The sequence below is a fragment of the Microbacterium sp. BLY genome (assembly GCF_017939615.1).
Taxonomy (GTDB): Bacteria; Actinomycetota; Actinomycetes; order Actinomycetales; family Microbacteriaceae; genus Microbacterium.
The window spans coordinates 2,243,734-2,299,097 of record NZ_JAGKSR010000001.1; the positions used below are offsets into that span (position 1 = coordinate 2,243,734).

Annotated in this window: 56 protein-coding genes, 1 tRNA gene and 1 other RNA gene (2 of these 58 only partly in view); 40 read left to right on the plus strand and 18 right to left on the minus strand. The window is 69.7% G+C overall.

Translation table 11 applies throughout. The features are described from left to right. Positions 1-515, plus strand: partial view of an SDR family oxidoreductase gene (locus tag KAF39_RS10965; RefSeq protein WP_210677280.1) — the 3' portion only. Its footprint begins 247 nt before the window's first position; only the last 515 of its 762 coding nucleotides appear in the window; the start codon falls outside the window, past its left edge; it ends in the stop codon at positions 513-515. 7 nt (positions 516-522) lie between these two features. Here the strand turns inward: KAF39_RS10965 and KAF39_RS10970 are convergent, their stop codons facing one another. Beyond that, complete coding sequence (locus KAF39_RS10970) at positions 523-909, minus strand: hypothetical protein (RefSeq protein WP_307805190.1); 387 nt, start codon at positions 907-909, stop codon at positions 523-525. 84 nt (positions 910-993) lie between these two features. Here KAF39_RS10970 and dapA point away from each other — a divergent pair, with 84 nt between their 5' ends. The 13 genes from dapA to dapF all read left to right on the plus strand — a co-directional run bounded on the left by dapA (position 994) and on the right by dapF (position 14,388). After that, the gene (gene dapA, locus KAF39_RS10975) at positions 994-1,971 is read left to right on the plus strand and encodes a 4-hydroxy-tetrahydrodipicolinate synthase (protein WP_085607326.1); all 978 of its coding nucleotides are present in this window, start codon (positions 994-996) and stop codon (positions 1,969-1,971) included. Positions 1,972-2,024: 53 nt separating this feature from the next. Next, the gene (locus KAF39_RS10980) at positions 2,025-3,701 is read left to right on the plus strand and encodes a ribonuclease J (RefSeq protein WP_210677281.1); all 1,677 of its coding nucleotides are present in this window, start codon (positions 2,025-2,027) and stop codon (positions 3,699-3,701) included. Positions 3,702-3,792: 91 nt separating this feature from the next. Continuing rightward, positions 3,793-6,513: a DNA translocase FtsK gene (locus KAF39_RS10985; RefSeq protein WP_210677282.1), complete on the plus strand. Its 2,721-nt coding sequence runs from the start codon at positions 3,793-3,795 to the stop codon at positions 6,511-6,513. Next, on the plus strand, positions 6,513-7,088 hold the full coding sequence (gene pgsA, locus KAF39_RS10990; protein ID WP_210677283.1) for a CDP-diacylglycerol--glycerol-3-phosphate 3-phosphatidyltransferase: 576 nt from the start codon (positions 6,513-6,515) through the stop codon (positions 7,086-7,088). Before KAF39_RS10985 ends, pgsA begins: the two co-directional genes overlap by 1 nt. After that, complete coding sequence (locus KAF39_RS10995) at positions 7,085-7,573, plus strand: CinA family protein (RefSeq protein ID WP_210677284.1); 489 nt, start codon at positions 7,085-7,087, stop codon at positions 7,571-7,573. Before pgsA ends, KAF39_RS10995 begins: the two co-directional genes overlap by 4 nt. A gap of 141 nt (positions 7,574-7,714) precedes the next feature. Further along, positions 7,715-8,023 carry a helix-turn-helix domain-containing protein gene (locus KAF39_RS11000; RefSeq protein WP_136036724.1) on the plus strand — a complete coding sequence of 103 codons (309 nt, stop codon included), beginning with the start codon at positions 7,715-7,717 and terminating at the stop codon, positions 8,021-8,023. A gap of 18 nt (positions 8,024-8,041) precedes the next feature. Continuing rightward, a complete protein-coding gene (locus KAF39_RS11005) occupies positions 8,042-8,266 on the plus strand; it encodes a DUF3046 domain-containing protein (RefSeq protein WP_210677285.1) in 225 nt (74 codons plus the stop codon). A 255-nt stretch (positions 8,267-8,521) separates the two neighbouring features. After that, on the plus strand, positions 8,522-9,568 hold the full coding sequence (gene recA / locus KAF39_RS11010; RefSeq protein ID WP_025103229.1) for a recombinase RecA: 1,047 nt from the start codon (positions 8,522-8,524) through the stop codon (positions 9,566-9,568). Between the two features lie 380 nt (positions 9,569-9,948). Then, complete coding sequence (locus tag KAF39_RS16030; protein WP_246878289.1) at positions 9,949-10,422, plus strand: regulatory protein RecX; 474 nt, start codon at positions 9,949-9,951, stop codon at positions 10,420-10,422. A gap of 49 nt (positions 10,423-10,471) precedes the next feature. Continuing rightward, positions 10,472-12,016: a tRNA (N6-isopentenyl adenosine(37)-C2)-methylthiotransferase MiaB gene (miaB, locus tag KAF39_RS11020; RefSeq protein WP_210677287.1), complete on the plus strand. Its 1,545-nt coding sequence runs from the start codon at positions 10,472-10,474 to the stop codon at positions 12,014-12,016. Further along, positions 12,013-12,924: a tRNA (adenosine(37)-N6)-dimethylallyltransferase MiaA gene (gene miaA / locus KAF39_RS11025; RefSeq protein WP_210677288.1), complete on the plus strand. Its 912-nt coding sequence runs from the start codon at positions 12,013-12,015 to the stop codon at positions 12,922-12,924. Before miaB ends, miaA begins: the two co-directional genes overlap by 4 nt. Before the next feature lie 33 nt (positions 12,925-12,957). Then, the gene (locus tag KAF39_RS11030; protein ID WP_210677289.1) at positions 12,958-13,506 is read left to right on the plus strand and encodes a dihydrofolate reductase family protein; all 549 of its coding nucleotides are present in this window, start codon (positions 12,958-12,960) and stop codon (positions 13,504-13,506) included. 9 nt (positions 13,507-13,515) lie between these two features. Next, a complete protein-coding gene (gene dapF / locus KAF39_RS11035) occupies positions 13,516-14,388 on the plus strand; it encodes a diaminopimelate epimerase (RefSeq protein ID WP_210677290.1) in 873 nt (290 codons plus the stop codon). 21 nt (positions 14,389-14,409) lie between these two features. Here dapF and KAF39_RS11040 read toward each other — a convergent pair whose 3' ends face one another. Then, positions 14,410-15,051: a class I SAM-dependent methyltransferase gene (locus KAF39_RS11040; RefSeq protein WP_210677291.1), complete on the minus strand. Its 642-nt coding sequence runs from the start codon at positions 15,049-15,051 to the stop codon at positions 14,410-14,412. A gap of 66 nt (positions 15,052-15,117) precedes the next feature. On the opposite strand from KAF39_RS11040, the gene hflX reads away from it, so the two are divergent. Continuing rightward, the gene (hflX, locus tag KAF39_RS11045) at positions 15,118-16,629 is read left to right on the plus strand and encodes a GTPase HflX (RefSeq protein WP_210677292.1); all 1,512 of its coding nucleotides are present in this window, start codon (positions 15,118-15,120) and stop codon (positions 16,627-16,629) included. An 8-nt stretch (positions 16,630-16,637) separates the two neighbouring features. Here hflX and KAF39_RS11050 read toward each other — a convergent pair whose 3' ends face one another. Continuing rightward, positions 16,638-17,303 carry an SIMPL domain-containing protein gene (locus KAF39_RS11050; RefSeq protein WP_210677293.1) on the minus strand — a complete coding sequence of 222 codons (666 nt, stop codon included), beginning with the start codon at positions 17,301-17,303 and terminating at the stop codon, positions 16,638-16,640. A 142-nt stretch (positions 17,304-17,445) separates the two neighbouring features. Between KAF39_RS11050 and ssrA the strand changes: the two genes are divergently transcribed. After that, positions 17,446-17,815, plus strand: a transfer-messenger RNA (tmRNA) gene (gene ssrA / locus KAF39_RS11055). Positions 17,816-17,942: 127 nt separating this feature from the next. Continuing rightward, positions 17,943-18,284, plus strand: coding sequence for a hypothetical protein (locus KAF39_RS11060; protein ID WP_210677294.1), 342 nt, complete (start codon positions 17,943-17,945; stop codon positions 18,282-18,284). Between the two features lie 23 nt (positions 18,285-18,307). Here the strand turns inward: KAF39_RS11060 and KAF39_RS11065 are convergent, their stop codons facing one another. From KAF39_RS11065 to KAF39_RS11075, 3 genes are all read right to left on the minus strand, one after another. Continuing rightward, positions 18,308-18,484, minus strand: a complete 177-nt coding sequence (locus tag KAF39_RS11065) for a hypothetical protein (protein WP_210677295.1) — start codon at positions 18,482-18,484, stop codon at positions 18,308-18,310. 91 nt (positions 18,485-18,575) lie between these two features. Continuing rightward, positions 18,576-19,121 (minus strand): hypothetical protein, encoded by a 546-nt coding sequence (locus tag KAF39_RS11070; RefSeq protein WP_210677296.1) that lies wholly within the window; start codon positions 19,119-19,121, stop codon positions 18,576-18,578. A gap of 15 nt (positions 19,122-19,136) precedes the next feature. After that, positions 19,137-19,934, minus strand: coding sequence for an inositol monophosphatase family protein (locus KAF39_RS11075; RefSeq protein WP_210677297.1), 798 nt, complete (start codon positions 19,932-19,934; stop codon positions 19,137-19,139). A 156-nt stretch (positions 19,935-20,090) separates the two neighbouring features. Here KAF39_RS11075 and KAF39_RS11080 point away from each other — a divergent pair. From KAF39_RS11080 to KAF39_RS11090, 3 genes are all read left to right on the plus strand, one after another. Next, a tRNA-Lys gene (locus tag KAF39_RS11080) sits at positions 20,091-20,166 on the plus strand. Positions 20,167-20,289: 123 nt separating this feature from the next. Beyond that, on the plus strand, positions 20,290-20,979 hold the full coding sequence (locus KAF39_RS11085) for a response regulator transcription factor (RefSeq protein ID WP_246878290.1): 690 nt from the start codon (positions 20,290-20,292) through the stop codon (positions 20,977-20,979). A gap of 85 nt (positions 20,980-21,064) precedes the next feature. Then, the gene (locus tag KAF39_RS11090) at positions 21,065-23,140 is read left to right on the plus strand and encodes a thioester domain-containing protein (RefSeq protein WP_210677298.1); all 2,076 of its coding nucleotides are present in this window, start codon (positions 21,065-21,067) and stop codon (positions 23,138-23,140) included. Between the two features lie 61 nt (positions 23,141-23,201). On the opposite strand, the gene KAF39_RS11095 is transcribed toward KAF39_RS11090, so the two are convergent. The 8 genes from KAF39_RS11095 to KAF39_RS11130 form a co-directional block, all read right to left on the minus strand. Then, positions 23,202-23,477, minus strand: a complete 276-nt coding sequence (locus KAF39_RS11095; RefSeq protein ID WP_210677299.1) for a hypothetical protein — start codon at positions 23,475-23,477, stop codon at positions 23,202-23,204. A 29-nt stretch (positions 23,478-23,506) separates the two neighbouring features. After that, positions 23,507-23,776, minus strand: a complete 270-nt coding sequence (locus tag KAF39_RS11100) for a hypothetical protein (RefSeq protein WP_210677300.1) — start codon at positions 23,774-23,776, stop codon at positions 23,507-23,509. A 63-nt stretch (positions 23,777-23,839) separates the two neighbouring features. Continuing rightward, complete coding sequence (locus KAF39_RS11105; protein WP_210677301.1) at positions 23,840-24,178, minus strand: ATP-dependent DNA ligase; 339 nt, start codon at positions 24,176-24,178, stop codon at positions 23,840-23,842. 145 nt (positions 24,179-24,323) lie between these two features. Further along, on the minus strand, positions 24,324-25,016 hold the full coding sequence (locus KAF39_RS11110) for an SOS response-associated peptidase (RefSeq protein ID WP_210677302.1): 693 nt from the start codon (positions 25,014-25,016) through the stop codon (positions 24,324-24,326). An 84-nt stretch (positions 25,017-25,100) separates the two neighbouring features. Continuing rightward, complete coding sequence (locus KAF39_RS11115) at positions 25,101-25,583, minus strand: YbaK/EbsC family protein (protein ID WP_210677303.1); 483 nt, start codon at positions 25,581-25,583, stop codon at positions 25,101-25,103. 21 nt (positions 25,584-25,604) lie between these two features. Then, positions 25,605-26,852 (minus strand): MFS transporter, encoded by a 1,248-nt coding sequence (locus tag KAF39_RS11120; RefSeq protein WP_210677304.1) that lies wholly within the window; start codon positions 26,850-26,852, stop codon positions 25,605-25,607. Continuing rightward, positions 26,849-27,286 (minus strand): MarR family winged helix-turn-helix transcriptional regulator, encoded by a 438-nt coding sequence (locus KAF39_RS11125; protein ID WP_210677305.1) that lies wholly within the window; start codon positions 27,284-27,286, stop codon positions 26,849-26,851. The genes KAF39_RS11120 and KAF39_RS11125 overlap by 4 nt, the downstream gene beginning before the upstream one ends. 36 nt (positions 27,287-27,322) lie before the next feature. After that, positions 27,323-28,111 carry an IclR family transcriptional regulator gene (locus tag KAF39_RS11130; RefSeq protein ID WP_210677306.1) on the minus strand — a complete coding sequence of 263 codons (789 nt, stop codon included), beginning with the start codon at positions 28,109-28,111 and terminating at the stop codon, positions 27,323-27,325. Between the two features lie 103 nt (positions 28,112-28,214). On the opposite strand from KAF39_RS11130, the gene KAF39_RS11135 reads away from it, so the two are divergent. The 3 genes from KAF39_RS11135 to KAF39_RS11145 are packed head-to-tail and all read left to right on the plus strand — an operon-like array spanning position 28,215 to position 30,837. Then, positions 28,215-28,988, plus strand: a complete 774-nt coding sequence (locus KAF39_RS11135; RefSeq protein WP_210677307.1) for a CoA transferase subunit A — start codon at positions 28,215-28,217, stop codon at positions 28,986-28,988. A gap of 3 nt (positions 28,989-28,991) precedes the next feature. Beyond that, a complete protein-coding gene (locus KAF39_RS11140; protein WP_210677308.1) occupies positions 28,992-29,660 on the plus strand; it encodes a CoA transferase subunit B in 669 nt (222 codons plus the stop codon). Continuing rightward, positions 29,653-30,837 (plus strand): acetyl-CoA C-acetyltransferase, encoded by a 1,185-nt coding sequence (locus KAF39_RS11145; RefSeq protein ID WP_210677309.1) that lies wholly within the window; start codon positions 29,653-29,655, stop codon positions 30,835-30,837. Before KAF39_RS11140 ends, KAF39_RS11145 begins: the two co-directional genes overlap by 8 nt. 21 nt (positions 30,838-30,858) lie before the next feature. Here KAF39_RS11145 and KAF39_RS11150 read toward each other — a convergent pair whose 3' ends face one another. After that, positions 30,859-31,158, minus strand: coding sequence for a hypothetical protein (locus KAF39_RS11150; protein WP_025103262.1), 300 nt, complete (start codon positions 31,156-31,158; stop codon positions 30,859-30,861). Positions 31,159-31,364: 206 nt separating this feature from the next. Between KAF39_RS11150 and KAF39_RS11155 the strand changes: the two genes are divergently transcribed. From KAF39_RS11155 to KAF39_RS11190, 8 genes are all read left to right on the plus strand, one after another. Next, positions 31,365-32,621: an MFS transporter gene (locus KAF39_RS11155; RefSeq protein WP_210677310.1), complete on the plus strand. Its 1,257-nt coding sequence runs from the start codon at positions 31,365-31,367 to the stop codon at positions 32,619-32,621. 65 nt (positions 32,622-32,686) lie between these two features. After that, the gene (locus tag KAF39_RS11160; protein ID WP_210677311.1) at positions 32,687-34,093 is read left to right on the plus strand and encodes a trehalose-6-phosphate synthase; all 1,407 of its coding nucleotides are present in this window, start codon (positions 32,687-32,689) and stop codon (positions 34,091-34,093) included. A gap of 40 nt (positions 34,094-34,133) precedes the next feature. Further along, complete coding sequence (gene otsB, locus KAF39_RS11165; protein WP_210677312.1) at positions 34,134-34,931, plus strand: trehalose-phosphatase; 798 nt, start codon at positions 34,134-34,136, stop codon at positions 34,929-34,931. 9 nt (positions 34,932-34,940) lie between these two features. Further along, positions 34,941-36,659, plus strand: a complete 1,719-nt coding sequence (gene ilvD, locus KAF39_RS11170; RefSeq protein WP_210677313.1) for a dihydroxy-acid dehydratase — start codon at positions 34,941-34,943, stop codon at positions 36,657-36,659. Between the two features lie 71 nt (positions 36,660-36,730). Then, entirely contained in the window at positions 36,731-38,530 is a 1,800-nt protein-coding gene (locus KAF39_RS11175; RefSeq protein ID WP_210677314.1) for an acetolactate synthase large subunit, read from the plus strand. Between the two features lie 3 nt (positions 38,531-38,533). Then, on the plus strand, positions 38,534-39,043 hold the full coding sequence (gene ilvN / locus KAF39_RS11180) for an acetolactate synthase small subunit (protein WP_210677315.1): 510 nt from the start codon (positions 38,534-38,536) through the stop codon (positions 39,041-39,043). A 60-nt stretch (positions 39,044-39,103) separates the two neighbouring features. Further along, positions 39,104-40,132: a ketol-acid reductoisomerase gene (gene ilvC, locus KAF39_RS11185; RefSeq protein WP_210677316.1), complete on the plus strand. Its 1,029-nt coding sequence runs from the start codon at positions 39,104-39,106 to the stop codon at positions 40,130-40,132. Positions 40,133-40,234: 102 nt separating this feature from the next. Then, positions 40,235-41,500: an alpha-L-fucosidase gene (locus KAF39_RS11190; protein ID WP_210677317.1), complete on the plus strand. Its 1,266-nt coding sequence runs from the start codon at positions 40,235-40,237 to the stop codon at positions 41,498-41,500. Positions 41,501-41,519: 19 nt separating this feature from the next. On the opposite strand, the gene KAF39_RS11195 is transcribed toward KAF39_RS11190, so the two are convergent. Further along, positions 41,520-42,671 (minus strand): ROK family transcriptional regulator, encoded by a 1,152-nt coding sequence (locus KAF39_RS11195; RefSeq protein ID WP_210677318.1) that lies wholly within the window; start codon positions 42,669-42,671, stop codon positions 41,520-41,522. Positions 42,672-42,870: 199 nt separating this feature from the next. On the opposite strand from KAF39_RS11195, the gene KAF39_RS11200 reads away from it, so the two are divergent. From KAF39_RS11200 to KAF39_RS11225, 6 genes are all read left to right on the plus strand, one after another. Continuing rightward, on the plus strand, positions 42,871-44,130 hold the full coding sequence (locus KAF39_RS11200) for an ABC transporter substrate-binding protein (protein WP_210677319.1): 1,260 nt from the start codon (positions 42,871-42,873) through the stop codon (positions 44,128-44,130). Positions 44,131-44,173: 43 nt separating this feature from the next. After that, entirely contained in the window at positions 44,174-45,079 is a 906-nt protein-coding gene (locus tag KAF39_RS11205) for a carbohydrate ABC transporter permease (protein WP_210677320.1), read from the plus strand. After that, positions 45,069-45,983: a carbohydrate ABC transporter permease gene (locus KAF39_RS11210; RefSeq protein WP_210677321.1), complete on the plus strand. Its 915-nt coding sequence runs from the start codon at positions 45,069-45,071 to the stop codon at positions 45,981-45,983. The genes KAF39_RS11205 and KAF39_RS11210 overlap by 11 nt, the downstream gene beginning before the upstream one ends. Beyond that, positions 45,980-46,954: an ROK family protein gene (locus KAF39_RS11215; protein WP_210677322.1), complete on the plus strand. Its 975-nt coding sequence runs from the start codon at positions 45,980-45,982 to the stop codon at positions 46,952-46,954. The genes KAF39_RS11210 and KAF39_RS11215 overlap by 4 nt, the downstream gene beginning before the upstream one ends. A 65-nt stretch (positions 46,955-47,019) precedes the next feature. Then, the gene (locus tag KAF39_RS11220) at positions 47,020-48,567 is read left to right on the plus strand and encodes a M81 family metallopeptidase (protein ID WP_246878652.1); all 1,548 of its coding nucleotides are present in this window, start codon (positions 47,020-47,022) and stop codon (positions 48,565-48,567) included. Further along, positions 48,564-49,913, plus strand: coding sequence for an alpha-L-fucosidase (locus tag KAF39_RS11225; RefSeq protein WP_210677324.1), 1,350 nt, complete (start codon positions 48,564-48,566; stop codon positions 49,911-49,913). The genes KAF39_RS11220 and KAF39_RS11225 overlap by 4 nt, the downstream gene beginning before the upstream one ends. Positions 49,914-49,969: 56 nt before the next feature. On the opposite strand, the gene KAF39_RS11230 is transcribed toward KAF39_RS11225, so the two are convergent. Next, on the minus strand, positions 49,970-52,804 hold the full coding sequence (locus tag KAF39_RS11230) for an FAD-binding and (Fe-S)-binding domain-containing protein (RefSeq protein ID WP_210677325.1): 2,835 nt from the start codon (positions 52,802-52,804) through the stop codon (positions 49,970-49,972). Between the two features lie 74 nt (positions 52,805-52,878). Here KAF39_RS11230 and KAF39_RS11235 point away from each other — a divergent pair, with 74 nt between their 5' ends. Continuing rightward, positions 52,879-53,541 carry a GntR family transcriptional regulator gene (locus KAF39_RS11235; RefSeq protein WP_210677326.1) on the plus strand — a complete coding sequence of 221 codons (663 nt, stop codon included), beginning with the start codon at positions 52,879-52,881 and terminating at the stop codon, positions 53,539-53,541. Positions 53,542-53,543: 2 nt separating this feature from the next. Here the strand turns inward: KAF39_RS11235 and KAF39_RS11240 are convergent, their stop codons facing one another. Then, on the minus strand, positions 53,544-54,482 hold the full coding sequence (locus KAF39_RS11240) for a hypothetical protein (protein WP_210677327.1): 939 nt from the start codon (positions 54,480-54,482) through the stop codon (positions 53,544-53,546). Positions 54,483-54,564: 82 nt separating this feature from the next. Here KAF39_RS11240 and KAF39_RS11245 point away from each other — a divergent pair, with 82 nt between their 5' ends. Beyond that, entirely contained in the window at positions 54,565-55,053 is a 489-nt protein-coding gene (locus tag KAF39_RS11245) for a hypothetical protein (protein WP_246878292.1), read from the plus strand. Further along, on the plus strand, positions 55,050-55,364 hold the 5' portion of the coding sequence (locus KAF39_RS11250) for a hypothetical protein (protein ID WP_210677329.1). The gene runs 21 nt beyond the window's last position; the window shows 315 of its 336 coding nt (coding positions 1-315); the start codon lies at positions 55,050-55,052; the stop codon falls past the right edge of the window. The genes KAF39_RS11245 and KAF39_RS11250 overlap by 4 nt, the downstream gene beginning before the upstream one ends.

Genomic DNA, 55,364 nt, shown 5'->3' on the forward strand with positions numbered 1-55,364 from the left:
TCGTGAACAACGCCGGGTTCGGGCTGCCGTTGCAGTTCGCCGACAACGACATCGAGGACGAGGTGCGGCATCTGCGTGTGCACGTCGAGGCCTCCATGCGCCTGATGCACGCGGCCCTGCAGACCATGCGGGGGCGGGGCGGTCGGATCATCAACGTCGCGTCGGTGGCCGGTTTCATCTCGCGGTCGACGTACTCCGCCTGCAAGGCCTGGCTCATCGACTTCAGCCGGTGGGCGAACACCGCATACGGCCCGGACGGCGTGAGCGTCACGGCGCTCTGCCCCGGTTTCACGCACACGTCCTTCCACGAGCGGATGGGTCTCGCGGTGGGCGAGGAGGGCGTGCCGACCTTCCTGTGGCTCGATGCCCGAGACGTCGTGCGCGAGGGGCTCCGTGACGCCGCGCGCGGCAAGGCCGTGTCCATCCCTTCACTGCGGTACAAGGCCGTCGTCGCCCTGACGAAGGTGCTGCCTCGGTCCCTCACCGCGGCGGTCGCCCGTCGGGGGCGGGTGTGACCCGCCGTCAGCGGAACATTCCGAGGCGGATCCCGGCGAGGGCGATCGCGGCGATCGTCTCGCCTTCCGTGATGCGGCCGTCGGCGATCATCCGCAGGACCTCGCTGAACGCCACCCACTCCACGGTGTCGATGCCCTCCTCCGCGCGGCTGTCGACCGCATCCTCGACGCGCTCGATCTCCCGGGCCAGGAAGACGTGCTCCGTGGCCTCCGCGAGCGATCGACGGTGACCAGGCAGACCCGGTCGTCGGCGTCCATCGCGACGATGAACACCGCCGGGTTCCGGACCGTCATGACGCCGTAGACGCCGCGGCCACCCGGTCCGGTGACGTCGTCCTCGCGGACGCGGATCCAGGCGTTCTCGTAGGTCGTGCGTGAGGCGTGCCTGATCCAACCCATGGTGCGAGCCTACGACCGACAGGGGAGGAGGTCGCGTCGGCGTCCGCGGCAGCGGCATCCGACCCGATACGCTGGACGCATGACGCACTCGGGCAACCCTTTCGGACAGGTTCTCGTCGCGCTCGTCACTCCGATGACGGCCGACGGCGAAGTCGACTGGCCCGCCGTCGAGAAGCACATCGATGACGTGATCACCGCGGGCGCGGACGGCATCGTCGTGACGGGAACGACCGGCGAGACCTCGACCCTGACGGACCCCGAGAAGCTCAAGCTCGTCGAGGTCGGCAAGTCCGTCTCGTCGGGACGCGCGAAGATCATCACGGGTGGCGGATCGAACGAGACCGCGCACGCCATCGAGCTGTACAAGGCCAGCGAGAAGGCCGGCGCTGACGGCATCATGATCGTCACGCCGTACTACAACAAGCCGACCCAGGCCGGCATCCTCACGCACTTCCGGCTCGTCGCCGATGCGACCGACCTGCCGGTCATCCTGTACGACATCCCCGGCCGGACCGGCGTCCCCATCAAGTACGAGACCATCCTCCGGCTCGCCAAGCACCCGAACATCCTCGCGGTGAAGGATGCCAAGGGCGACTTCTCCGAGGTGAGCCGCGTGCTCAACCAGACCGACCTCATGTACTTCTCCGGTGACGACGCGAACGTGCTCCCGCACCTGTCGATCGGCGCGACCGGTCTCATCGGCGTGACGGCGAACGTGGCCGCCGCCCCGTACCGCACCATCATCGACGCAGTGAACCGGGGCGACCTCGCCACGGCGACCGCCGAGCACAAGCGTCTGGAGCCGCTGGTCCGCGCCGTCATGACGCACGTCCCCGGCACTGTCGCGGCGAAGTACATCCTGCACGGGCTGGGGCGCATCTCCAGCCCGCGTGTCCGCCTTCCCCTCGTCGGCCCGGAGGAGTGGGAGGCCGCCCTCATCGAGGACGAGCTCGATCTCGTCAGCGGCGTGCCGGGGGCGGACTTCTCGAACTTCCGGCCCGACCGCAATGCGGCCGCGGGCGGCGCCCTGCCGAAGGTGCACGGCACGACGCGCTGAGACGCGTCACCATGAACGAACGGACGCGTGGAGTGTCCGACTGAGGAGACAGCATGTCCATTCCCCTGGCCGAACCGTCCGCTCTCGACGAAGGGACGCTGCGGGTCATCCCGATCGGCGGCCTGGGGGAGATCGGGCGCAACATGACCGTGTTCGAGTACGCGGGCAAGATCCTGATCGTCGACTGCGGAGTGCTGTTCCCGGAGGAACACCAGCCGGGCGTTGATCTGATCCTCCCCGACTTCGAGCCGATCCGCGACCGCCTCGACGACATCGTCGGCGTCGTGCTCACGCACGGGCATGAGGACCACATCGGCGCGGTGCCCTACCTGCTCCGGCTCAAGAGCGACATCCCGCTGATCGGCTCCGGCCTGACGCTCGCTCTCGTCGAGGCCAAGCTCAAGGAGCACCGGATCAAGGCCTTCACCCTCACGGTGAAGGAGGGCCAGCAGGAGAAGGTCGGACCGTTCGACCTCGAGTTCGTCGCGGTGAACCACTCCATCCCCGACGCACTGGCGGTCGCGATACGCACCCCCGCCGGCATGGCTCTCGCCACGGGCGACTTCAAGATGGACCAGCTCCCGCTGGACGGCCGCATCACCGACCTGCGTGCGTTCTCCCGCCTGGGGGAGGAGGGTGTCGACCTCTTCCTCGTCGACTCGACCAACGCCGACGTCCCGGGGTTCACCCCCACGGAGCGCTCCATCGGCCCGGTCCTCGACCAGGTCATCGGCAAGGCTCCGCGCCGGGTGATCGTCGCGAGCTTCTCCAGTCACGTGCATCGCGTGCAGCAGGTCATCGACGCGGCACACGCGCACGGGCGCCGAGTGGCCTTCCTCGGACGCAGCATGGTGCGCAACATGACCATCGCGGAGCAGCTGGGCTACCTCAAGGTGCCGGATGGCGTGCTGATCGACTTCAAGAAGGCGCGGGACCTCCCCGACGAGCAGATCGTCTACATGTCCACCGGCTCGCAGGGCGAGCCGATGGCCGTGCTGAGCCGCATGGCCAACATGGACCATGCCATCGAGGTGAGCGAGGGCGACACGGTCATCCTGGCGTCGAGCCTCATCCCGGGTAACGAGAACGCCGTGTACCGCGTCATCGATGGGCTCACGAAGCTGGGCGCCAACGTCGTGCACAAGGCCAACGCGCGGGTGCACGTGTCGGGGCACGCCGCGGCCGGCGAGCTGCTCTACTGCTACAACATCCTCCAGCCGAAGAACGTCCTGCCGGTCCACGGCGAGTACCGTCACCTGATCGCGAATGCGAAGCTCGCGCAGGACACCGGGATCCCCGAGCAGAACACGATCATCGCCTCCAACGGCACCGTGATCGATCTGAAGGACGGTGTCGCGCGGGTCGCCGGTCAGCTCGACCTCGGGTTCGTCTACGTCGACGGCTCGACCGTCGGGGAGATCACCGAAGCCGATCTCAAGGATCGTCGGATCCTCGGCGAAGAGGGCTTCATCTCGGTCATCGTCGTCGTGGACGCCGCCACCGGGCGCATCATCTCGGGTCCCGAGATCCACGCGCGCGGTGTCGCCGAGGACGACGCGGTCTTCGACGACGTGGCGCCGAAGATCGTCGCCGCGCTCAAGGAGGCCTCGGGCAACGGCGTGCGCGACACGCATGCGCTGTCCCAGATCGTGCGTCGCACGATCGGTCGCTGGGTCAACCAGAAGCTGCGTCGTCGTCCGATGATCGTCCCCCTCGTCATCGAGGCGTAAGTCAGGCATCCCGGCGCGCGTCGCCGCGCCGGGATCGGAGAATTCCGCGTGGTGACGCGGAGATGTCGGTCCTGGGTCGTACCGTGGAGGCATGGCCAGGAGCAGCACCAAGACCGAGCGCGCCTCGACGAGCGCGCCGTCGCGCCCTAAGCGGCAGGCGGCTCCGAAGGCGCAGCCCGCTCCCAAGAAGTACATTGACGAGGCGGACAAGCCGCCCGTGGCCGCGCGCGCCTGGAACGGGCTCGCGCACGGCGTCGGCGGACTCTTCCGGGCCTTCGGGCCTGAGACGCTGCAGAAGGACGACCGCAGGGACGGATTCCCGTTTCTGCTGGTGATCCTGGCGGCGCTCGGCGCCGTCAACGAGTGGTTCTTCATCGGCAACGAGGTTGCTGCGAACATCAGCGCCTACTCGGTGGGGCTCTTCGTCGGCCGGGTGGCCTTCATCATGCCGGTGCTGCTGCTCTTCCTCGCGGGATGGCTGTTCCGGCATCCGTCGTCTGTGCATGACAACGGGCGTATCGGTATCGGCTTCGGGATGTTCGTCCTCGCCCTGGCGGGAATCTTCCACGTCGCCGGCCCTCGTCCCCACCCGAACCAGGGCATGCCCGCGCTGAGCGAGTCGGGTGGACTGCTCGGGTGGCTCGTGGGACAGCCCTTGACCTACCTCACGGACATCCCCGCTTACATCGTCCTGGGGCTCCTGGCGGCCCTCAGCATCCTCATCCTCACCAAGACCCCGCCGAACCGCATCGGTGCGCGCCTCGGAGACCTCTACGCGTGGATGTTCGACGCGGAGCGCCCGGAGAAGCCGGAGAAAGACGCTGCGGCCGCGGTGGACGAGGCCGACAAGGTCGACGACCCGGACGTGCTGCCCTGGTGGCGACGAAACAAGACCGGCCGTGAGGAAGACCCCGACGAGGGGACGCTCGCCTCGGACGACATCACCGCGCTCCTGTCCACCACGGAGGCCACCCCCGCGTACGACCAGGCCGTGACGGTGGCGAACCCGTACGATGCGGCGACCGAGGTGCTCAGCGACGTCCGCTCGGTCACGGATGCCCTCGCGGAGCAGCAGACGACCGCGCTGCTGGACGACGAGTCCGACACCGGCGAGATGCCGGAGCTCCCCGGGCTGGACGGCTTCGGCACGGAGGGCCCCGGCGACCGCGGCCCGCAGGCGCCGGTCGCCCCGTACATCCTCCCGTCGCCCGGCGTGCTGTCCGAGGGACCGCCCTCGGTCGCCCGGTCCGAGGCGAACGACCGCATCGTCGAGCAGATCACGAGCGTCCTCGATCAGTTCAAGGTCGACGCCAAGGTCACCGGATTCTCCCGCGGCCCGACGGTCACGCAGTACGAGGTCGAGGTCGGCCACGGCGTCAAGGTCGAGAAGATCCTGCAGCTCAGCAACAACTTCGCCTACGCGGTCGCCTCCAACGACGTGCGCATCCTGTCGCCGATCCCCGGCAAGAGCGCGATCGGCATCGAGATCCCGAACACCGACCGCGAGACGGTCGCTCTCGGCGACGTGCTGCGCTCGGCGGCCGCGCAGAAGAGCACGCACCCGCTCACGATCGGTGTCGGTAAGGACGTCGGCGGCAACTTCGTCGTCGCCAACCTCGCGAAGATGCCGCACCTCCTGGTCGCCGGATCCACCGGATCCGGTAAGTCCAGCTTCGTGAACTCGATGATCACCAGCCTGCTGATGCGGGCTCGCCCCTCCGATGTGCGCATGGTCCTGATCGATCCGAAGCGGGTGGAGCTCACGAGCTACGCCGGCGTCCCGCACCTGATCACCCCCATCATCACGAACCCGAAGAAGGCCGCCGAGGCGCTGCAGTGGGTCGTGAAGGAGATGGACATGCGGTACGACGACCTCGCGTCGTTCGGGTTCCGTCACATCGACGACTTCAACCGCGCCGTGCGTGCGGGTGAGGTGGACGTGCCGCCGGGCAGCGAGCGGGTGCTCAAGCCGTACCCGTACCTCCTGGTCGTGGTCGACGAGCTCGCGGACCTGATGATGGTCGCCCCGCGCGACGTCGAGGATTCGATCGTGCGCATCACCCAGCTCGCCCGAGCGTCCGGGATCCACCTCGTGCTCGCCACGCAGCGCCCGAGCGTCGACGTCGTCACCGGCCTCATCAAGGCCAACGTGCCCTCGCGGCTCGCCTTCGCGGTGACGAGCGTCACGGACAGCCGCGTGATCCTCGACAGCCCGGGTGCCGACAAGCTCATCGGCCAGGGTGACGCCCTGTTCTCGCCCATGGGTTCGTCGAAGCCGTTCCGTCTGCAGGGCGCGTGGGTCGACGAGAAGGAGATCGACGCAGTCGTCAAGCACGTCACGCGTCAGGCGCGTCCGGAGTATCGCGCTGATGTGCAGGAAGCCATGGAGCCGGCGAAGAAGAAGGAGGTCGACGAAGACATCGGCGACGACCTCGAGCTTCTTCTCGCGGCGGCCGAGCTCATCGTCTCCTCGCAGTTCGGCTCAACGTCGATGCTGCAGCGCAAGCTGCGGGTCGGCTTCGCCAAGGCCGGACGCCTGATGGATCTGCTCGAGTCGCGGGAGGTCGTCGGCCCGTCCGAGGGATCGAAGGCGCGTGACGTGCTCGCGACGCCCGAGCAGCTGCCGCAGGTCATGGCGAAGCTCCGCGGCGAGGACGTACCGTCCGTTCCTTCGGCCCCGGCCGCTCCGACGGCTGCGGCCGCCGCGCTGCCGTCGTCCGAGCGCGATCCGCTGGAGGCCCAGTACGACGGTCTCCCGGTGGTGGAGTCCGAGGGCGATGAAGACGCCTGGGGCCTGACAGGACGAGACTGATGACCATTCCCCGGCAGCTTCCCAATGCCATCACGGTGGCGCGCATCCCGCTCGCAGTGGTGTTTTTCATCCTGTTGCTCCTGGGAGGCACGTACGGCCTCTCCGATCTCACCGTGCGCTGGGTCGCGGGCATCCTCTTCGTCGTCGCGATCTCCACCGACTGGGTCGACGGCTATCTCGCCCGCCGGTACGACATCGTCAGCGATTTCGGCAAGTTGTGGGATCCGATCGCGGACAAGCTCCTCACCGGGGCCGGATTCGTGGGACTCGCGATCCTGGGCGAGGTCTCGTGGTGGATCGTCGTGATCATCCTCGTGCGCGAATGGGGGATCACCGTCCATCGCCTCGTCGTCGCCAGCGAGCACGTCGTGGCGGCCGCCTGGATGGGCAAGATCAAGACGGCCTTCCAGGGCGTCGCCCTCGGCTGGGCTCTCCTGCCGCTGCATGTGTTCATCGGGCTCGGGCCGTGGACCGTCGTGACGGCCGTCCTCATGGTCATCGTGCTCGTGCTCACCGTCGTCAGCGGGATCGACTACATCGTCGCGCAGGTGCGCGGCGCCCGTCGCGCCTCATGAGCGACGCGACCGCGTCGGCGGTCCTCCAGGCGTTGCGCGCCCGGGGCTGGACGCTCGGAGTCGCGGAGTCTCTCACCGGGGGCGCCGTGTCTTCCGCGCTTGTCACTGTGCCGGGCGCTTCCGCGGTGCTCCTCGGCGGTGTCGTCGCGTACGCGACGCCGGTCAAGCACACGGTGCTGGGGGTCGATGCGGACCTCCTGCGGCGACACGGCCCGGTCCACCCGGAAGTGGCGAGGCAGATGGCCGACGGCGTGCGCGAGACGGTCGCGGTCGATGGACGCGCCGCGGACGTCGGTGTGTCGACGACAGGGATCGCGGGGCCGGAGTCGCCGGACGGACAACCGGTGGGTACTGTCCACGTCGGCGTCGTGACGCCGACCTCGAGCCGCACAGCGCGGTTCGTCTTCGCGGGCGACCGCGACGCCGTGCGGGCGCAGTCCGTGGACGCCGCCTTGGAGGCGCTGCTCGCAGCACTGCGGGAATAGCGTGACCCCGCCGAAGGTTGATACCGGTGTGCTCACATTCAAACCACAGAGTGCAAGGGTAGATTCTGTGCAAGCCAGGAGGACTAGACTGGCCGTCTCTTCGAGGGAGACCTCGATTCACGAACTGCGGAGGAGGTTCCGATGATTCTTGTACGACAGGAAATCGGCGATGTGCTGAGGGACTTCCGTCTGCAGAAGGGCCGCACCCTCCGACAGGTCGCGAGCAAGGCGTCGGTCGCTCTCGGTTACCTCAGTGAGGTCGAGCGCGGTCAGAAGGAGGCGTCGAGCGAGATCCTCGCTTCGGTGGCGGAAGCTCTCGACGTTCCCATCTCCACGATCATGCGCGAGGTCGGAGACCGCATCTCGGTCCTCGAAGGTATCCAGGTCTTCCCGGACGTCGTTCCCGACGATCTGGTCGCGTCCGTGGAGCCCGAGCTCTCGCTCCACTGATCCGCGAAGAGGATTGCCATGCGCCGCAGTGAGTTCCTGCGTGCCGTCGACGCGGAGTTCCACGCTCGTGGATCCTCTCTCGTCAACGATCTCGTGCTGACCGGGATGGCCGGGCGCACCGCGCTCGAAGCCCTCGACGACGGCGTGCCGCCGCGCGACATCTGGCTCGCGCTCTGTGCGGACATGGACGTCCCCGACTCCCGTCGCCACGGGGTCGGACGTCTCGAACCGCGGGGGCGCTGACAGGGGCGGTGTGCGGATGTTCGACACGCCGCCTCGGCGTGTTGTCGAAAATCTGTTCGAAGCGGGCGTAGTCTGCTGCACAAGTGGTCCGACGGATCTGGTCCTCACAGTTCCCGGCCCTCGGCGCGAATGTCGGTGGCCCGTTCTACCGTGAGGACCAGGCTGAAAAGCCACACGCCTTGTCGGAGAGTTCCTTCCAGCCGGAAGAGCCGCGACAGCCTACAGGCGGCAGCGCACGCGCAGAAGGAGCACACCATGCCATCACCCGCAGACCGCGAGAAGTCTCTCGAGACCGCCCTCGCTCAGATCGACCGCCAGTTCGGAAAGGGCTCGGTCATGCGGCTGGGCAGCGATGAGCGCGCCCCGGTGGCCGTCATCCCCACCGGCTCCATCGCCCTCGACGTCGCCCTCGGCGTGGGTGGTCTGCCACGCGGCCGCATCGTGGAGATCTACGGGCCGGAGTCGTCGGGTAAGACGACGCTGACCCTGCACGCCATCGCCAACGCCCAGCGGGCCGGCGGCATCGCGGCGTTCATCGACGCCGAGCACGCTCTCGACCCGGACTACGCCGCGAAGCTCGGCGTCGATATCGATGCCCTTCTCGTCTCGCAGCCCGACACGGGTGAGCAGGCGCTGGAGATCGCCGACATGCTGGTGCGTTCCGGCGCGATCGATCTGATCGTCGTCGACTCCGTTGCGGCCCTGGTGCCGCGTGCCGAGATCGAGGGCGAGATGGGCGACTCCCACGTGGGTCTCCAGGCGCGCCTCATGTCCCAGGCGCTCCGGAAGCTCACCGGTGGTCTCAACCAGACCAACACCACGATGATCTTCATCAACCAGCTCCGCGAGAAGATCGGTGTTTTCTTCGGCTCGCCGGAGACCACCGCGGGTGGTAAAGCCCTCAAGTTCTACGCGTCGGTGCGCATGGACATCCGCCGCATCGAGACGCTCAAGGACGGGACGGACGCGGTCGGCAACCGGACGCGCGTCAAGATCGTCAAGAACAAGATGGCGCCACCCTTCAAGCAGGCTGAGTTCGACATCCTCTACGGCGTCGGGATATCTCGTGAGGGCAGCCTGATCGACTTCGGCGTGGAGCACGGCATCGTGAAGAAGTCGGGTTCGTGGTACACCTACGACGGCGATCAGCTGGGTCAGGGCAAGGAGAACGCGCGGACGTTCCTGCTCAACAACGCGGACATCGCGTTGGCCATCGAGAGCCAGATCAAGCAGAAGCTCGGTATCGGCGGCCCGGCCGCGGCTCCGGGTGCTGACGAGCTGGCTGAGCGCCGCCCGGCCTGATGAGCGACCAGCGTGGGGGCGATTCCGAGCGGATCGCCCCCATCATCCCTCTCTTCGGCGGACCGGCGCGTCCGGAGCGTCCAGCGGAGACCGGAGCGGACGATGCGTCGCGCGGCCCCCGGCATCGGTCGACACCGTCGACCGATGCCGGAGTCTGGCGGTCGACGTGGCATGAGCCCGCCTCGGCGGGAGCGGGCGACGGCGAAGGTTCCCCGAGTGCGCGCCATCCCGCTCGGGGAGCCTCAGCACGGGCTGGGTCCCCGCGCGGGGCGACGACCCGGCTGCGCGCCGTCGGCGACACCTCCGGCCCGGCCGGGGGAGAGGCCGGAGCGGGTGACCCTTCCGCGGAGGAGATCCGGACGGCGGCGGAGGAGTCGTTGTTGCGGAAGCTCCGCACCCGCTCTCTGTCCGTCTCCGAAGCCCGGCTGGTGTTGAAGGGGCACGGACTCGCCTCCGACGCCGTCGACGACGTGATCGACGACTTCGTACGGCGCGGCTATCTCGACGACGCTGTGCTCGCCGAGCTCCTCGTCACGTCCGGCGTCGAACGCAAAGGTCAGGGGCGGGTCGCCCTGTCCCGGGCGCTGGCGCAGCGGGGCATCCCTCGCGACGTCATCGATGCGGCACTCGACCAACTGCCGGACGACGACGCGGAGCGCGCACTGGAGTTCGCCCGCACCAAGGCCCGGTCGATGGCGCGGCTCGATCCGGACGCGGCGCTCCGCCGATTGGTCGGACAGCTGTCGCGTCGGGGATACGCGGGGTCCGTCGCCATGAACGCCGCGAAGACGGCGCTCCGGGAGGCGTCCTTCGGAGGCGGGACATCGGGCGTCCGGTTCGTCGACTCCGACTGAGGGCTCGACCGCGATCGGCCCGCGGTGACGCTCGTACAATGGGAACATCATGACTATCCCCCGCAGCGAACCGACGATCATCAGCGCGTCGTCGGCGGCCGTCGACGACGACGGGCGTCAGCGATCCTACGAAGTGCGCACCTTCGGCTGTCAGATGAACGTGCACGACTCCGAGCGCCTGTCCGGCTCGCTCGAGAGTGCCGGGTATGTCCGTGCGGACGCCGGAACCGAGGCGGACGTGGTGATCATCAACACGTGCGCCGTCCGGGACAACGCCGCCGGCAAGCTGTACGGCACTCTCGGTCACCTCGCCGCCGTCAAGCGCCGGAAGGCCGGGATGCAGATCGCCGTGGGAGGCTGCCTGGCTCAGATGGACAAGCAGGCCGTGCTCGACAAGGCGCCGTGGGTCGATGTGGTGTTCGGCACGCACAACATGGGTTCACTGCCCGGTCTGCTGGAGCGCGCGCGACACAACGGCGACGCCGAACTGGAGATCCTCGAGTCGCTGGAGGTCTTCCCCTCGACGCTGCCCACGAAGCGTGATTCCGCGCACAGTGGCTGGGTCTCCATCTCCGTCGGCTGCAACAACACCTGCACGTTCTGCATCGTCCCGAGCCTGCGCGGCAAGGAGAAAGACCGTCGCCCCGGTGACATCCTCAACGAGATCCGGCTTCTCGTCGAGGACGGCGCGATCGAGGTGACTCTCCTCGGCCAGAACGTGAACTCCTACGGCGTCGAGTTCGGCGACCGTCAGGCGTTCGGCAAGCTCCTCCGCGCCGCCGGCGAGATCGAGGGCCTCGAGCGCATCCGCTTCACGAGCCCGCACCCGGCCGCCTTCACGGACGACGTGATCGATGCGATGGCCGAGACGCCGGCTGTGATGCCGCAGCTGCACATGCCCCTGCAGTCGGGGAGCGATCGGATCCTCAAGGCGATGCGTCGGTCCTATCGGAGCGAGCGCTTCCTCGGCATCCTGGACCGCGTCCGCGCGCGCATCCCGCACGCGGCGATCACCACCGACATCATCGTCGGCTTCCCGGGGGAGACGGAGGAGGACTTCGAGGAGACGATGCGCGTCGTCGAGCAGTCCCGTTTCTCGGGCGCCTTCACCTTCCAGTACTCGATCCGCGAGGGCACTCCCGCGGCGACCATGCCGGATCAGGTGCCGAAGGAGGTCGTGCAGGCGCGGTACGACCGTCTGATCGCGCTTCAGGAGCGCATCTCGCTCGAGGAGAACCAGAAGCAGGTCGGCCGCCGGATCAACGTGCTCGTCTCCACGGGTGAGGGCAAGAAGGACACCGAGACCCGTCGGCTCACCGGCCGGGCTGAGGACAACCGCCTGGTCCACTTCGAGGTGACCCCTGGTTCGGAGATTCCGCGGCCGGGTGACGTGGTCACCGTGACCGTGACCCATGCCGCGCCGTTCCATCTGCTCGCCGACGATCCGACGGGTGCACCGCTCCGGATCCGCCGGACGCGCGGCGGCGACGCCTGGGATCGGGCGCAGGCGGAGTCGTGTGCTGTCCCGGCCCCGAGTGACGGCACCCCGCGCGCGGTCTCCCTCGGTCTGCCGACTCTCCGCGTCGGCGTGTGACCACCCCGCGGCTCTGGGCCGTCGTCGGTGCGACGGGCACGGGCAAGAGCGACCTGGCGCTCGATCTCGCCGAAGAGCTCCGACGTCGTGGCAATCCCGCCGAGATCGTCAACGCCGATGCCATGCAGCTTTATCGCGGGATGGACATCGGCACGGCGAAGGTGCCGGTGGGGGAGCGGCGGGGAGTTCCGCACCATCTGTTCGACGTGCGCGACGTCACGGATGAGGCCGCGGTGGCCTGGTACCAGCCGCTGGCACGTGCGGCCGTGCAGCGGATCCACGCCGCCGGCGGCGACGCGATCCTCGTCGGCGGTTCCGGACTCTACGTGTCGAGCGTCGTCTACGAGTTCCATTTCCCGCCTCGGGACCCCGCGATCCGGGAGCGGTTGGAGCAGGAACTGGACCGTGACGGCGTCGAGGCCCTCCTCGCCCGGCTCCGAGCTCGCGACCCCGAAGCCGCCACCCGGGTGGACCCGCGTAACGCACGGCGCGTGATCCGTGCCCTCGAGGTGATCGAGCAGGGCGGCGCGACGCACGGAGCGGCGCTGCCCACGTCTCCGACCCTCTGGTACCCGCACACACGCCTGGTCGGTCTGCAGGTGGACCGCTCGGAACTGGTCGCCCGTCTGGACGCACGGGTGCGGAGGATGTGGGCGGACGGACTCGTGCAGGAGGTGGCCCGGCTGCGCCAGGACGGGCTGGAGCGGGGGGCTACGGCCGCCCGGGCGATCGGATACGCGCAGGCTCTCGCGCAGCTCGACGGTCGCGCCACCGCGGAGGAGGCGATCGCCGAGACGCAGGCGCTCACGCGGCGGTACGCCCGCCGACAGGTGTCGTGGTTCAAGCGCTATCCCGAGCTCGAGTGGCTGCAGCCCCCGGTCGCCATCGATCGGCTGCTCGATTCCTGAACCGGTGTCGATGGTCCCTGCGAGGATGCGCGCATGGCCACCCACTACTTCACCGCTTCCAGCCTCGACGGTTTCATCGCCACGACGGCGCACTCCTTGGACTGGCTGTTGCGCCAGGACATCGACATGGAGGGCCCGATGGCCTATCCCGTCTTCGAGAAGCGCATCGGCGCGCTGGTGATGGGAGCGTCGACCTACGAGTGGGTCCTGCGCCACGAGGAGGGGCGGTGGGCGTACGAGCAGCCGACCTGGGTGCTTTCGCATCGAGATCTGCCCGTGCCTTCGACGGGTGACGTCCGGGTGACCAGTGCGGACATTCGTGAGGTGCACGCCGCCATGACCGCGGCGGCCGCCGGCAAGGACCTCTGGGTGGTCGGCGGGGGAGACGTGGCCGGGCAGTTCGCGGACGCCGGGCTGCTCGACGAGGTATGGGTGCAGTACGCGCCCGTCACCCTCGGGTCGGGAGCGCCGCTGCTGCCTCGACTTCTCGACCTCGAGTTGGTCGAGGTGGCCCGCAATCGTGATTTCCTCTGCGGACGGTACCGCGTCGCGGGACCGGGAGCGGACGGTCCGGCTCTCTAGACTGGTGTCATGGTCGCATTCACCAAGGGGCACGGTACCGGCAACGACTTCATCATCATCGCCGATCCCGACGGCCAGCTGGACCTGACGGCGGAGCAGGTCGCCGTGCTCTGCGATCGCCATTTCGGGATCGGCGCGGACGGAGTGCTGCGCGTCGTGCGGTCGTCCGCGATCGCAGAGGGCGCTTCGGCCCTCGCGGAGGAGCCCGCCGCCGAGTGGTTCATGGACTACCGCAACGCCGACGGCTCACTCGCCGAGATGTGCGGAAACGGCATCCGGGTGTTCGTGCACTACCTCGTCCGCTCGGGGCTGGCGGACATCGAGCCCGGCAGTACGCTCCCGATCGGGACGCGTGCCGGCGTCCGGGACGTCACCCGCGGTGTCAGCGGCTACCAGGTCGACCTCGGCGCCTGGCGGCTGTCGGGCGACGACCCCCTGGTGCGGGCCGACGGACTGACCGTGACCCGTCCGGGACTGGGCATCGATGTCGGCAACCCGCATGTGGTCGTGGCTCTCGCGTCCGACGCCGAACTGGCGCTGCTGGAGCTCACCCGAACGCCCGAGCTGGAGCCGGCCCCGCCTGCGGGAGCGAACGTGGAGTTCGTCGTGCCGGGCGAGCCCCTCGTCCGTGACGGCATCGGGCACGTGCGGATGCGGGTCTCCGAGCGGGGTGTCGGCGAGACGCTGAGCTGTGGTACCGGTGTCGCCGCGACGGCCCTCGCGGTGCGCTACTGGGCCGGCCCGCAGGCGCCGGACAACTGGCAGGTGGAGGTACCGGGCGGCACGCTCGGGGTCCGCATGTTCGCGGCGGAGGACGGTGAGCACGTCGCTCTGTCCGGACCGGCGCAGCTCGTCTATCAGGGCGAGGTCGATCTCGTCTGAGCGCGGACGAGCGCCCGCGGATCAGACGACCGCGATCGGCTCCGTGGGCGGCGTCCCGTGCTTGCGCACCTTGAGGATGCGGTACCCCTTGCCGGTGGCGGTGCGGAAGACGCTGTAGCCCGGCTGGAAGGTCGCGGCGATCCAGCGCTGCAGGGAGTCGGCGCCGAGGTTGCGCTGCACGACGAGCCAGGCGTCGCTGCGCTCGTCGAGGCGCGGGATCCACTTCTCGAGCAGTCCGTGCAGCTCGTTCTTCCCGACACGGATGGGCGGATTGGACCTGATCGTGCGGAACGTGACGTCGGTGGGAACATCTCCGGGCAACGACGCGTTGACATTGGTGAGGCCGAGGGAAGCCGCGTTGCGGCGCACGAGATCCAGAGCCCGCTCGTTCACGTCGACCGCCCAGACGGTCGCGTGGGGGGAGGCCAGCGCCATCGACAGGGTGATCGGCCCCCAACCGCTCCCGAGGTCGAGAAGGTGACCTCCGGGAGGAACGGGAGGCGTGTTGGCGAGGAGCACTGCGGTGCCGGCGTCGAGTCGATCCGGGCTGAAGACGCCACCAGCGGTGGTCACTTCAAGCTCGCGACCTGCCAGGGATACGCGGATCTTGCGCAGGTTCTCGGGGCTTGCCGGGGCCGCAGTGAAGTAATGGTCGGACCCCATACGGTGAGCGTACCGGACAGCGCGGGCTAAGGTTAAGGCTCGCGAGGAAACCAGAGACAGGAACGGATGACGGAGACGAAGACACCCTCCACCGATGACCAGGCGGTCGACCGCGTGCTGGCGAACGCAGAGAAGCGCTCCGAGGTGCGCATGTTCGGTGCCGCCCAGGCGCTCCAGGACGACGCGACGGCGGCCCATTCGACAGCGGACGGCGACCAGTGGGACCTCGAGGATCGCCACGCGCTGCGCCGTGTGGGCGGTCTGTCCACCGAGCTCGAGGACGTCACCGAGGTCGAGTACCGGCAGCTGCGTCTCGAGAACGTCGTGCTCGTCGGCGTGTACCCGCAGGGGGCGCAGGAGGATGCGGAGAACTCGCTGCGTGAGCTCGCGGCGCTGGCGGAGACCGCCGGCGCCGTCGTACTGGACGGCGTGTTGCAGCGTCGCCCGCACCCGGACGCCGCGACGTACCTCGGCCGGGGCAAGGCCCAGGAGCTGAAGGACATCGTCGCCGCCGTCGGCGCGGACACCGTCATCGCCGACACCGAGCTCGCGCCCAGTCAGCGGCGTGCGCTGGAGGACGTCGTCAAGGTGAAGGTCATCGACCGCACCACCGTGATCCTCGACATCTTCAGTCAGCATGCGAAGAGTCGCGAGGGCAAGGCTCAGGTCGAGCTCGCGCAGCTCGAGTATCTGCTGCCCCGCCTCCGCGGGTGGGGTGAGTCCATGAGCCGGCAGGCCGGTGGACAGGTCGGTGCCGGGGGAGCGGGCATGGGCTCGCGCGGTCCCGGTGAGACGAAGATCGAGCTCGACCGCCGCAGGATCCGCACCAAGATGGCCCTGCTGCGGAAGCAGATCCGCGACTTCGGCCCCGCGCGCGAGGCGAAGCGAGCCGAGCGCAAGCGCAACACCATCCCCTCCGTCGCGATCGCCGGGTACACGAACGCCGGCAAGTCGAGTCTCCTGAACGCGCTGACCAGCGCGGGTGTCCTCGTCGAGAATGCGCTCTTCGCCACCCTCGACGCGACCGTGCGACGCTCGGAGACCGAGGATGGCCGTGTGTACACCCTGACCGACACGGTCGGTTTCGTGCGCAACCTGCCGCACCAGCTGGTCGAGGCCTTCCGGTCGACGCTGGAGGAGGTCGGCGATGCGGACGTCGTGCTGCACGTCGTCGACGGCTCGCATCCCGACCCGGCGGGCCAGTTGCAGACGGTCCGCGACGTGATGGGCGACGTCGGTGTGCGTGACATGCCGGAGATCGTCGTGTTCAACAAGGCCGACCTCATCCCGGAGGACGAGCGTCTGGTGCTCCGCGGCCTGGAGCCGCGGGCGCACTTCGTGTCGTCGCGGTCGGGGGAGGGCATCGACGAGCTGCGCGCGGCGATCGAGGAGGCACTGCCGAAGCCGGCGGTCGAGCTCCACGCCGTCGTCCCTTACGACCGTGGCGACCTGGTCGCCGCGATCCACGAGACGGGCATGCTGCTGTCCGTCGAGCACCAGGAGGCGGGCACCGCGGTCCACGCGCACGTCTCCGAGCGCCTCGCCGCCGACCTCGCCCCGTTCGTCGTCAGCGCCTGACGCCCCGGTCAGCGAGCCAGGAAGCGCGCCTCGACGGTCGCCGTGAGGACAATGTCCTGCGGTTCGTACTCCATCGCAGGAGCGACATCGGCGGCGAACGCGACCGCGCCTCGGGACTTGCCCAGGAGGGCCTCCGGCGCGGATGAGACGGCGGTGAGGAGCCCGGTGTCGGCGATCTCCACCGGCGTCACCTCACGGAGTCCGAGCGCGGCGGCGTAGGCCTCGGCCCTCGCGACGGCGACACCGACCGCCTGGGCGGCGACCTCACGCTCCACGCGGACGCGGGTCGCGGGTGTGAGGTGCCAGTCGACCCCGCCCACCTCCACGCCGTCCCAGGCGGCGATGTCGGAGACCCAGACGGACAGTTCCGAGGCTTCCGCGAAGGTCGCCGTGAAGTCGATGGTGGCGTAGTACACCGGGGCGAGGCGCTTCCCATCGGCGTTCCACGGCCGTTCTGCCCGGACGGCGAGGCGGGTGCTGCTCCACTCGAGGGCGGAGCCGGCGTCCACACGTCCCACGATGCTGCTCCGCACGGGTTCGGCGAGGCGCATCGCGTGGTCGACGACGCTCGCTCGCTCCGGGCCCTCCGCCCGGACGGTGACGCGGACGGTCGCCCTCTCCGGTGCCAGACGTGCTTCGTGTTCGCCGCGGACGGTGACGGTCACATCGCTCATGGGGCGACTCTACGCGACCCGGCTCGGGGTCCGCGGAATGGCGGCGGCGGCGGGAACGTTGTATTCTGTGATGCTCGGGTGCATGTCACCCGGGAATGAAAACTCCATAGTGTGACAGCGGCTCCTTCGAGAGAAGGACCACGGGGCTGATCGGTTTCGACAGCGCCTGTGAATCCACGAGAAGCGGGCCGAGGATGCAGAGTTATCTCGTAAACGCCCTCTGCAAAACAATAGTTGCCGAATCCAAGCGCAACGACTTCGCCCTCGCTGCCTAAGCGAGCCCGATAGTCCGTCAGACCGTATGTGATTCCGATACGGATCCTGGCGTCATCTAGGAATCTTGCTGCGTGACGGCGTCTGGACGTCACGTGGGACTCTTCCCAGGCTGGGCTCGTCGACTTAGGTGTCTGTGACAAAGGTCGGAGCCGAGCAGAACGCTTCCACAGACTGCGCCCGGAGAAGGCGTGGAGACTCAGCGTTGGACGGGGGTTCGATTCCCCCCAGCTCCACCAGGTCGCTGTCACCGGCACGAAGGTCCACCTCCCGGAGAACATCGGGGAGGTGGACCTTTCTGCTGCCCGGAGGCCTGCGGATGCAGAACCCCTGTTCCGCGGAGGAGGACGCGCCTACCATGCGGGCATGGGGTTCATCATGTACGACAGCACGAGTCAGCTGCACATCGAGGATCGCGCCCTCGCGCACCTCAAGGTCGTGATCGCGACCAAGCTGCGACGCAACGAGAGCTTCACGGTGTCGTGGACGCATGCCGAGGGCGATGCGTACGGACGCTCCACCATCTGGCTGCACCCGTCCATTCCGCTCCGGTTCACGTTCGAGGGTCGCCAGCAGCCGGCGCTGAACCCGAGATGGATCGAGGAGCTCATGCAGTCGGCGAACTCGACCGGCGGCATCACCCTCGTCGACGAGGTCGTCCAGGACTCGTCGATCGAAGGACATGACAAGAGCCCCACCTCGGGGTGAGGCGGGGCTCCTGTTCTCCGGAGTCAGTGCGAGTGGTCCGGGTCCTCGGCGATGACGTCGTCACCGTCGTCGGCCGAGCCGCTCGTGGGCGGCACCGTGGGCGGCTCGCCCTTGTTGTCCTCGGCGCCGAGGTTGTCGTTCTCCTCCGGGCCGGGGGATGGCTCGGTGCTGATGTCGTTGCGGTCGCTGTCGTTCGCCATGCGCGTTCCTTTCCTCGACGGATGCTCCCAGCCTCCTCCGTCCGCCCCGCGTGGCCCAGCCGCTTGACAAGCCCGGTCGGGAGTGTGCGTCTCAGTCGCGCCCTTCGACGAGCAGAAGGCCCTGCTTCGTGTCGGCGACCTTCACCCAGCCGTCGCCGAAGAGGTAGGTCATGCCGTAGCCGTCTTCGTCGGTGCTCATCGCGAACTGCGGGTCTTCGGTGACGTAGACGCCCTCGGGCCCTTCCTCGCTCCGCCACCCCTCCTGCTCGAGGCTCTTCTGCGCGCGCTCTGCGTCGGACTCATCGAGAGGGGACCAGCCGTACATCTGACCGTGATCGGAAGGAACGGTGAAGTCGGCCCAGAAGCACAACAGGCCGTCCGACAACTCCACGTCGCCGATGATGAAGTCGCGGGTCTCTGCCGTCCAGCCGGCATCGGTGAGCGCGGCGACGGTGCCGTCCGAGATCATCGAGTCGCACGTCAGCTCCGCGTCGGACGGAGAGCCTGTGCTGGCCTCCCCGCTCGATGCCGTGGGCTCCGGCGACGGTGGTGTCCGCCCTGCGTCGTCCGCGCACGCCGTGAGGATCGCCGCGATCATCACGAGACCGATGAGGGCCGCGAGTCGTCGGAGATTCATCTGAGCCTCGAAGTGTCAATCGTGCAGGAGACGGAGGAACTCGTCGTGGAGGACGCCGTTGGTAGCGAGTGTCGAGCGCGCGGAGATCGTCTCGGCGCCGTCGAACGCCGTCATGCGTCCACCCGCCTCCTGGACGATGGCGACCGCGGCGGCGATGTCGTACTCCTTCACGTCGAACTCCGCGACGGCCTCGAGTCGTCCTTCTGCGAGGAGCATGTAGGCGTACACATCGCCGTACGCGCGGTCCCGCCACACGCGCGCGGTCATCCGCAGCAGGGCGTCCAGGTGACCCGCATCCCGCCACTGCGCGATGCTCTGGAAGCTCACGCTCGCGTCGTCCAGGCTCGCGACCCGCGAGGTCTCCAGACGCCGCTCGGCGCCGTCGACGACGGTCCAGGCGCCGTGCCCCGCGGCCGCCCACCACCGGCGGCCGATCGCGGGCATGCTGACGACGCCCACTTGCGGCACGCCGTCGATCGCGAGCGCGATCATCGTGCCCCAGAGGGGGACGCCGCGAAGGAAGTTCGAGGTGCCGTCGATCGGATCGATGATCCACTGCCGTGTGGTGCTGCCCTGGGCGCCGAACTCCTCACCGAAGACCCCGTCGTCGGGGCGCTCCTCGGCGAGAACCCGACGGGTCGCTCGCTCCGTCGCGAGGTCCGCGTCGGTCACATGGGAGTTGTCCGCCTTCGTGGAGATCTCCAGGTCGGCGGCGTCGAACCGCGGAAGCGACTGCTCGTCGGCGGCGTCGGCGAGGCGAAGGGCGAGCTGAAGATCGGCGCGCAGAACGGCGGCGTCGGAAGTGGCGGTCACGGACTCAGGATAGCCGCCGCCATCGGCAGCCCCGCAGAGACCATCGGCCACGGTCGGGTCCGACGAAGCGCTCAGCCACGCCCGGCGCGCGCTCGATTTCGCCCCGACGCCAACCGCTGGTAATGTAATTCCTCGGTCGGGGTTATCCCGGGCCACGCACCTCTAGCTCAATCGGCAGAGCAACTGACTCTTAATCAGTGGGTTCAGGGTTCAAGTCCCTGGGGGTGCACCATTCAACGAGCCCCCGTTCTCCGCACAGACGAGAACGGGGGCTTCGTCATAGACGGAGCGCCGACTTGCCGTTCCTCGGAGCAGTGGGTATCGTCCGGGGTCACGAGGGAGGTGCACCGGAGAGATGACGACGACAACCTCGCAGAACATCGGCCAGGGGGAGCCGGATGGCGGCCCTGAGGCGCGCATTCGCGTGCTGCTTCTGACCACGAGAGACCTGATCAGGCGGGGGATGCGCTCCGTCCTGCTGGAGTCCAGGGACCTTGAGCTCATCGCTCAGGGGGCGGGCCCCTCGTACGCGATCGGGCGCGCGCCGGACGTCCTGATCCTGGACTCGGGCGGCGCGCCCGACGCTCTGCAACCGGCCGAGGGAATGCGCCGGCGCGACCCGGGGCTGCCCTCCCTGGTGCTGGGGCACGGCCTCGCGGAGACCAAGGCATCGGCCGCCGACCGTGACGCGACGGGGTATCTCCTCGACGGCGCGGAACCCAGGCAGGTGCGGGAGATCATCCGCGCTTCGGTCGGTCGCGGGCCGGGCGACGAGCCCCTCGCCCCAGAGCCGGAGGTGGTCGCGGAAGAGACGCAGCTCACCCTCCGGGAAGCCCAGGTGCTCCGCCTCATCGCGGAGGGTCTGACCAACCGAGAGATCGGACAACGGCTGGGGCTCGCGGTGAAGACGGTCAAAAACTACACGTCCTCGCTCTTCGCGAAACTGCACATCGAGCACCGGACGCAAGCGGTGGTCTACTGGCTGTCCGATCGACACGGGCTCGCAGGGCGCGAGTTCGGAGAGCCGGGAAACGGGGGGACCTAGGGCCCTGGTCGCGCTCCCACGAGTCGCGAAAGGGTGTGGGACATGTCCCACCCGCCCCGGGCCGGGACTGGAAAGGACTGGTCCCGTGGCGTTCCTCCGCAGCATCCCGCGTCGCTCGTCGGCTTCCCGCAGCTCGCGCCGTGCCGGAGTCGCCGGCGGGGTCGGTCTTCTGCTGGTCGCTTTCGCGGTGGCGGGCGGGATCGCCCCCGCGCAAGCGACGCTGCAAGAGCCGACCAGGGCCGTCGAGACCCAGGTCGGTCCGGACACCGAGATCCAGCTCACCTCCCTGGGGAACGGGCTGACGATCGACGGACTGCAGCCTCCCGCCCCGACCACGCAGGACCCGCTCGCGCCGTATCCGACCGGCAACCCCGCCGGCTATACGCGCACCAGCACTTTCGCCGGCACGATCAACGCCGCGAGCATCTCGGACCCGAGCCTCACCGCGGAGATGTACTGCATCAATCTGCGCGTCTCGACCTACGTGGGCGTCGGATACCAGGGAGGGACGTGGGAGGAGACGAACGTCCCCAACATCGGATACGTCACCTACATCCTGAACAACTACCACCCGACGACCGGAGAGCCGAGCACTCTGTCGGTCGAGCAGCGCGCGGCGGCGGTGCAGGCAGCGATCTGGTACTTCACGGACGGCTTCGTGGTGAGTACGCCCGCTCCGGGCCCCGTGCGGGCTGCCGTCGCCGCGATCGTCCAGGACGCGCAGACCAACGGGCCCGTCGTGGAGCCAGAGCGGCCGGTGGTCGAGATCACACCGGACATCACCACGGCACCGGCGGACGGCGCCGCAGGCCCGTACACCGTCACCGCCGAGGGTGCGTCCGAGGTGACCGTCACCGCACCGGCCGGGTACACCCTGCACGCGAGTGCCGAGTCGACGACGCCCTTGCCGAACCCGTCCGTGGTCGCACCAGGAACACAGCTGTGGCTGCGGAGCACCTCCGGAGATCCCGGCTCGGCGACGCTCAACGCCCGCGCCGCGGTCACCGTACAGCGGGGATCCGTGTACCTCTACGACGGGTACAGCATCGGCCTCTCCGACGCGCAGCGCCTCATCCTCGCCGACACCACGGAACTCGACGCGGTCGACACGGCCACCGCGGAACTCTTCGAGTCCGGATCGATCATCGTGGACAAGACCTTCGCCGGTGAGGCGGCCGGAGCCCAGGGGGCCGTCCAGATCACGGTCGACTGCGGTACCGCCGGGTTCTTCACGTATGACATCGCCGCGGGGGAGACCGCACCGCAGAGCTTCACCGCCTCCGGGATCCCCGTGGGCACGGCCTGCACCGTCGAGGAGCCGGTGACCGGAGCGAGCGACACCGTGATCGCGACGAGCACGCTGCCGCAGACCGCGGAGGCCTCCGCGGAGGGCACCGTCGTGACGGCGGAGAACACCTACTCGTACGAGCCCGGATCCCTGCGGGTGATCAAGTCGATCTCCGGCCTCGCCGCCGGTGCCCAGGACGACGTGACCGTCGCCGTCGAGTGCGGCGACGTGCTCGACGAGACCTGGACTGTTCCCGCCGGGAGCCCGGCCGGGGACTACGAACAGACGTTCACTGGCCTTCCCGCCGGTACGGCCTGCACCGTGAGCGAACTCGCGACCGGGGAGACGGCGGAGGTCGTCGTGACCGCGTCCGACCCCGTCGAGATCGAGATCCTCCCCGCGGCGACCGTCGACGCCGCGCTCAGCAACGTCGCCACCTTCCGGCCCGGTGACCTGCGCCTCGTGAAGACGATCTCCGGTGCCGGGGCCGGTCTCCAGGGGGCCGTCTCCCTGCAGGTGGACTGCGGCGCGGCGCTCACGGAGACGTTCGTCATCCCGGCACGCTCGGCAGCCGGGGACTATGAGCGGACGTTCGTCGATCTGCCCGCGGGCACCGAGTGCACCGTGACGGAGACGAACTCCGGCAGCAGTTCGGAGGTACGGGTGGGGGGTGGGGACCCCGTGACCGTGACGATCGTCGCCGGGGGGTCCGTCGGCGCGGCCATCGCCAATGAGGTGACGGCCGTCTCCGAGTCAGGTCCGGGACTGGCGCAGACGGGCGGGTCGTGGCGACTCGATCTGATCGTCTCCGGTCTCGGCGCGATCACCCTCGGGCTCTGGGTCCTGCTCCGTCGTCGCCGGACGGCAGCCTGATCCGACGCCCCGGGGGTGTCTCGGGGGGAGAGCCGCGCCCGGCACCGCACCGGGCGCGGCTCTACGCCCGGCGGACCGACAGCAGCTGCCAACCCTCGGGCACCTTCGCCTCGATGCCCGCCATGTCGTCCGCCTCGATCTGCTCGACGCCATCCACGCGCTGGAAGGTGCCCGTCGCCTCCATCTTCGCCTCGCCCTTGAGCATCCGCACGGGCGCGGACGTGAGGACGTAGCCTGGCTGGCGGTGGGCATCGAGCTGGGTGTGGACGTCTTCCAACGACACGCCGGTGACGTCGACGGTCGAGGAGCCCCGCGGACGGATGAGAGCGACGAGCATGCCCCCAGCTTACGAGGGCAGCGGGGCCCTCAGAGATCCCAGTCGAGGGCCGACCGGGTGTCGATGGGGGCTTCCGCCCCGCTGTCCTCGCGGATCAGATACACCACGACCCGGGACTGCGCGGTGATGAGCACGCTCGTGAGCGTCTCGCCGGTCGCCAGGTCGATGAAGGTCGGCTGGGACCGCGCCGCCGCCTCGATCCGAGACATGAGGTCGGCGACGTCGGTGGTGGCAGGCAGGAGGAAATCGTGCCCATCGATCTCGATGTGCGTCGTCGTCCGTCCCGCTGTGTTCCCCATGCCTCCACGCTAGGAACGGAGGCGGGGGAGAGCAAGAGGGGTTGAACCCTCCTGCCAAGCGTGTTACGGGCGCGCCAGGGCGCTCTCGCGATCGTCCTGCTGCTGCTCGGCGGGTTCGGGAACGAGATACAGGCCGCCGGGGGCGTTGGCGGTGAACGCCAGGGCCTCGATCCAGGCCCTGTTCACGCTGGGCTGCCGACTGCCGTGGTACTTGTAGACCAGGGAGCTGCCGGCATGCACCCACACCGTGGTGCGGCCGCCGCCCATGCTCACGTCGTCCTTCCAGGTGAAGCCGAAGGGCTCGCCCCGGCGCAGCTTCGCGGTCATGACCAATTGGATGTGGGTGAGAGCGCGGTCCTCGATGTCGACCTTGACGCTGTTCTCGTAGATGAACTTGCCCATGGGGCTTCCCCTCTCTCGCCACGAATGCCTGTGTCAAGAGGCGCGGCCGCGGTGGCCGCTGCGGTGGAGTGTGCTCAGCGTGTCACACTTCCGCCCGATCTCCTAGACGGTCGGGGTGTCGTGTGTCCGGGCGTGTCGCAGCGTGTCACCCCACCGGGTCCAGGAGGGTCGGATCGGAGGGATCGACGGTGCGGGTGTTGCTCACCTTGCGGTCGACGATGTGGCCCCGCAACGTCGCGGCCACGTCGGCGGAGGAGTGGTCGAGCATCGCGAGCGTGTCGATCTTGTTCTGCCCGGTGAGCTTCTCCGGAGCGAGCCACGCGTCCCACGTGTCAGGAGTGAGGAACGCGGGCATCCGGTCGTGCACCTCGCCGCCGGCATCGCGCGCCTCCCTGGTCACCACGACGAAGCACCGCACCTTCTCGCCCTCGTGCTCCATCGACCAGGTGAGTCCGGCGGCGGCCAGCAAGCCGCTGCCGTGCAGGAAGTGCGGGGTCTTGTGCCCCTTCTCACCCGTCCACTCGAAGTAACCGCGCATCGGGACGATGCAGCGGGCTGCTGAGAACGCGGGCGCCCAGAAGCCGGCGGCGAGCTTCTCCATCCGTGCGTTGATCAGCGGCGCCCGCTGCGGGCGGTTCGGGGGACTCTGCCAGTCCCAGCGGACCAGCTCGAGGATGCGACCCTCACCGCGGTCGCGCACGATCGGAGCACTCTCGGTCGGAGCGATCGAGTAGGCGCCGTGCCAGGACTTCCACCAGTCCTCCGGTCGCCCGCCGTCGGCGACGAACTCCCGGATGAGCTCGTCCGTCGTCGCATCGTTCGCGAATCGTCCGCACATCTCAGCGCCTCCGTCGGCCACGGCGCTCGCCCCGCGCGAGTGCATCTGCCTCCATCATCCGCCACGGCGCGGACATTCGAGTGGTCAGACGACGTCGATCGTCGTACCGTCCGTGAGGGCGGACAGCTGGGCGAAGGTCAGCGGCATGACGGTGTGCGGGTGTCCGGCGGCCGCCCAGACCACGTCGTGGTCCTCCAGGGCCGCGTCGATGTACGTGGGCAGCGGGGCCGGATGGCCGACCGGGGCGACACCGCCGATCGCCTGTCCGGTCGCTTCGCGGACGACGGCCGGCGGCGCCATCACGACCTCGCCCGCTCCGAGGCCGCGTGCGAGGACGGCGAGGTCGGCGCGATGCCCACCACTCGTCATGATGAGCGCCGGGCGCCCGTCAGCGAGGAAGACGAGGCTGTTGGCGATCGCGGAGACCTCGCAGCCGATCGCGGCGGCCGCCTCCGCGGCCGTGCGCGCCGAGTCGGGGAGGACTCTGATCTCGGTCTCGACGCCGGCTGCGGAGAGGTGCTCCTGCACCCGACGGCTGCGCTCGGGGAGAAGAGGGGTATTGGTCATGCCCCCACGGTAGCCGAGGGGTCAGCCCGCGTCACCGACGAGGATCGCGGCGGCGTCCTCCGCGGCGGCATCGGCGGCATCGGCGGGCTCGTCGTCGATGTGAGCGAGGACGCGACGCCCGAGGAGGATCGTCAGCGCGGCGAGCAGGACGGCGGCGGCCGCGAACAGGTACGGCACGGTGGCGCTGAAGAGGTGCCAGAGGAGAGCGGCGATCGGCGGGGCCATCGCGCCACCGAGGAAGCGGACCGCGGAGTAGGCGGAGGAGGCGACCGAGCGCGGGAGATCGGTCGCCTCCATGACGGCCTCGGTCAGGACCGTGTTCATCACCCCGAGGAGGAGCCCGCCGACGATGATGCACACCACCAGCGCGGCCGGTTCGGCGACGACGAGCCCCGCCACGACGAGATCCACGGCGAGCAGCGGAAGGACGGTCAGGATCACACGGGTGCGCGACATCCGCCGCATGAGCACAGGGGCGACCCAGACGCTCGTGATCGCGAGGGCGACGCCCCAGCCGAAGAACGACAGGCCGATGCCCATCGCACCGAAGCCCAGCGGGAACGGCGAGAAGGCCAGGAGCACGAAGAAGCCGATGTTGTAGAAGAGAGCGGCGACGGCGAGGATCGCGAGAGCCGGCCGGCGCAGGGCGGTGAAGGGCGCGGAGAACTTCACCGGGGTGCGCTTCTCTCCCGGCCCGCGGAGCAGCACGAGCACCGCGATGAAGGCGATGGCCATGAGGGCGACCACGCCGAAGAACGGCCCGCGCCAGCTCTGCTCGCCCAGGATGCCGCCCAGGAGCGGGCCGACGGCGATGCCGAGGCCGAGCGCGGCCTCGTACAGGACGATCGCCGCGCTGCTGCCTCCGGACGCGGCGCCGACGATGGTCGCCAGCGCGGTGGAGATGAACAGCGCGTTGCCGAGGCCCCAGCCGGCGCGGAACCCGATGACCGCGTCGACGCTGCCGCTGATCGCGCAGAGGAAGGCGAACACGACGATCAGTCCGAGACCGACGAGGAGGGTCGCCTTCGCGCCGATCCGGCTGGAGATCCAGCTCGTCACGAGCATGGCGAGGCCCGTCACGAGCAGATAGCTCGTGAACAAGAGCTCGGTCTCGACCGGCGTCGCCTCGAGCGATTCGGCGATCGCGGGCAGGATCGGGTCGACGAGCCCGATCCCCATGAAGGCGACGACGCACGCGAAGGCGACGGCCCACACCTGGGCGGGCTGCTTCCAGACCGAGGGGGTGCGGGCGGCGGTGGTGCTGTTCAACGGGTTTCTCCTGTCCGGTCTGCGGCGGTCCGCGCGGCGAGGATCTCGGCCGCGCGGGTGAGGGCGCTCCAGTCGTCGTCGTCGAGGTCGGCGAACCGCGGCGCGATCGTCTCCCGGAACTCGGCGCGCCAGGAGGACAGCGCCGCCACTCCGTCCGGGGTCGTCGCGACGACCGTCGCTCGCGAGTCATCGGGGTCGGGGGAACGGTGCACGAGCCCCTCGCGTTCGAGGGTGCCGAGCAGCCGGGTCATCCCGGGCTGCGTCGTGCGGGCCGCAGCGGCGAGCTCGCCGACGCGACGGGGGCCCGACTGATCGAGCAGGCTGAGCACCCGCCACTGCGCGGCGGGGGCCTCGTTCCCCGCGTCTTGCGCGGCGATGCGACCCAGCGCATAGCCCGACAGCACGAGCGACGGGATGACCTCGGAGCGATTCATACCAGAAAGTATATACCGGCTGGTATGTAAACAGGATCACCGCCGGGCGTGCGCGATCCTCGCCGAGAGCTGATGGGCGTGCGCGAGGAGGATCCGGCCCAGCTCGGCCTGACGCTCCGGGCCGAAGCGGAAGGCGACACCGGTGAGGCTGAGCGCCCACTCCGGGCGGCCGGCGCGGTCGAACACCGCCGCGCCGAGACCCCAGCTCCCCTCGACGATCAGCCCGGGGTTGACGGCATACCCCCGCTCCTTCGTCTCGGCGAGGCGCTTCCGCAGCGGGCGCTCACCATGAGTGCGTCCCCAGTTCTCGGCGAGCTCCGGATGGCGCTCCAGGTAGGCATCCACATCGTGGTCGGGGAGGAAAGCGAGGATCGCGAGGCCGGCGCTCGCCACGCCGAGTGGGAAGCGCACTCCCTCGCTCAGCACGAACGAGCGGATGGGGAACGAGCCCTCCTCCCGCAGCAGGCAGACCGTCTCGTCCGCGCGGCGGACGGAGAAGAACGCGCTCTCCTCGGTCTTCACGGCGAGCGACCGCACGATGTCCCGCGCCAGGGCCGTCACGTCGTACCGGGCGGCGGCCACGGAACCCATGAGGAAGAGCTCGGGTCCCGGCATCCAGCGGCTGCTGTCGGCGTCGCGGTCGACGAGCCCCTCCACACGCAGGGCGCTGAGCAGGCGATGCGTGGTCGGCCGGGAGAGCCCGGCGCTGCCGGCCAACTCCTGCAGGGTGGCGCCGTCGGCGCCGGACGCCGTCACCAACCGGAGGAGCCGGGCCGCCCGTGCGACGGCCTGGGTGCCGGGGACGGTGTGCGTCGCGGAGTCCATATCGTGGACGCTAATGGTGCGGGCGTCCACATCGCAAGAGGACGCTGGCCGTGGCTCTGCCGGGGCGAGAGGCTGGAGGGGACACGGACCCGAAGGAGCAGACGTGATCGACAAGCACTGGGAGTCCGCGGCCGCCGCGGTCGCTGACATCCCGGACGGCGCCTCGCTCGCCGTCGGAGGCTTCGGCCTCTCCGGGAACCCGATCGCCCTCATCGAAGCGCTCCTCGCGCAGGGCACGACCGACCTGAGCGTCGTGAGCAACAACTGCGGCGTGGACGACTGGGGTCTCGGCGTCCTGCTCGCCGCACAGCGCATCCGCAAGATGACCTCGTCGTACGTCGGGGAGAACAAGGAGTTCGAGCGTCAGTTCCTCTCTGGGGAGCTCGAGTTGGAGCTGACCCCGCAGGGCACGCTCGCCGAGAAGCTGCGAGCGGGAGGATCCGGCATCGCGGCGTTCTACACGCAGACCGGCGTCGGCACCCAGGTGGCCGAGGGCGGGCTTCCGCGGCGGTACCACCCCGACGGCTCCGTCGCCGTGGCGTCCTCGCCCAAAGATGTGCGCACGTTCACGGTGAACGGCGAGGCCCGCGAGTTCGTGCTGGAGGAAGCGATCACGACCGACTTCGCCCTCGTGCATGCGGCGCGCGGCGACCGGCACGGCAACCTCGTCTTCCGGAAGGCGGCGCGGAACTTCAACCCGCTCGCCGCGATGGCCGGGCGCGTGTGCATCGCGCAGGTGGAGCGCCTCGTGGAACCGGGGGAGCTGGATCCGGACACGATCCACCTGCCCGGCGTCTTCGTGCATCGGATCATCGAGGTCGGCGAGGACATCCCCAAACGCATCGAGCGACGGACCGTCGCGGCGGAAGGAGCCTGAGAGATGGCGCTCACGAGAGACCAGATGGCCGCGCGTGCGGCGGCCGAGCTGCCGGACGGGGCGTATGTGAACCTCGGCATTGGCCTGCCCACGCTCGTGCCGAACCACGTCCCGTCCGACGTGACCGTGGTGCTGCAGTCGGAGAACGGCATCCTCGGGGTCGGTCCCTACCCGCGGGAGAGCGAGGTCGACCCGGATCTCATCAACGCGGGGAAGGAGACGGTGACCACGCTGCCGGGTGCGGCGTTCTTCGACTCCGCCCTCAGCTTCGGCATGATCCGCGGCGGGAAGATCGATGCCGCGATCCTCGGGGCGATGCAGGTCTCGGCCTCCGGCGATCTGGCGAACTGGATGATCCCCGGCAAGATGGTCAAGGGGCCCGGGGGCGCGATGGATCTCGTGCACGGCGCCGGACGGGTGATTGTGCTGATGGAGCACGTCGCCAAGGACGGCTCCGCGAAGATCGTCGACGCCTGCACGCTGCCGTTGACCGGACGCGCCGTCGTGGACCGGATCATCACGGACCTCGCGGTGATCGACGTGACCCCGGACGGGCTGGTCCTGGTCGAGCTCGCCCCCGACGTCACGGTGGAGCAGGTACGGCAGGCCACGGAGCCGCCCCTCCGCCTCGCCCCGGAACTGGAGAACGGAAGGACCGAGACCAATGACTGAGAACGCCATCGTCATCGTCGCCGCCGCACGCACCCCGCAGGGGCGGCTGAAGGGGCAGCTCGCCGCGTTCACGGCGCCGCAGCTGGGGTCATTCGCGATCCGCGGGGCCCTGGAGCAGGGCGGAGTGGATCCGGGAGACGTCGACGCGGTCATCGTGGGACAGGTACTCGCCGCGGGGTCGGGACAGAACGCCGCCCGTCAGGCCGCGATCGGCGCGGGGATCGGCTGGGACGTGCCCGCGCACTCGGTGAACAAGGTCTGTCTGTCGGGCCTCACGGCCGTGATCGACGCGGCGCGCATGATCCGGACCGGGGACGCCGAGGTCGTCGTCGCCGCCGGCATGGAGTCGATGACCCGCGCACCGCACCTGCTCATGGGATCGCGCGATGGTTGGACCTACGGCACCGTCGAGGTCCTCGACCACATGGCCTACGACGGGCTGACGGACGCCTACGACCGGGAGAGCATGGGCGCGTCCACGGAGCGGCACAACGCTCGCTACGAGCTCACCCGGGAGATGCAGGACCGCGTCGCGGCCCTTTCCCACCAGCGGGCAGCCGCCGCACAGGAGAGCGGCGTGTTCGAGGCGGAGATCGTCACGGTCGAGGTGCCGCAGCGCCGGGGCGAGCCGGTGCGGGTGACGAAGGACGAGGGCGTGCGCCCCGAGACGACGGAGGAGACGCTCGCCGGGCTCCGGGCCGCGTTCGCCGAGGGCGGGTCGATCACCGCGGGCAACTCGTCGCAGATCTCGGACGGCGCCTCCGCGGTCGTCGTCACGACGCGGCGAACCGCCGAGGCCAAGGGATGGCCGGTGCTCGTGACCGTCGGAGCGAGCGGCCAGACCGCCGGGCCCGACAACTCGCTGCAGGCGCAGCCCGCGCGGGCGATCGAACAGGCGTGCCGGAAGCAGGGCATCACGCCGCAGGACCTCGACCTCGTCGAGATCAACGAGGCGTTCGGCGCGGTCGTCGCCCGCTCGCAGACCGAACTGGGGCTGGACGAGGAGATCGTCAACGTGCACGGCGGGGGCATCTCGATCGGGCATCCGATCGGCGCATCCGGCAACCGTCTCGTGGTCCACGTCGCCCACGAGCTCGCTCGCCGCGGTGGAGGGACCGCCGCGGTCGGGCTCTGCGGAGGCGGAGGTCAGGGCGAGGCGCTCATCCTCACCCGCTGACACGGCGGATGCGGGGGCGCGTCAGGACCGCTTGTCCTGGGCGTGCCCCTGCGCGTCGGCGAGGGCCTTCTGGGAGCGGAACTGCAGGCGCTGCGCCTTCTTGGACTTCTTCACCGACTGCGGGGAGTCCGCGTCCACCGGCACGCCGTGACGTTCGCGGCGCATGTCGACGACGGCGCCGACGGCGAGCGCCATCGTGATGCCCCAGCTCACCCACGACAGGAGGGAGCGCCAGGTGATCGGTTCATTGCGGGTGCCGCGCAGCAGCGAGATCCCTGCCGAGATCGCGGCGACGAGTCCGGTGCTGAAGAGGTAGCGCATGCCCCTACGGTACCCGCAGGCCGTACGCGGAGGGCGGAGCCTTGACAAGGCGGGGGAGCGGCTGGCAGGGCTCGCGTGGGGCGGACCGGATATCATGGGAGGGTCGCGGTTCACCCGCGGCCGCAGAAACCGTGTATCTACCGGCCGTCGGCGTCTCCGGCGGACAGCGGCGGCACCCGACATCGCGTCGTCGACGCGCGAGAGCCATGACACACGCCAGCACCACGCCCGATATCGCCGAGCCGAGCCTCTTCCGCCTCGCCGGCCTGCCCTACTTCCTCATCGCGTTCATCGCGCGCCTGCCCTTCGCCATGATGGTCGTCGGTGTGCTGACGGTCGTGGTGTCGGCGCGGGGATCCCTGTCCCTCGGCGGGCTCACGTCCGCTGCGGTCGGTTTCGGCACCGCCTGCTTCGGGCCGCTCCTGGGCGCCGCCGCCGACCGCTTCGGGCAGCGCCCGGTGCTCCTCGTGCTCGCCGTGGGCAATGCCACGATGCTCCTGCTCTTCACCGCGGTGGTCTACGGTCCGGCCGCCGACGGCTTCGTGCTCCTCGCCGCGATCGGCATCGGAGCGACCGCCCCGCAGGTCGCACCCCTCTCGCGCTCGCGTCTGGTCACGATCATCGGCGAGCGGATGCCGTCGGAGCGTCGCCCGCGGACGCTCTCCGGCACGATGGCGTACGAATCGGCCGCTGACGAGACCGTCTTCGTCTTCGGGCCGTTCCTCGTCGGGGTGCTGGCCTCCGCCCTCGCCCCGTGGGCGCCCCTCGTCGGCGCCGCCGTCCTGACGCTCGTCTTCGTCGGCGCGTTCGCGCTGCACCCGAGCGGCCGGCATGTGTCGCAGGACCGGACGGACGACGGGCGCGCACCGTCCGCGGTGTCCGAGCTGTTCCGACCGCAGCTGCTCATCGTCGTGCTCGGCATCCTCGGCGTCGGGATCTTCTTCGGCACGATGCTGACGTCGCTCACCTCGTTCATGGCCGACCTCGGCGCCCCGGAGCAGGCCGGTCTGCTCTACGGCGTGATGGGCGTCGGGTCGGCGGTGCTGGCGCTGGGCGTCGCGTGGCTGCCCGCGCGCTTCACGCTGCGGGCGCGGTGGCTCGTCTTCTCCGGCATCCTCCTGGCCGGCTCCCTGCTGCTCGGCGTCGTGGACTCCCCGGCCGGGATGCTCTTCGCCCTGGCGATCATGGGCGTCGGCATCGGACCGACGCTCGTGACCCAGTACAGCTTCGGAGCGGCCCGGAGCCCCCGGGGGCGGTCCGCCACGGTGATGACGATGCTCGGTTCCGGCATCGTCGTCGGCCAGTCGATCGGCGCCGCAGTCGCGGGGGAGATCGCCGAGAACGTCGGCACGTCCGCCGCTCTCGTCCTGCCGATGATCGCGGCGGCCATCGCCTTCGCGGCAGGACTCGGCAACTGGGCGCTCAGCGGTGTGCACCGCTCGGCGCCTGCTGTCAAGGCCTGACGGCTGACCGGCGGGGGAGGCGCATCCTCGCTAGGTTGGAAGCAACCGGACCTAGGAGTGCCCCCGTGACCGCTGCAGAATTCGTCGTCGTCGCCAATCGCCTCCCGGTGGACCGGGTCGTGGGCCCCGACGGCGAGGAGACCTGGCGGACGTCCCCTGGGGGCCTCGTCGCCGCGCTCGAGCCGATGATGCGCCGCGTCCACGGCGCCTGGGTCGGCTGGCCCGGACAACCCGACGTCGAACTCGAACCCTTCGAAGGCGACGGGATCCACCTGATCCCCGTGGCACTGAGCTCCGACGAGGTCGCGGACTACTACGAGGGCTTCGCCAACGACACCATCTGGCCGCTCTACCACGACGTCATCGCCCCGCCGCAGTACCACCGGGAGTGGTGGGACGCGTACGTGCGGGTGAACCGTCGCTTCGCGGAGGCGGCTGCGGCGGCTGCCGCCCCGGACGGCACGGTCTGGGTGCACGACTATCAGCTCCAGCTCGTCCCGCAGATGGTGCGCGAGCTGCGCCCCGACGTCACGATCGGCTACTTCCACCACATCCCGTTCCCCGCCCACGGTCTCTACGCGCAGCTGCCCTGGCGCGATCAGGTGCTGCGGGGTCTGCTCGGCGCCGACGTCATCGGCTTCCAGCGGGCGCAGGACGCGACGTACTTCCTGACCGCGGTGCGGCGGCGGCTCCGCTACGAGGTCAAGGGGTCCAGCATCACGATCCCGGAGGAGGGCGGCACGCGTACCGCGGTGGCGAAGGCCTTCCCGATCTCGATCGACACCGCGCCGTATCTCGAGCTCGCCGCGCGCGAGGACATCCGGGCGCGGGCCGCGGAGATCCGTGCCAGCCTCGGCAACCCGAAGCGCATCCTCCTCGGCGTCGACCGCCTGGATTACACGAAGGGCATCGGGCATCGGATCAAGGCGTACGGGGAGCTCCTGGAGGACGGGCGCCTCGACGTCGAGGACGTCACGCTCATCCAGGTCGCGAGCCCGAGCCGTGAACGCGTCGATGCGTACGCCCACCTGCGCGACGAGATCGAACTCGCGGTGGCGCGCATCAACGGCGACCACGACACCGTCGGCCACTCGGCGATCCGCTACCTGCACCAGGGATATCCGCGCGAGGAGATGGTCGCGCTGTACCTCGCGGCGGACGTCATGCTCGTGACCGCGTTGCGCGATGGGATGAACCTCGTGGCGAAGGAGTACATCGCCACCCGCACCGACAACCGCGGCGTCCTGGTCCTCAGCGAGTTCACGGGCGCCGCCGACGAGCTCCGCCAGGCCGTACGCGTCAACCCGCACGACATCGCCGGTCTCAAGGACGCGATCATGGAGGCGGTCGAGATGTCGCCGGCGGAGCAGGCTCGGCGCATGCGCTCGCTGCGTCGACGCGTGCTCGACAACGACGTCGACGCCTGGTCGTCGTCCTTCCTCGACGCCCTGGCCGCCGTGCGCGGCCGCTGACTCCCTCCTTCCCGACCGCCTCTTCCCGAACGGAGACACCGTGACGCGCCCCTGGATCCCCGGAACAGCCGACGCCGACCTCACCGCCCTCGCGACGACCCCGCGCCTGGTCGTCGCCCTCGACTTCGACGGCACCGCGTCCCCTCTGGTCGTCGACCCGATGGCGGCCAGGGCGCTGCCCGAGGTCGCCGCGCAGATGGCCCGCCTCGCCGCGATGCCGGACACGGTCGTCGCCTACGTCTCCGGGCGGAGCATGCACGACCTCCGGGAGATCACCGAGCACACGGACGACTCCGTCGTCGTGCTCGCCGGCTCCCACGGCGCGCAGTATTGGTTCCCCGGTCAGGGGGCTGCCGACGCCCCGGGCGATGCGACCGAGACCGGGGCGCGGGAGGAGCTGTGGGCTGCCGCGCAGCCGATCATCGACCGCTACGAGGGAGCGGAGCTGGAGCCGAAGACCTTCGGCATGGGCGTGCACACCCGGCGAGCGGACCGGGAGACGGAGGAGAAGGTCTTCGCCGAGATCGATGCCCTCGTCGCCGAGCGCTTCCCGCAGTGGCGGCGGCGTGCCGGCCACCGGGTGCTGGAGTTCTCGTCGCGGAACGAGGGCAAGGACGCCGCGATGATCGCTCTCCGGGAACGCTTCGACGCCACCGGGATCCTCTTCGCCGGCGACGACGTGACCGACGAGGATGCGATGCGGGTGCTGCAGGACGGCGACCTCGGCGTGCGGGTCGGACCGGGGGAGAGCGCGGCGACGCTCCGTGTGGACTCCCCACAACAGATCGCCGCGCTTCTGGAGACGCTCGCGAACGAGAGGGCCGTCGCGCAGGAATAGACTCTCGTCATGTCCTCGCATGATCCCTCCGCCAGCGCGCCCATCGACATCAAGCCCCGCAGCCGCGTCGTCACCGACGGCATCGAGGCGACGACCTCCCGCGGCATGCTCCGCGCCGTCGGGATGGGCGACGCCGACTGGGACAAGCCCCAGATCGGCATCGCATCCAGCTGGAACGAGATCACGCCCTGCAACCTGAGCCTCGACCGGCTCGCCCAGGGGGCGAAGGAGGGCGTGCACTCCGGCGGCGGCTATCCGCTGCAGTTCGGCACGATCTCGGTCTCCGACGGCATCTCGATGGGCCATGAGGGCATGCACTTCTCGCTGGTGTCGCGCGAAGTCATCGCCGACTCGGTCGAGACCGTGATGATGGCCGAGCGCCTCGACGGCTCCGTCCTGCTCGCGGGCTGCGACAAGTCGATCCCCGGCATGCTCATGGCCAGCGCCCGTCTCGACCTGTCGAGCGTCTTCCTCTACGCCGGATCGATCGCGCCCGGCTGGGTCAAGCTCTCCGACGGCACCGAGAAGGACGTCACGATCATTGACTCGTTCGAGGCGGTCGGTGCCTGCCGTGCCGGCCTCATGAGCGAGGAGGACCTGAAGCGCATCGAGTGCGCGATCGCCCCGGGCGAAGGCGCCTGCGGCGGCATGTACACCGCGAACACCATGGCCTCCGTCGCCGAGGCGCTCGGTCTCAGCCTGCCGGGCTCGGCCGCGCCGCCCGCGGCGGACCGCCGCCGCGACTACTTCGCGCACCGCTCGGGCGAGGCCGTCGTGAACCTGCTGCGTCAGGGCATCACGACGCGCGACATCCTCACCAAGGAGGCGTTCGAGAACGCGATCGCCCTCGCGATGGCCCTCGGCGGCTCGACCAACGTGGTTCTCCACCTGCTCGCGATCGCGCGTGAGGCCGAGGTCGAGCTGAGCCTGCACGACTTCAACCGCATCGGCGACAAGGTCCCGCACGTGGCCGACATGAAGCCGTTCGGCAAGTACGTCATGAACGACGTCGACCGTCACGGCGGCATCCCCGTCATCATGAAGGCGATGCTCGACGAAGGCCTGCTGCACGGCGACGCGCTGACGGTCACGGGCAAGACGCTGGCGGAGAACCTCGCCGATCTCGACCCGCAGCCCATCGACGGCGAGGTCATCCACACGTTCGACAACCCCATCCACGCCACCGGCGGACTGACGATCCTGCACGGGTCGCTCGCGCCGGAGGGCGCGGTGGTCAAGACCGCCGGCTTCGACGCGGCCGTGTTCGAGGGGCCCGCGCGGGTCTTCGAGCGCGAGCGTGCGGCCATGGACGCGGTCGCCGAAGGCAGCATCGAGCCCGGAACGGTCATCGTCATCCGGTACGAGGGCCCGAAGGGCGGACCGGGGATGCGCGAGATGCTGGCGATCACCGCGGCCATCAAGGGCGCGGGGCTCGGAAAAGATGTACTACTCTTGACGGACGGACGATTCTCAGGCGGCACAACCGGCCTGTGCATCGGCCACATAGCACCCGAAGCGGTGGACGCAGGTCCTATCGCCTTCGTGCGCGATGGTGATCTGATACGGGTCGATATCGCAGCTCGCTCTCTCGATCTACTCGTCGACGAGGCGGAGCTCGCCTCCCGCCGCTCTGGCTGGGAGCCGCTTCCCCCGCGCTACACCCGAGGCGTTCTTGCCAAGTACTCGCGCCTCGTGCGGTCCGCCGCCGAGGGAGCGACCACCGGCTGATCCATCGACCGGCTCAGGAATCCGCCCGGTCGGAACGCCGGTGTCCCGCACAGTTCATCAGAAGGAAAGTCATGACTGCTGACTCCGTCTCGGCCGTGCCGAGGCCGCCCGCCCGCCCATCCGCCCCGGAGATCACCGGCGCAGAGGCCGTCGTCCGCTCGCTCGAGCTGCTCGGCGTCACGGACGTGTTCGGTCTTCCGGGCGGCGCGATCCTTCCGGTCTACGACCCGCTGATGGACGCGTCGCAGCTGCGGCACATCCTCGTGCGGCATGAGCAGGGTGCCGGCCACGCGGCCGAGGGGTACGCATCCGCCTCCGGGAAGGTGGGCGTGTGCATCGCGACCTCCGGTCCCGGAGCGACGAACCTCGTCACCGCGATCGCCGACGCCTACATGGACTCCGTCCCGCTGCTCGCGATCACCGGTCAGGTGTTCTCGACGCTGATGGGCACGGACGCGTTCCAGGAGGCCGACATCGTGGGGATCACGATGCCGATCACGAAGCACTCGTTCCTGGTCAAGGACGCGGCCGACATCCCCGGCGCGATCGCAGCCGCCTATGAGATCGCCGGCACGGGTCGTCCCGGCCCGGTGCTCGTGGACATCACGAAGGATGCGCAGCAGGCGACGGCGCCGTTCGTGTGGCCGCCCAAGATCGACCTCCCCGGCTACCGTCCGGTGACGAAGGCGCACGGCAAGCAGATCCAGGCCGCAGCCGCCCTCCTCGCCGAGGCGAAGAAGCCGGTGCTTTACGTGGGCGGCGGCGTGGTCCGCGGCCGTGCGGCGGCAGAGCTCCTCGAGCTCGCGGAGTCGACGGGGGCGCCGGTCGTCACGACCCTGATGGCGCGGGGCGCGTTCCCCGACTCGCACCCGCAGCACCTCGGCATGCCCGGCATGCACGGCACGGTGCCGGCGGTGCTGGCGCTCCAGGAGGCCGACCTCCTCGTGTCGCTCGGCGCCCGGTTCGACGACCGCGTGACCGGCAAGGCGGCGCTGTTCGCCCCGAACGCGAAGGTCGTGCACGTCGACATCGACCCGGCGGAGATCTCGAAGATCCGCACGGCGGACGTGCCGATCGTGGGCGACGTGCGCGACGTGCTCACCGACCTGGACGCGGCCTTCCGCGGCGTCACCGGCACCGCCAAGCCCGACATCGACGAGTGGTGGTCGTACCTCGACGGGCTGCGCACCGAGTTCCCGCTCGGATACGCGCCGACGACGGACGGCCTGCTGGCGCCGCAGTACGTGATCCAGCGCATCGGCGAGCTCACCGGCCCGGAGGGCATCTTCGCCTCGGGCGTGGGCCAGCACCAGATGTGGGCCGCGCAGTTCATCAAGTACGAGCGTCCGAACGCGTGGCTGAACTCCGGCGGTGCGGGCACGATGGGCTACTCGGTGCCGGCGGCCATGGGGGCGAAGGTCGCCGAGCCGGAGCGCCCGGTCTGGGCGATCGACGGCGACGGCTGCTTCCAGATGACCAATCAGGAGCTCGCGACCTGCGCGATCAACAACATTCCGATCAAGGTCGCGATCATCAACAACTCGTCGCTGGGCATGGTCCGGCAGTGGCAGACGCTGTTCTACGACGGCCGTCACTCCAACACCGACCTGAACACCGGGCACGGGACGATCCGCATCCCGGACTTCGTGAAGCTCGCGGAGGCGTACGGCTGCCTCGCGATCCGCGTGGAGAAGGAGGAGGAGGTCGACGCCGCGATCCGGCTCGCGCTGGAGACGAACGACCGCCCCGTCGTGATCGACTTCGTGGTGAGCGCCGACTCCATGGTGTGGCCGATGGTGCCGCAGGGGGTCAGCAACAGCTATGTCCAGTACGCGCGCGACCACGCGCCCGCGTTCGACGAGGAGGACTGAGCCATGTCGACCCACGTCCTGAGCCTGCTGGTGGAGAACACCCCCGGCCTTCTGACCCGCGTCGCCGGCCTGTTCGCACGCCGCGGCTTCAACATCGACTCCCTCGCCGTCGGCGTGACCGAGGTCCCCGGGATCTCCCGCATCACGGTCGTCGTCGATGTGGAGGAGCTCCCGCTCGAGCAGGTGACCAAGCAGCTGAACAAGCTGATCAACGTCATCAAGATCGTCGAGCTCGACCCGGCATCGTCCGTGCAGCGCGAGCACATGCTGGTGAAGGTGCGCACCGACAACGCCACCCGCTCCAACGTGATCGAGGTCGTCAACCTCTTCCGCGCGTCGGTCGTCGACTACGCCGCGGACGCCCTGGTGATCGAGGTCACCGGCGACAAGGGCAAGGTCGAGGCGCTGCTGCGCGCGCTGGAGCCCTTCGGCATCAAGGAGATCGCCCAGTCCGGACTCCTCGCGATCGGCCGCGGCGGCAAGAGCATCACCGAGCGCGTCCTGCGCGGCTGACCCGTCGACAGATTCAGGGACCGCGTGTCCCGCATAACCACAACCAAGGAGAGATAACCAGTGAGCACCGAGATCTTCTACGACGACGACGCCGACCTGTCCCTGATCCAGGGCAAGAAGGTCGCCATCGTCGGCTACGGCTCGCAGGGCCACGCCCACGCCCAGAACCTGCGTGACTCGGGCGTCGAGGTCGCGATCGCCCTCAAGGAGGGCTCGAAGTCCGCCGCGAAGGCCGAGGAGGCCGGCTTCCCGGTGAAGACCGTCGCCGAGGCGACCGAGTGGGCCGACGTCATCATGATCCTCGCGCCGGACCAGCACCAGCGCACGATCTACAACGAGTCCATCGCCCCGAACCTCACCGCGGGCAAGACCCTCGCCTTCGCGCACGGCTTCAACATCCGCTTCGGCTACATCGACGCGCCCGAGGGCGTCGACGTGATCCTCGTCGCGCCGAAGGCTCCCGGCCACACCGTGCGCCGCGAGTTCGTCGCCGGCCGTGGCATCCCGGACATCATCGCCGTCGAGCGCGACGCGTCCGGCCAGGCCTGGGACCTCGCGCTGTCGTACGCGAAGGCGATCGGCGGCACCCGTGCCGGCGTCATCAAGACGACCTTCACCGAGGAGACCGAGACCGACCTGTTCGGCGAGCAGGCCGTGCTCTGTGGTGGCATGAGCCACCTCGTGCAGGCGGGCTTCGAGACCCTCGTCGAGGCGGGCTACCAGCCGCAGATCGCGTACTTCGAGGTGCTGCACGAGCTCAAGCTCATCGTCGACCTGATGTGGGAGGGCGGCATCGCCAAGCAGCGCTGGTCGATCTCCGACACCGCCGAGTTCGGGGATTACGTCTCCGGCCCGCGCGTCGTCGACGAGCGCGTCAAGGAGAGCATGAAGGGCGTGCTGGCCGACATCCAGTCGGGCGCGTTCGCGAAGCGCTTCATCGACGACCAGGACAACGGCGGTGAGGAGTTCCTCGCGCTCCGCGCCAAGGAGGAGCAGCACCCGATCGAGGCGACCGGCAAGGAGCTCCGTTCGCTCTTCGCCTGGAAGCAGCAGGATGAGGACTACGTCGACGGCAGCGCCGCACGCTGATCCGATCCGCGAACGAACGGGCGTCCCCTCGGGGGCGCCCGTTCGGCGTTCCGGACGGCATTCGCCGGCACAGACATCGGATGTCTGTGCCAGGATGGACGCATGCGACAGGAATGGTTTGATGACGCCCGCTTCGGCATGTTCGTCCACTTCGGCCTCTACAGCGGGGCGGCGCGGCACGAGTGGGTGCAGAACTACGAACGCCTCACCGACGAGGAGTACCGCCCCTACTTCGACAACTTCGACCCGGACCTCTTCGACGCCGCCGCCCTGGCGCGGACGGCGAAGGAGACGGGGATGGGCTACGTCGTGCTCACGACGAAGCACCACGACGGGTTCTGCCTGTGGGACTCGCAGCTGACTGATTTCACGTCCGTCACGGCGGTCGGTCGGGACCTGGTGCGCGAGTATGTCGACGCGCTCCGTGCCGAGGGCATCCGCGTCGGCCTCTATCACTCGGTCATCGACTGGCATCACCCCGACTTCACCGTGGACTGGAACCACCCTCGGCGGGATGACGAGAACGCGCACGCCCTGAACGAGGGGCGCGACATGGCCCGCTACCGCGAGTACCTGCACGGTCAGGTCCGCGAGCTGCTCACCGGCTACGGCGACATCGACTACCTGTTCTTCGACTTCACCTACCCGGAGGCCAAGGACGGCTGGGACGGGAAGGGGCCGCAGGACTGGGACGCCGAGGCCCTCCTCTCCCTCTGCCGGGAGCTGCAGCCGGAGATGCTCGTCAACGACCGGCTCGGCATCCCCGGCGACTTCGTGACCCCCGAGCAGTACCAGCCGACGGCGCCGCTCGTCCGGGATGGCGTGCTGCTGGTGTGGGAGGCGTGCCAGACGCTCAACGGCTCGTGGGGCTACCACCGGGACAACACCGACCAGAAGTCGCCCCTGCTGCTCGTGCAGATGCTCGTCGACTCGGTGTCGATGGACGGCAACATGCTCCTGAACATCGGCCCGGACGGTCGGGGCGCGATCGCTCCGCGGGATGCCGACACCCTGGCCGAGATCGGCGAGTGGATGCGCCTGCACCGCCGCGCCGTGGTCGGTGCGGGCCATGCGCCGTTCACGCCGCCGCGCGAGGGCGTGTACACGCTCCGCGGCGACCGCCTCTACCTGAGTCTGTTCACCTGGCCCCTGGGGTTCGTCCACCTGCCCGGTCTCGCCGGCAAGGTGTCGTACGCCCGACTGCTCAACGACGGCTCCTGGCTGCGGACCAGCGTCAGCGATCCTGATCAGCAGGCCGACCTGATGACGCCCGCCGGCGAGGCGGAGGGGACCCTGACGGTGCACCTCCCGGTCCGTCGACCGGACGTGCTCCTGCCCGTGATCGAGCTGCGCCTCACGGAGGACTGACGGTGTCGGTGGTGGCGGCTCAGGCCGCCGCCACCGGGATCTCCATGCCCTCGAGTGCCAGGCGTGCGGCCCCGAGCAGGATGGCGTCCGCCCCCGTGGCCGCCGCCTCGATCCGCAGGCGCTGCGTCGCCAGCGGGTGGCACGCCTCGTAGACCCGGCTCCGCACGGCGGCGATGAAGGGCTCGGAGGCGCTCATGCTCCCGGTGAGGAACAGGGCGTGCGGGTTGAAGAAGTTGACGACGCCGGAGAGCGCCTGGCCCAGGTGGGTCCCCGCGGTGCGCACGAGCGTCGTGGCCAGCGGGTCCGCGTCCCGGGCGAGGGTCAGCACGTCGGCGGTCGTGCGGACGTCCGTGATGCCGCGCTCGCGCATCTGACGGACCAGGCTCGCCCCGCTGGCCACCGTCTCCAGGCAGCCGGTGTTGCCGCAGGAGCAGGGGATGTCGCCGCTGCCGTCGATGCGGGTGTGCGTGATGTCGCCGGCGGCAGCGGTGGCGCCGCGGTGGATGTGCCCGTCGACGATGATCCCGCTGCCGATCGCGGTGCCCGCCTTGACGGTGATGCTGTGCTGCGTGTGCCCCAGCTGGCGCCGGTGCTCTCCGAGGGCGGCCAGGTTGGCATCGTTGTCGACCATCACGGGGACCCCGTGACGAGCGGTGAGGTGCTCGCCGACGCGGAAGCCCGGCCAGCCCGGCATCCGGGAGGGCTGGTCGACGGAGCCCGTCGTCACGTCGACGGGGCCGGGAAGGCTCACGCCGATCGCATGGACCCGGGTCTCGGCCGCGAGTCGCTCGAACACCTCCGACACGCGGGCGAGCGTCTCCTCCGGTCCGTCGGCGACGTCGATCGCGAGCGTCTCCGAGCCGAGGAGACCGCCGCTGAGATCGTGCCGCCCGATGCGGGCATGGCGGCCCCCGAGGTCGGCGGACAGGACGATGCCGTCGCCGGCGATCCGGAGCACACGCGGTCGTCGTCCGCCGCGGGAGGTGCCGGCCCCGGCCTCCTCCAGCACGCCGGCATCGAGAAGCGTCTGCACGCGCAGGCCCACGGTCGAGGCGGCCACCCCCAGCTCGGACGCGAGCTCGGAGCGGGACCGAGCCTGTCCGCGCGCGACGAGATCGAGGATGCGCCGCGTGTGCGGGTCGTCGACGGTGGTGTCGGCGGGGTTCGTCATGGTGGTCCTTCGTCTCGACGCATCGTCAGCGTAGCGGGGGAGCGGCGTGTTTCGGGGAGGTGACGAATTATCACCACCCTATAAACATCGGATGTTCGGCTTGCGGCGCCCTGCGAACTATGACAGCGTAACTTCATACGAAATCCTAATTGGTTAATTCGAGCGTCGAAATAACCGTTCCCTTCTCAGGAGGCATTCAATGAAGAAGTTGCGTGTGGGGGCTGTCGCCGCTGTCGCGGGCGTGGCCGTGGTGATGACCGGCTGCGCCAGCAACGGCGGATCCGGAGGCTCGGCCGACGGCGACACCATCGTCGTCGACATGTGGGCCGGCAGTGAGTCGGACGTCGACGCGCTGGAGGCGCAGATCGAGTTCGCGCAGAAGCAGAACCCGGACATCAAGATCAAGCTGCAGACCTCGCCGTGGAGCGACTTCTTCACGAAGCTCACGACGAACATGGCCAGCGGCAACATGGCATGCATCACCGGCATGAGCGGCGCGCAGCTCGGCGGCTACACCGCCGGCTTCCGGGCTCTCAGCGACGAGGACCTCGAGACCGCCGGCATCGACTGGTCGGAGTTCAACCCCAGCGCCGACGGCATCCTCAGCTTCGAAGGCAAGGTGTACGGCGTGCCCTTCGACGTCGCCACCATGCTCGTCTACTACAACCAGGACCTGCTGACCGCGGCCGGCGCCGCCACGCCGGAGATCGGCTGGACGTTCGACGACTTCGCCACGATCGCGGCCGACGCCACGAAGGACGGCAAGTACGGCTTCGGCATGGGCATGGGCGGCTACCAGTGGATGTCGATGCCCATCGCATACTCGGCCACGCAGCCCGCCGCCGAGGACGGCACGCTCCACATCGATGACGAGGACTTCGTCGAGGCGGCCTCGTGGTACGCCGGCCTGGTGACCGACAAGAAGGTCGCGGCGCCCGTGGCCTCCGCGTCCGACACCGGCTGGGGCGAGAACCAGTACACGGGCGGGAACGCGGCGATGGCCGTGGACGGCACGTGGAACGCGGTCAGCTACCTGAACAACGAGTCCGGCTTCGCGGCCGGCATGGTGCCGCTGCCGGCGGGTGTCGACGGCAACCCGGGCCCGATCCTCGGCTCCGGCTACGGCATCGCCGAGAATTGCGAGAACCCGGAGGCGGCGCTCAAGGTGCTCGGCGCGCTCGTCGGTGAGGACGCGCAGGACTACATCGCCTCGTCCGGCCGCTCCTACCCGGCCCGAACCTCTTCGCAGCCGCTGTACTTCGAGTCGATCGACGAGCAGTACCGCGACCAGGTCCAGTCGGTGTTCGAGGCCGCGTTCGGCGACACGGTGCCGCTGTACATGACCAAGAACTGGCAGAAGCTCGACAGCTACATCCAGCCCAACCTCGTCAGCGTCTACAACGGCCAGATGACGATGGAGGAGCTGCTGTCGAACGCCCAGGCGCAGTTCGGCGAGTGAGCCGGATCCGGTTCGCGCAGCAGTAACAGAGAAAGACGACGAGATGACGATCACGACGAGACGTCGAGGATCGCTCGCCAAGGTTGAGGGCCGCCAGGCGCTGGGTTTCGCAAGCCCGGCCCTGGTGGGCCTCGCCCTGTTCACGATCGTGCCCGTGGGGCTCTCGATCGTGATGAGCGTGTTCGACTGGCCGACCTTCGGCGAACGCACCTTCAACGGCGTGGACAACTACGTGAAGCTGTTCACCAGCAGCCCGGACTTCTGGCCCGCGCTGCGCAACTCGGCCGTGTATACGCTGCTGTACGTGCCGTTGAGCGTCGCTCTCTCGCTCGTGCTCGCCCTCGGACTCGGCCCGCGCATCCGCGGTCGCGGCGCCCTGCGCGTCCTCTTCTTCATCCCCGTCGTGACCCCGATGGTCGCGAACGTGCTGGTGTGGAAGATGATGCTGCAGCCCCAGGGTCTCTTCAACGGCCTCTCGGTCACCTGGTTCGGCATCGAGCTGCCCAACTTCCTCGCCGACCCGAACTGGGCGATGATCATGGTCGTCGTCATGAGCGTCTGGCAGGGTCTCGGCTACAACATGCTGATCTTCTCCGCGGCCCTGGAGCAGCTCCCGGAGAGCGTGCTGGAGGCCGCGAGCATCGACGGCGCGCAGGGCTTCCGGCGGGTGTGGAGCATCATCATCCCGATGATCTCGCCGTCGATCTTCTTCGCGACGATCATGACGATGATCACCTCGCTCCAGGTCTTCGTCCAGCCGCAGATGCTCACCGGCGGCGGCCCCGGCAACGCCACCAAGCCGCTCGTGATGTACATCTGGGAGCAGGGCTTCACCTTCGGCGACCTCGGACTCGCCGCCGCCGCCGCCTGGATCCTCTTCGCGATCATCATCGCGATCACGGGCCTCCAGTTCGCCGCACAGAAGAAGTGGGTGCACTATGAGCACTGAAACCCTCGTCCGGCCCACCGGCACCGTCCCGCCGCGTCAGCGCGAGCGGGAGCGGGCCCGCGGTGCGGCGACCACGCCCGGCGCGCGTGCCCGGCTGATCCTCGCGCACGTGAGCATCTACGTCGCGGCGCTCATCTTCATCGCGCCGCTCGTCTACGCGTTCTTCTCGGCCCTCAAGCCGAACTCGGAGATGTTCTCGATGCCCCCGACGCTCGTCGGTTCCGAGATCCGGTGGAGCAACTTCGTCGACGTCTTCGCCTACGGACCGTTCCTGACCTACATCATGAACTCGTTCATCGTCTCGATCGGCGGCACGCTCGTGGTGCTCGTCGTCTCCACGACCGCCGGGTACGCCTTCGGGCGCCTGCGCTGGAAGGGGCGGGACGCGGTCTTCGTCCTCTTCCTCGCCACCCTCATGGTGCCCGCCGAGGTCCTCGTCATCCCCATGTTCCAGGTCATGCAGTGGTTCAACTGGGTCGACACCTATCAGGCGCTGATCCTGCCCTTCGCGTTCGGCGCGTTCGGCACGTTCCTCATGCGGCAGTTCTTCCGCGGCATCCCCTACGAGCTGGAGGAGGCGGCCCGTGTCGACGGCGCCGGTCCCGTCCGGTCGTTCCTGCAGATCATCCTGCCGCTGTCGAAGTCCGCGGTCGCGGTGCTCGCCGTGTTCACGTTCCTCTCGTTCTGGAACAGCTACCTCTGGCCCCTCATCGTCACCGTCGACTACAACGCGCACGGCACGCTGCCGGTCGGTCTGGCGAGCTTCGCGGGCCTCACCGGCACCCGCTGGGACCTGCAGATGGCCGCGGCCATCATCTCGATGATCCCCACCACGCTGCTCGTGATCGTGCTGCAGAAGCATCTGGTCAAGGGCATCGCAATGGCGGGACTGGGCGGACGATGAGCGCGGTCGGGCAGCAGACGGACGACCCTCGACGAACGACCACGGCACCCGGGCCCGATCTCGCACTGGCGGGGGTGGACATCGGGGGCACGAAGATCGCGGCCCTCGTCGTGGACGCCTCCGGAGACGTGCTCGCACGCGGAAGCGTGCCGGCGCCCGCGCGCGTCGGCGGCTCGGCGATGGCGGATGCGGCGGCCGGCCTGGTCGCGCGGCTGGCGGCCGAGGCCGGTGTCGCGGTCGCCGCGGTCGGGGTGGGCGCCGCAGGCGTCATCGACCACGAGAGCGGCACCATCCGCGCCGCGTCCGCCCTGTTCGCGGACTGGGCGGGGTTCCCGCTCGGCCCGGAGCTGGCAGAGCGCCTCGGTGTCCCGGTGCGGGTGGAGAACGACGTGAACGCCTTCCTCCTCGGTGAAGCCGCCGCGGCGGGTCCGAGCGTGCCCGATGTGCTCGGTGTGATGCTCGGCACGGGTGTCGGCGGCGCGCTGGTCATCGGCGGAGAGCTGCACCACGGCCCGCACGGGGCCGCGGGGGAGATCGGGCACACGCCCGGTTACAGCGACCTCGTCTGCACCTGCGGACAGACCGGCCACCTGGAGACCCTGGCCTCCGGGACGTCGATCGCCCGGCGCTTCGAGGAGCGCACCGGGCGTCCGGTGAACGATGCCAGGGAGGTCGCGGAGGCCGCCCGAGCCGGCGACGCCGACGCCCGGGCCGTGTTCGACGCCGCCGGTCGTGCCCTCGCTTTGGCGTGTGCGAGCGCCGCGACGCTCCTCGACCTGCCGACCGCCATCGTCGGCGGCGGGGTCACGGCAGCCTGGGACCTCCTGTCGCCGTCGATCGAGCAGACCCTGCGCACCGACGCCCCGGTGTCCGGCATCGCGCTGCGCGTCGTCCCCGCCGTCCTCGGCGCCGACGCCGTCGCGCTCGGCGCCATCGAGAGCGCCCGGCGCGCCCTCGCCCCCGTTTCCTGACAACGACTGCGACCGCAGAGGAGAACAGCACCGTGACCGCACGCCCGGAAGCCCACGAGATCTGGATGGGTCCGCTGCCGCCGCTCGCCGAGGGCGGGCTCGCGCGACCGCGCATCGGCATCGGGGGCATCTCCATCGAGTCGAGCACGTTCTCGCCGCACATCTCGGGGGACGAGGCCTTCACGATCCGCACCGGCGATGCACTGCGGGCGTACTACCCGTTCCTCGACGCCGGACGCGAGCTCGCCGAGGCCGCGGAGTGGGTACCGCTCACGCACGGGCGTTCCCTGCCCGGCGGCGCGGTGGACCCGGACACCTATCGGCGGATGAAGGATGAGATCGTCGAGGGGATCCGCGCCGAGGGGCCGTTCGACGGCTTCTTCTTCGACATCCACGGAGCGATGAGCGTCGTCGGGATGGACGATGCCGAGGGGGATCTGGCTCTCGCGGTACGCGCGGCCCTGGGACCGGACACCCTCGTCTCCACGTCGATGGATCTGCACGGGAACGTCTCGGAGACCCTGCGCGACGCGGTGGACCTGCTCACCTGCTATCGGATGGCGCCGCATGAGGATTGGCTGAACACGAAGGAGCGGGCGGTGTGGAACCTGCTCGACCGTCTCCGCGGCCCGCACGGCGGCGACGTGCAGCTGCGGCGTCCGTTCACGGCCTGGGTGCCCGTGCCCGTGCTGCTGCCGGGGGAGAAGACGAGCACGCGGCTGGAGCCCGCGCGCGGCATCTATGCCGAGCTTCCCGGGATCGAGGCCCTGCCGGGGGTGGTGGACGCGTCGGTGTGGATCGGCTACGCGTGGGCGGATGAGCCGCGCTGTCAGGCCTACGTCGTCGTCACCGGCGACGACCGGGAGGTCATCGCCCGGGAAGCGGAACGCGTGGCCCGGATGTTCTGGGAGGCGCGGGAGGACTTTGTCTTCGTCGCGAAGACCGGAAGCCTCGACGAGGCGCTGGAGGAGGCGCTGGCACCGGGCGCCCCGCGTCCGTACCTGATCTCGGACTCCGGGGACAACCCGACGGCCGGGGGAGCGGGAGACGTGACCTGGACCCTCGCCCACCTGCTGCAGCGGCCGGAACTCGTCGACGGGACGCACACGACGCTGGTCGCCTCGATCTTCGATCCGCGGGCCGTCGCCGAAGCCGTGGCAGCGGGCATCGGCGCGACGGTCACGGTGTCCGCCGGAGCCGCGGTCGATTCCGGGCCGCACGGACCGGTCGAGATCACCGGAACGGTCTTCTCGATCACCGACGGCGACCCCGACGCCGGCACCCAGGTGGTGATCGCGGTCGGTGGGCTGCACGTCATCGTGACGGAGCGCCGCAAGCCGTTCCACCATCTCTCGGACTTCCGGATGCTGGGACTCGAGCCGACGACGGCCGACGTCGTGGTCGTGAAGATCGGCTATCTGGAGCCGGAGCTGTACGAGCTGGCGGAGGGGTGGACGCTGGCCCTCACCCCGGGCGGGGTGGACCAGGACCTGCTCCGGCTCGGGCATCACCGCCTGCGCCCCGGCGTCTATCCGTTCGACACGACCGGCGACCCCGACCTGACCGCGGTGGTCGTGCGCCGCGGCGCCGCTGAGGAGGAGAGGGCATCATGATGAACTTCGAGAAGCGCACCGGTCCCGACTTCGGTGCGGCGGCCCCGGTCTACCCATCGAACGCCGTGCCGGACTGGTACCGCGACGCCAAGCTCGGCTTCTTCGTGCACTGGGGCCTCTACTCCGTGCCGGCGTGGGCCGTGCAGCACGGCGAGGGCGTGAACATCCCGACGGAGGACGCCTACGCGTGGCACCAGTATGCGGAGTGGTACGCGAACACGGTCCGCATCCCGGGGAGCCCGACGTGGGAGCGCCACCAGCGCCTCTACGGCCCCGGCACCTCCTACGAAGACCTCGCCGACCAGTGGGACGCCGCCGCGTTCGACGCCGATGCCTTCGTGGGCGAGCTCGTCGCGGCCGGAGCACGCTACGTCGTGCCGACGACCAAGCACCACGAGGGCTTCTGTCTGTGGGACACCGCCACGACGGGATTCAACGCCGTCGCGCGCGGCCCTCGTCGCGACCTCATCTCCGAGTTCCACGACGCCACGCGGCGGGCCGGAGCCAGGTTCGGCGTGTACTACTCCGGAGCGCTCGACTGGCACGTGAGCGACTTCCCGCCGATCGAGTCGGACACCGACCTGTTCCGGTTCCGTCGCAACGACGCCCACTTCTCCCGGTACGCCGCCGCGCAGCTCGAGGAGCTCGTGGAGCGGTTCGCGCCCGACGTGCTCTGGAACGACATCGAGTGGCCGGACGGCGGCAAGGGCACGGAGGACTACGCCGTGGCCGCACTGCTGCGGCGTTACTTCGACGCCGTCCCGGACGGCGTCGTCAACGACCGGTGGGGCGTGCCGTACCACGGCTTCCTCACCCGCGAATACACGGACATCCCGGACATCATCCCGGAGCCCTGGGAGTCGACCCGCGGGCTCGGCTACTCGTTCGGGTTCAACCAGGCGGAGGACGAGCGGCACTCGCTCTCCGGGGCGGCCCTGATCCGGCTCCTCGTCGACGTCGTCGCGAAGAACGGCAACCTGCTCATCAACGTGGGTCCCGCGGCGGACGGGTCCATTCCGGCGCTGCAGCGGAAGGCGATGCAGGAGCTCGGCGGCTGGCTGGCCGTGAACGGCGCGGCGATCTACGGCACCCGGCCCTGGACGCGGATGGGGGAGCGGACCGGAGCCCCTCGCCGCTACACGACCTCGACGGACGCGGTGCACGTGCACGCGCTCGACCCGGCGACCGGGGAGCTCGAACTCCCGATCGAGCTGGCCGACGCCGCGCTGTCGTGGGTGGACGGCACCCCGGCCGCCGTGTCGGCCGATGGCGGGCCCGCCCGCGTCGTCATCCCCGCCGGTCTCCGCGAGGCTCCTGTCGCTGTGCTGACCGCGCACGGCGCCTGACGCAGGCTCTGCAGAAGGGCCCCGTCGGTGATCCGACGGGGCCCTTCGTCCCTGAGTCAGGGGCGCGTGCGCTCCTCGAGCACTTCGATCACGTGACGGTAGGGGCGGCCGGTGGCCCGGGTCATCCCGATCTCGCACGTGCGGTTGGCCGACACGAAGGCGTCGAAGCCACCGCGGGCCGTATCGGCCGCGGAGACTTCGGCCGATTCCTGCGCGGTGGCGCTCGCTGTGAGCTCGGGGTGCAGCATGCCCCGGTCGCCGGCGAACGCGCAGCATCCCCAGCCGTCGGGCACGAAGACCTCGTCGGCGACGGCGGCGGCGATCGCCGTCAGCGCCCCCGTCGCGCCGAGCGCGGTCGTCGAGCAGGTCGGGTGCACGGCGATCGAGGGGAGCTTCGCATCGACGGAGAGGCGCGGCAGCACCTCCCGCGCGACGAACGTCGTCGCGTCCTCGATCCGCAGTCCCGCGTATTCCGGGTGCGCGGCGACGGCCTGGGTGAGCATCACGTCGAGGCCCTCGGTGCAGGAGGCGGCATCGCAGACGACCGGGAGCTCCCCGTGGCGACTGGCGTCCCAGAGCGAGGCCAGCACCCGGTCGGACATGAGGCGATAGCCGTCGAGGTGTCCCTTGGACTTCCACGGCGTGCCGCAGCAGAGCCCACCGTTCTCCTCCGGCACGACGACGGGGATCCCGGCGCGGTCGAGCAGAGCGCGCAGAGCGTCGCGGGAGCCGGGACCTTCGTCCTCCGGGCCGAACATCGTGCCGATGCAGGCGCCGAAGAAGACGGCCTGGGCATCCGGCGGGGAGACGGGGCGGGGTGGCGCGGAGCCTCCGCGGGGCAGGCCGCCGTCGTAGAGCGGCACGGTGTCGGCGCCGAGCACCGCGCGTCCGACCCGCGTCGCGCCGCGCACGAGCGGGACGGGAAGAGCATCGGCGACCGTCAACGCCACGCCGCCGGCGCGCGTGACGGTGCTCCAGTGCTTCGCCGCCGTTCCCCAGGCCGCGCCTTCCACGGCGTTCTCCTGCTCGGCGCGGAGGCGGCGGACGAGGTCGCCGGTGTTGATGTCCACCGGACACGCCACGCCGCACATGCCGTCGACCGCGCAGGTCTGCACGCCGTCGTAGTCGTAGTCCGCGCGCAGGTCGCGCAGCAGCGCGGTGTCGCCCTGCTCCTCGGCCCAGGCCATGTCGCGGCGCAGCACGATGCGCTGCCGCGGGGTGAGCGTGATGCTCTTGCTCGGGCACGTGGGCTCGCAGTAGCCGCACTCGACGCAGCGGTCCACCTCGCGCTCGACCGTGGGCACGCGCTTGAGGTCCTGGAGGTAGGAGTCCGGGTCGTCCGACAATACGACGCCGGGGTTGAGGATGCCGTCCGGATCGAACAGCCGCTTGATCTCCCACATCATGTCGGTGAGCTCGTCGCCGTACTGCCGCCGCACGAACGGGGCCATGATGCGGCCGGTGCCGTGCTCGGCCTTGAGGGAGCCCTCCTGCGCGAGCACGAGGTCGACGAGATCGTCGGTGAAGCGGCGGTACCGCGCCACGCTCTCGGGGTCGTCGAAGCGCTCGTTCAGCAGGAAGTGGACGTTGCCGTCCTTCGCATGCCCGAAGATGACGGACCCCTCGTAGCCGTGCTCCGCGAACAGCTCGATCAGGCGTTCGCAGGTGGCCAGCAGCCGGGGGACGGGGACGACGATGTCTTCGAGGAGGGCGGTCGTGCCGGACGGTCGGGCGCCGGCGACCGCGGTGTAGAGGCCCTTGCGGACGTGCCACAGCGCGGCGCGTTCTCCCGCATCCGTGGTCAGTCGCGGCGCGACGGCGAGGGGGAGGGCGTCGAAGTGCGCCTGCGCTGCCGCACTCTCGCGGGCGAGGCCCTCGTCGTCGGCGGCGTGCACTTCGACGAGGAGTGCGGCGTGGCCCTGGACGTCGATCTCGGAGATCGCGGCGGGCACGTCGCTCAGGCCCTGGGCCACACGCAGCGAGGCGGCGTCGAGGAGCTCGATCGTCGCGAGTCCGAGCTCCGTGAGAGCGGGAAGCGCGGTCATCGCCGCGGACAGGGTCTCGAAGACGAGCAGGCCCGTGGCGATCGCGGGGCGCACCTCGATGGTGCGGAAACGGGCCTCGGCGACGAAGCCGAGGGTCCCTTCCGAGCCGATGAGGAGGTGCTCGAGGATGCGCACCGGGTCGTCGAAGTCGAGCAGGGCGTTCAGGCCGTAGCCCATCGTGTTCTTCATCGAGAACTGCTGTCGCAGGAACGTGACCTTCTCGGGAGAGGTGAGCAGGCGCTCCCGCAGGGAGGAGAGCCCAGCGAACAGCGCAGGCTCCGCGGTGCGGAGCACCTCTGCGGCATCCGCGCGCCCGGTGTCCAGGATCGTGCCGCTGGGCAGGACGACGACCATCGACGTGATCGTCTGATAGGAGTTCTCGGTGATGCCGCAGGCCATGCCGCTGGAGTTGTTCGCGACGACGCCGCCGATCGTGCAGGCGATCTCGCTCGCCGGATCCGGCCCCAGCTTGCGGCGATATCGGGCCAGTCGCGTGTTCACCTGGCGGACGGTGGCACCGGGGCCGACGCGGACAGCGGCGCCGTCGTCCTCGATGTGGATGTCACGGAAGTGGCTGCGCGTGTCGACGAGGATGTCGCCGCTGATGCCTTGGCCGGAGAGGCTGGTGCCGCCGGAGCGGAAGGTGAGGGTGCGCCCCGCCGCGCGGACGGCGGTGAAGGCCCGGGCGACGCCCTCGGCGTCCGCGGGGGAGAGCACCGCGTCCGGGACGAGGAGGTAGTGCGACGCATCGTGCGCGCGGGCGAACCGGTCGATGGACCGGGCGTGGACCTGCGTCCCGGCACCGAGCAGGGCCGGGTCGAGGGGGTGGTCGAGGGTGGTGGGCACGGTGCTCCTCTGCTCCGCTCAACGATTGTCAGACAAGTGTACTGAACGACGGGCCGCTCACTAGACTGTTCCGCATGACCTCGATCGCGGAGCGCCCCCTGGGCGTCGTCGGCGTGGTCGACGCCGTGACCGGACAGCTTCGCGCGCGGATTCTGTCCGGCGAGATCCGCTCGGGGGAGCCGCTCACCGAGGCGGCCGTCTCCCAGGCCTACGGCGTCGCCCGGCCGAGTGCCAAAGCGGCCATCGAGCAGCTGGTGGCCAGCGGGCTGCTCGTGCGGACGGCCCATCGCACCGCGCGCGTGGTCGGCATCGAGGCGGAGACGGTCCGCGACGTCTATCGCACGCGGATCCGGCTGGAGAGCGCGGCACTGCGCGAACTGGCGGAGAGCACCGCCGTGCCGGCGGCCGCCGTGGAGGCGAACGCCGAGCTGCAGGAGATGGCTCCGGGCCCCGATCCCGCGACGGTCGATCCCGACCTCCGCTTTCACACGGCCCTGATCGACGCGCTGGGCAGCGAACGCACCAGCCGCATGTACCGGAGCGTCCTGGATGAGGTGCGGCTGTGCATGGCGCAGGTGCAGGGGCGTCGTCTCCTCGACGCGGAACTCATCGCCGCGCAGCACGCCGAGATGCTCGAGGCGGTCGCCGCCGGGGATGCGGAGCGTGCGGCCGCGGTGCTGCGTGCCCACCTCGCCTCGGCGGAGGATCGTCTCGTCGAGGCCCTGAGCGCCTCCTGACGTCAGCCTTCGTCGGTCGATGCGTCCGGGATCTGGATCGGGGCATCCGTCGGGTCGGCCCAGACGGGAGCCGGCAGAGGCGTGTCGACGGCTCCGGCCTGGATCGCCCGCAGCGCCTCCGTGATCTCGTCCGCGTTCTCGGGGACCGCAAGACCGCACGTGCGCAGCTCGGACGCGAATTGCAGGGTGAGCCGGATCTTGCCGGCCTCGATGGCCTCCGAGGTGGTGCCGGTGCGGATTTCGCTGCCGGTCTGGATCGCGGGCACCTCATCGCACACGTGGTAGACCTTGCCGCCGTCGACCCAGACCACCTCGTCCGCACCGAGGAGCTGGATCACGGCGGACTGGTCCGCCGTGTACTGCTCGACCGAGGGCGGCGCGAAGCTGGTGCCGATGACGGCCGCGAGCACGGCCAGGACGATGCCGACCACTCCGGCGGTCGCCTTCTGTCCTTTGTCCATGTCCTTGTTGAGGAAGATGAGGATGACGAGGGGGAGGAACGCGACGACCGCGATGATCGCGCCGAGCTGGTTCTGGACGAAGAACTTCGTCTTGTCCACGCGCCGCGCCGGGTCGAGGGTGTTGGCCTTCTTCCACAGGATCGAGCCGATGATCGACAGCGCGGCGATCACGACCAACAGGACGAGCAGGGCGACGAAGGCCCACTGCGGGAACTGCGCGGTCGCTCCCTGCTCTTCCAGGAGGCCGGTGTCCGGATCGCGGAGCAGCGCGCCGCCCTCGTCGACGAACTCGCGCTGGCGCAGGAGCCAGAAGATGCCGGTGGCCTCGCCCGCGATCGCCAGCGCCCAGAGGACGGCGGCGATGATGCGGAAGCGTGTCGCGGAGGTCTTGGCCGCAGGGCTCGGCGTCCAGCCCGCGGGCGGTTCACCGGTCGTGGGGCGGCGCGGGGGAGAGGACGGAGTGTCCTGGTGGTCAGCCATCATGGTCCTTTCCCGCGGAGGCCTCGGCGGCGGTGCCCAGGCAACCCCGATCCTAATGTCCTCGGTGTCCTACGCTGGAGGGATGACTTCGGATTCGGACGACGCCCTGAGCTGGGAGGGTGACGAGAGCGCGGAGCGGCGCGCCCGCGACACCGCGTCCCGCCCCGTCCCGGCGCCGGCGCCCGAGCCGCGCCCGACCGCGTCCGCGCATCCGGCCGGCCCGGCGGCGACTCCCGCTGCGACCGCGGAGGAGGAGACGTCGGCGGCCCCCGCCGGCCTCAGCAACGCGATGCTGGTGCTCGTCGGCGTGGTCGGGGGCATCTACCTGCTCTACACCGTCGGCTGGATCGCGGGCGGTCTCCGGCTGCAGCCGCTCGCCTCGTTCCTCGTCGCAGATTTCATGTTCCTGCCGTGGTTCGTGCTGGCCATCGCCGCCCCCGCACTGTGGTTCCTCGCGACGTGGGTGCTGACGCGCGGACGGGCGTCCTGGGTACGCGCGGCATTCCTCCTGGCCGGGGTCGTGCTGCTCGTGCCGTGGCCGTTCGTGACTGTAGGGGTGATCGGCTCATGACCGCATCGTCGGCACCCGTCACCGTGGCCCCGCGCTCGCCGCGCTGGCTCGTCTGGACGGTGATCGCCCTGGCCGGGCTCTTCTACGCCTACGCGGTGTGGAACGCCGTGGCCCACCTCATCACGATGGCGCAGACCGGTCTCACCGGAACGGGGTGGGCGACCCTTCTGTTCGGCGTGGTCTTCCCGGTGATCGTCTTCGGTTTCGCCTTCGCCATCGGTCGACGCCGACGTGTGGGGGAGCTCGCGCTGTCATTCCTCGTCGGTCTCGGCATCGTCGCGGTGTTCTGGATGAGTCTGCTGGCGCTGAGT

What these genes read in the sequence shown, in the direction of transcription:
- dapA (WP_085607326.1), top strand. Translation starts at nt 994, where the DNA reads ATGACGCACTCGGGCAACCCTTTCGGACAGGTTCTCGTCGCGCTCGTC.
- KAF39_RS10980 (WP_210677281.1), top strand. Translation starts at nt 2,025, where the DNA reads ATGTCCATTCCCCTGGCCGAACCGTCCGCTCTCGACGAAGGGACGCTG.
- KAF39_RS10985 (WP_210677282.1), top strand. Translation starts at nt 3,793, where the DNA reads ATGGCCAGGAGCAGCACCAAGACCGAGCGCGCCTCGACGAGCGCGCCG.
- pgsA (WP_210677283.1), top strand. Translation starts at nt 6,513, where the DNA reads ATGACCATTCCCCGGCAGCTTCCCAATGCCATCACGGTGGCGCGCATC.
- KAF39_RS10995 (WP_210677284.1), top strand. Translation starts at nt 7,085, where the DNA reads ATGAGCGACGCGACCGCGTCGGCGGTCCTCCAGGCGTTGCGCGCCCGG.
- KAF39_RS11000 (WP_136036724.1), top strand. Translation starts at nt 7,715, where the DNA reads ATGATTCTTGTACGACAGGAAATCGGCGATGTGCTGAGGGACTTCCGT.
- KAF39_RS11005 (WP_210677285.1), top strand. Translation starts at nt 8,042, where the DNA reads ATGCGCCGCAGTGAGTTCCTGCGTGCCGTCGACGCGGAGTTCCACGCT.
- recA (WP_025103229.1), top strand. Translation starts at nt 8,522, where the DNA reads ATGCCATCACCCGCAGACCGCGAGAAGTCTCTCGAGACCGCCCTCGCT.
- miaB (WP_210677287.1), top strand. Translation starts at nt 10,472, where the DNA reads ATGACTATCCCCCGCAGCGAACCGACGATCATCAGCGCGTCGTCGGCG.
- KAF39_RS11030 (WP_210677289.1), top strand. Translation starts at nt 12,958, where the DNA reads ATGGCCACCCACTACTTCACCGCTTCCAGCCTCGACGGTTTCATCGCC.
- dapF (WP_210677290.1), top strand. Translation starts at nt 13,516, where the DNA reads ATGGTCGCATTCACCAAGGGGCACGGTACCGGCAACGACTTCATCATC.
- KAF39_RS11040 (WP_210677291.1), bottom strand. Translation starts at nt 15,051, where the DNA reads ATGGGGTCCGACCATTACTTCACTGCGGCCCCGGCAAGCCCCGAGAAC.
- hflX (WP_210677292.1), top strand. Translation starts at nt 15,118, where the DNA reads ATGACGGAGACGAAGACACCCTCCACCGATGACCAGGCGGTCGACCGC.
- KAF39_RS11050 (WP_210677293.1), bottom strand. Translation starts at nt 17,303, where the DNA reads ATGAGCGATGTGACCGTCACCGTCCGCGGCGAACACGAAGCACGTCTG.
- KAF39_RS11060 (WP_210677294.1), top strand. Translation starts at nt 17,943, where the DNA reads ATGGGGTTCATCATGTACGACAGCACGAGTCAGCTGCACATCGAGGAT.
- KAF39_RS11065 (WP_210677295.1), bottom strand. Translation starts at nt 18,484, where the DNA reads ATGGCGAACGACAGCGACCGCAACGACATCAGCACCGAGCCATCCCCC.
- KAF39_RS11070 (WP_210677296.1), bottom strand. Translation starts at nt 19,121, where the DNA reads ATGAATCTCCGACGACTCGCGGCCCTCATCGGTCTCGTGATGATCGCG.
- KAF39_RS11085 (WP_246878290.1), top strand. Translation starts at nt 20,290, where the DNA reads ATGACGACGACAACCTCGCAGAACATCGGCCAGGGGGAGCCGGATGGC.
- KAF39_RS11095 (WP_210677299.1), bottom strand. Translation starts at nt 23,477, where the DNA reads ATGCTCGTCGCTCTCATCCGTCCGCGGGGCTCCTCGACCGTCGACGTC.
- KAF39_RS11100 (WP_210677300.1), bottom strand. Translation starts at nt 23,776, where the DNA reads ATGGGGAACACAGCGGGACGGACGACGACGCACATCGAGATCGATGGG.
- KAF39_RS11105 (WP_210677301.1), bottom strand. Translation starts at nt 24,178, where the DNA reads ATGGGCAAGTTCATCTACGAGAACAGCGTCAAGGTCGACATCGAGGAC.
- KAF39_RS11110 (WP_210677302.1), bottom strand. Translation starts at nt 25,016, where the DNA reads ATGTGCGGACGATTCGCGAACGATGCGACGACGGACGAGCTCATCCGG.
- KAF39_RS11115 (WP_210677303.1), bottom strand. Translation starts at nt 25,583, where the DNA reads ATGACCAATACCCCTCTTCTCCCCGAGCGCAGCCGTCGGGTGCAGGAG.
- KAF39_RS11125 (WP_210677305.1), bottom strand. Translation starts at nt 27,286, where the DNA reads ATGAATCGCTCCGAGGTCATCCCGTCGCTCGTGCTGTCGGGCTATGCG.
- KAF39_RS11130 (WP_210677306.1), bottom strand. Translation starts at nt 28,111, where the DNA reads ATGGACTCCGCGACGCACACCGTCCCCGGCACCCAGGCCGTCGCACGG.
- KAF39_RS11140 (WP_210677308.1), top strand. Translation starts at nt 28,992, where the DNA reads ATGGCGCTCACGAGAGACCAGATGGCCGCGCGTGCGGCGGCCGAGCTG.
- KAF39_RS11145 (WP_210677309.1), top strand. Translation starts at nt 29,653, where the DNA reads ATGACTGAGAACGCCATCGTCATCGTCGCCGCCGCACGCACCCCGCAG.
- KAF39_RS11150 (WP_025103262.1), bottom strand. Translation starts at nt 31,158, where the DNA reads ATGCGCTACCTCTTCAGCACCGGACTCGTCGCCGCGATCTCGGCAGGG.
- KAF39_RS11155 (WP_210677310.1), top strand. Translation starts at nt 31,365, where the DNA reads ATGACACACGCCAGCACCACGCCCGATATCGCCGAGCCGAGCCTCTTC.
- ilvD (WP_210677313.1), top strand. Translation starts at nt 34,941, where the DNA reads ATGTCCTCGCATGATCCCTCCGCCAGCGCGCCCATCGACATCAAGCCC.
- KAF39_RS11175 (WP_210677314.1), top strand. Translation starts at nt 36,731, where the DNA reads ATGACTGCTGACTCCGTCTCGGCCGTGCCGAGGCCGCCCGCCCGCCCA.
- ilvN (WP_210677315.1), top strand. Translation starts at nt 38,534, where the DNA reads ATGTCGACCCACGTCCTGAGCCTGCTGGTGGAGAACACCCCCGGCCTT.
- KAF39_RS11190 (WP_210677317.1), top strand. Translation starts at nt 40,235, where the DNA reads ATGCGACAGGAATGGTTTGATGACGCCCGCTTCGGCATGTTCGTCCAC.
- KAF39_RS11195 (WP_210677318.1), bottom strand. Translation starts at nt 42,671, where the DNA reads ATGACGAACCCCGCCGACACCACCGTCGACGACCCGCACACGCGGCGC.
- KAF39_RS11200 (WP_210677319.1), top strand. Translation starts at nt 42,871, where the DNA reads ATGAAGAAGTTGCGTGTGGGGGCTGTCGCCGCTGTCGCGGGCGTGGCC.
- KAF39_RS11205 (WP_210677320.1), top strand. Translation starts at nt 44,174, where the DNA reads ATGACGATCACGACGAGACGTCGAGGATCGCTCGCCAAGGTTGAGGGC.
- KAF39_RS11210 (WP_210677321.1), top strand. Translation starts at nt 45,069, where the DNA reads ATGAGCACTGAAACCCTCGTCCGGCCCACCGGCACCGTCCCGCCGCGT.
- KAF39_RS11215 (WP_210677322.1), top strand. Translation starts at nt 45,980, where the DNA reads ATGAGCGCGGTCGGGCAGCAGACGGACGACCCTCGACGAACGACCACG.
- KAF39_RS11220 (WP_246878652.1), top strand. Translation starts at nt 47,020, where the DNA reads ATGGGTCCGCTGCCGCCGCTCGCCGAGGGCGGGCTCGCGCGACCGCGC.
- KAF39_RS11225 (WP_210677324.1), top strand. Translation starts at nt 48,564, where the DNA reads ATGATGAACTTCGAGAAGCGCACCGGTCCCGACTTCGGTGCGGCGGCC.
- KAF39_RS11235 (WP_210677326.1), top strand. Translation starts at nt 52,879, where the DNA reads ATGACCTCGATCGCGGAGCGCCCCCTGGGCGTCGTCGGCGTGGTCGAC.
- KAF39_RS11240 (WP_210677327.1), bottom strand. Translation starts at nt 54,482, where the DNA reads ATGGCTGACCACCAGGACACTCCGTCCTCTCCCCCGCGCCGCCCCACG.
- KAF39_RS11245 (WP_246878292.1), top strand. Translation starts at nt 54,565, where the DNA reads ATGACTTCGGATTCGGACGACGCCCTGAGCTGGGAGGGTGACGAGAGC.